The sequence below is a fragment of the Rhizobium sp. 01L410 genome, assembly GCF_056400165.1.
The window spans coordinates 1-55,800 of record NZ_JBFTST010000018.1 but is presented as its reverse complement, the minus strand read 5'-3'; the positions used below and the strand labels follow the sequence as shown (position 1 = coordinate 55,800).

60 protein-coding genes and 2 tRNA genes are annotated in these 55,800 nt (G+C 59.8%); 28 read left to right on the top strand and 34 right to left on the bottom strand.

What is annotated here, in order from left to right; genetic code table 11:
- The first annotated feature begins 145 nt into the window (after positions 1-145).
- The 6 genes from motA (at position 146) to AC1DV9_RS27780 (ending at position 5,329) form a co-directional block, all read left to right on the top strand.
- A complete protein-coding gene (gene motA / locus AC1DV9_RS27805) occupies positions 146-1,018 on the top strand; it encodes a flagellar motor stator protein MotA (protein ID WP_112387591.1) in 873 nt (290 codons plus the stop codon).
- A 6-nt stretch (positions 1,019-1,024) separates the two neighbouring features.
- Positions 1,025-1,966: a FliM/FliN family flagellar motor switch protein gene (locus AC1DV9_RS27800; RefSeq protein WP_477951002.1), complete on the top strand. Its 942-nt coding sequence runs from the start codon at positions 1,025-1,027 to the stop codon at positions 1,964-1,966.
- A 64-nt stretch (positions 1,967-2,030) separates the two neighbouring features.
- Positions 2,031-2,597, top strand: coding sequence for a flagellar motor switch protein FliN (gene fliN, locus AC1DV9_RS27795; protein ID WP_112538620.1), 567 nt, complete (start codon positions 2,031-2,033; stop codon positions 2,595-2,597).
- A gap of 30 nt (positions 2,598-2,627) precedes the next feature.
- Complete coding sequence (gene fliG, locus AC1DV9_RS27790; protein WP_112387588.1) at positions 2,628-3,668, top strand: flagellar motor switch protein FliG; 1,041 nt, start codon at positions 2,628-2,630, stop codon at positions 3,666-3,668.
- Positions 3,669-3,797: 129 nt separating this feature from the next.
- Positions 3,798-4,880, top strand: a complete 1,083-nt coding sequence (flhB, locus tag AC1DV9_RS27785) for a flagellar biosynthesis protein FlhB (protein ID WP_477951000.1) — start codon at positions 3,798-3,800, stop codon at positions 4,878-4,880.
- A gap of 5 nt (positions 4,881-4,885) precedes the next feature.
- A complete protein-coding gene (locus AC1DV9_RS27780; RefSeq protein ID WP_112387586.1) occupies positions 4,886-5,329 on the top strand; it encodes a hypothetical protein in 444 nt (147 codons plus the stop codon).
- Positions 5,330-5,386: 57 nt separating this feature from the next.
- Here the strand turns inward: AC1DV9_RS27780 and visR are convergent, their stop codons facing one another.
- The 13 genes from visR to AC1DV9_RS27715 all read right to left on the bottom strand — a co-directional run bounded on the left by visR (position 5,387) and on the right by AC1DV9_RS27715 (position 17,702).
- A complete protein-coding gene (visR, locus tag AC1DV9_RS27775; RefSeq protein WP_112387585.1) occupies positions 5,387-6,130 on the bottom strand; it encodes a transcriptional regulator VisR in 744 nt (247 codons plus the stop codon).
- Positions 6,131-6,139: 9 nt separating this feature from the next.
- Positions 6,140-6,886, bottom strand: coding sequence for a transcriptional regulator VisN (gene visN, locus AC1DV9_RS27770; RefSeq protein WP_112387584.1), 747 nt, complete (start codon positions 6,884-6,886; stop codon positions 6,140-6,142).
- A gap of 583 nt (positions 6,887-7,469) precedes the next feature.
- On the bottom strand, positions 7,470-9,164 hold the full coding sequence (gene fliF, locus AC1DV9_RS27765) for a flagellar basal-body MS-ring/collar protein FliF (protein ID WP_310292929.1): 1,695 nt from the start codon (positions 9,162-9,164) through the stop codon (positions 7,470-7,472).
- 109 nt (positions 9,165-9,273) lie between these two features.
- Complete coding sequence (gene cheT, locus AC1DV9_RS27760) at positions 9,274-9,663, bottom strand: chemotaxis protein CheT (RefSeq protein ID WP_112387582.1); 390 nt, start codon at positions 9,661-9,663, stop codon at positions 9,274-9,276.
- A 16-nt stretch (positions 9,664-9,679) separates the two neighbouring features.
- Positions 9,680-10,234: a chemoreceptor glutamine deamidase CheD gene (cheD, locus tag AC1DV9_RS27755; protein ID WP_112387581.1), complete on the bottom strand. Its 555-nt coding sequence runs from the start codon at positions 10,232-10,234 to the stop codon at positions 9,680-9,682.
- The gene (locus AC1DV9_RS27750) at positions 10,231-10,620 is read right to left on the bottom strand and encodes a response regulator (protein WP_112387580.1); all 390 of its coding nucleotides are present in this window, start codon (positions 10,618-10,620) and stop codon (positions 10,231-10,233) included. Before AC1DV9_RS27750 ends, cheD begins: the two co-directional genes overlap by 4 nt.
- Positions 10,620-11,666 (bottom strand): protein-glutamate O-methylesterase CheB, encoded by a 1,047-nt coding sequence (cheB, locus tag AC1DV9_RS27745; protein WP_112513971.1) that lies wholly within the window; start codon positions 11,664-11,666, stop codon positions 10,620-10,622. Before cheB ends, AC1DV9_RS27750 begins: the two co-directional genes overlap by 1 nt.
- Positions 11,663-12,574 carry a protein-glutamate O-methyltransferase CheR gene (gene cheR, locus AC1DV9_RS27740; RefSeq protein ID WP_112387578.1) on the bottom strand — a complete coding sequence of 304 codons (912 nt, stop codon included), beginning with the start codon at positions 12,572-12,574 and terminating at the stop codon, positions 11,663-11,665. Before cheR ends, cheB begins: the two co-directional genes overlap by 4 nt.
- Entirely contained in the window at positions 12,571-13,038 is a 468-nt protein-coding gene (locus tag AC1DV9_RS27735) for a chemotaxis protein CheW (protein WP_477950997.1), read from the bottom strand. Before AC1DV9_RS27735 ends, cheR begins: the two co-directional genes overlap by 4 nt.
- 4 nt (positions 13,039-13,042) lie before the next feature.
- Complete coding sequence (locus AC1DV9_RS27730; RefSeq protein ID WP_477950996.1) at positions 13,043-15,331, bottom strand: chemotaxis protein CheA; 2,289 nt, start codon at positions 15,329-15,331, stop codon at positions 13,043-13,045.
- Positions 15,332-15,348: 17 nt separating this feature from the next.
- On the bottom strand, positions 15,349-15,714 hold the full coding sequence (gene cheY1 / locus AC1DV9_RS27725) for a chemotaxis response regulator CheY1 (RefSeq protein ID WP_003570362.1): 366 nt from the start codon (positions 15,712-15,714) through the stop codon (positions 15,349-15,351).
- The gene (locus AC1DV9_RS27720) at positions 15,711-16,007 is read right to left on the bottom strand and encodes an STAS domain-containing protein (protein ID WP_112387575.1); all 297 of its coding nucleotides are present in this window, start codon (positions 16,005-16,007) and stop codon (positions 15,711-15,713) included. Before AC1DV9_RS27720 ends, cheY1 begins: the two co-directional genes overlap by 4 nt.
- A gap of 63 nt (positions 16,008-16,070) precedes the next feature.
- The gene (locus AC1DV9_RS27715) at positions 16,071-17,702 is read right to left on the bottom strand and encodes a methyl-accepting chemotaxis protein (protein WP_477950995.1); all 1,632 of its coding nucleotides are present in this window, start codon (positions 17,700-17,702) and stop codon (positions 16,071-16,073) included.
- 643 nt (positions 17,703-18,345) lie between these two features.
- Here AC1DV9_RS27715 and AC1DV9_RS27710 point away from each other — a divergent pair.
- Entirely contained in the window at positions 18,346-19,776 is a 1,431-nt protein-coding gene (locus AC1DV9_RS27710; protein ID WP_477950993.1) for an ArnT family glycosyltransferase, read from the top strand.
- 8 nt (positions 19,777-19,784) lie between these two features.
- Here the strand turns inward: AC1DV9_RS27710 and AC1DV9_RS27705 are convergent, their stop codons facing one another.
- On the bottom strand, positions 19,785-20,048 hold the full coding sequence (locus AC1DV9_RS27705) for a helix-turn-helix transcriptional regulator (protein WP_477950991.1): 264 nt from the start codon (positions 20,046-20,048) through the stop codon (positions 19,785-19,787).
- 79 nt (positions 20,049-20,127) lie between these two features.
- Here AC1DV9_RS27705 and ybaL point away from each other — a divergent pair, with 79 nt between their 5' ends.
- The 4 genes from ybaL (at position 20,128) to AC1DV9_RS27685 (ending at position 25,797) form a co-directional block, all read left to right on the top strand.
- Positions 20,128-21,924 carry a YbaL family putative K(+) efflux transporter gene (gene ybaL, locus AC1DV9_RS27700; RefSeq protein ID WP_112513974.1) on the top strand — a complete coding sequence of 599 codons (1,797 nt, stop codon included), beginning with the start codon at positions 20,128-20,130 and terminating at the stop codon, positions 21,922-21,924.
- A gap of 57 nt (positions 21,925-21,981) precedes the next feature.
- A complete protein-coding gene (locus AC1DV9_RS27695; RefSeq protein WP_310292980.1) occupies positions 21,982-22,359 on the top strand; it encodes a hypothetical protein in 378 nt (125 codons plus the stop codon).
- Positions 22,360-22,445: 86 nt separating this feature from the next.
- Entirely contained in the window at positions 22,446-25,001 is a 2,556-nt protein-coding gene (secD, locus tag AC1DV9_RS27690) for a protein translocase subunit SecD (protein WP_477950988.1), read from the top strand.
- 94 nt (positions 25,002-25,095) lie between these two features.
- On the top strand, positions 25,096-25,797 hold the full coding sequence (locus tag AC1DV9_RS27685; protein ID WP_477950986.1) for a sensor histidine kinase: 702 nt from the start codon (positions 25,096-25,098) through the stop codon (positions 25,795-25,797).
- Positions 25,798-25,801: 4 nt separating this feature from the next.
- Here AC1DV9_RS27685 and AC1DV9_RS27680 read toward each other — a convergent pair whose 3' ends face one another.
- The 3 genes from AC1DV9_RS27680 to AC1DV9_RS27670 form a co-directional block, all read right to left on the bottom strand.
- On the bottom strand, positions 25,802-26,239 hold the full coding sequence (locus AC1DV9_RS27680) for a response regulator (protein WP_112513976.1): 438 nt from the start codon (positions 26,237-26,239) through the stop codon (positions 25,802-25,804).
- Between the two features lie 14 nt (positions 26,240-26,253).
- Positions 26,254-26,958, bottom strand: a complete 705-nt coding sequence (locus AC1DV9_RS27675; protein ID WP_112387566.1) for a response regulator transcription factor — start codon at positions 26,956-26,958, stop codon at positions 26,254-26,256.
- 459 nt (positions 26,959-27,417) lie between these two features.
- Positions 27,418-27,795: a response regulator gene (locus tag AC1DV9_RS27670; protein ID WP_477950984.1), complete on the bottom strand. Its 378-nt coding sequence runs from the start codon at positions 27,793-27,795 to the stop codon at positions 27,418-27,420.
- A 188-nt stretch (positions 27,796-27,983) separates the two neighbouring features.
- Between AC1DV9_RS27670 and AC1DV9_RS27665 the strand changes: the two genes are divergently transcribed.
- The 7 genes from AC1DV9_RS27665 (at position 27,984) to AC1DV9_RS27635 (ending at position 37,845) form a co-directional block, all read left to right on the top strand.
- Positions 27,984-30,125 carry a sensor histidine kinase gene (locus AC1DV9_RS27665; protein ID WP_477950983.1) on the top strand — a complete coding sequence of 714 codons (2,142 nt, stop codon included), beginning with the start codon at positions 27,984-27,986 and terminating at the stop codon, positions 30,123-30,125.
- A complete protein-coding gene (locus tag AC1DV9_RS27660; RefSeq protein WP_112387563.1) occupies positions 30,112-30,537 on the top strand; it encodes a response regulator in 426 nt (141 codons plus the stop codon). The genes AC1DV9_RS27665 and AC1DV9_RS27660 overlap by 14 nt, the downstream gene beginning before the upstream one ends.
- Positions 30,538-30,541: 4 nt before the next feature.
- Complete coding sequence (locus AC1DV9_RS27655; protein WP_477950982.1) at positions 30,542-32,164, top strand: response regulator; 1,623 nt, start codon at positions 30,542-30,544, stop codon at positions 32,162-32,164.
- Positions 32,165-32,226: 62 nt separating this feature from the next.
- On the top strand, positions 32,227-33,786 hold the full coding sequence (locus tag AC1DV9_RS27650) for a VOC family protein (RefSeq protein WP_477950980.1): 1,560 nt from the start codon (positions 32,227-32,229) through the stop codon (positions 33,784-33,786).
- A 514-nt stretch (positions 33,787-34,300) separates the two neighbouring features.
- Complete coding sequence (locus AC1DV9_RS27645; protein ID WP_477950978.1) at positions 34,301-35,230, top strand: glycosyltransferase family 2 protein; 930 nt, start codon at positions 34,301-34,303, stop codon at positions 35,228-35,230.
- 59 nt (positions 35,231-35,289) lie between these two features.
- The gene (locus AC1DV9_RS27640) at positions 35,290-36,780 is read left to right on the top strand and encodes a lipopolysaccharide biosynthesis protein (RefSeq protein WP_477950977.1); all 1,491 of its coding nucleotides are present in this window, start codon (positions 35,290-35,292) and stop codon (positions 36,778-36,780) included.
- A gap of 39 nt (positions 36,781-36,819) precedes the next feature.
- Positions 36,820-37,845, top strand: coding sequence for a polysaccharide pyruvyl transferase family protein (locus AC1DV9_RS27635; protein ID WP_477950975.1), 1,026 nt, complete (start codon positions 36,820-36,822; stop codon positions 37,843-37,845).
- Positions 37,846-37,848: 3 nt separating this feature from the next.
- Here AC1DV9_RS27635 and AC1DV9_RS27630 read toward each other — a convergent pair whose 3' ends face one another.
- On the bottom strand, positions 37,849-38,742 hold the full coding sequence (locus AC1DV9_RS27630; RefSeq protein WP_112514335.1) for a DMT family transporter: 894 nt from the start codon (positions 38,740-38,742) through the stop codon (positions 37,849-37,851).
- Between the two features lie 109 nt (positions 38,743-38,851).
- Positions 38,852-39,280, bottom strand: coding sequence for an OsmC family protein (locus AC1DV9_RS27625; protein ID WP_477950973.1), 429 nt, complete (start codon positions 39,278-39,280; stop codon positions 38,852-38,854).
- A 116-nt stretch (positions 39,281-39,396) separates the two neighbouring features.
- On the opposite strand from AC1DV9_RS27625, the gene AC1DV9_RS27620 reads away from it, so the two are divergent.
- Positions 39,397-40,608, top strand: a complete 1,212-nt coding sequence (locus AC1DV9_RS27620) for a TIGR03862 family flavoprotein (RefSeq protein ID WP_477950972.1) — start codon at positions 39,397-39,399, stop codon at positions 40,606-40,608.
- A gap of 13 nt (positions 40,609-40,621) precedes the next feature.
- Here AC1DV9_RS27620 and AC1DV9_RS27615 read toward each other — a convergent pair whose 3' ends face one another.
- The 11 genes from AC1DV9_RS27615 to AC1DV9_RS27565 form a co-directional block, all read right to left on the bottom strand.
- A complete protein-coding gene (locus AC1DV9_RS27615) occupies positions 40,622-40,978 on the bottom strand; it encodes a VanZ family protein (protein ID WP_310293019.1) in 357 nt (118 codons plus the stop codon).
- 125 nt (positions 40,979-41,103) lie between these two features.
- Positions 41,104-41,179 (bottom strand) — tRNA-Phe (locus tag AC1DV9_RS27610).
- Between the two features lie 182 nt (positions 41,180-41,361).
- Positions 41,362-41,574 (bottom strand): DNA gyrase inhibitor YacG, encoded by a 213-nt coding sequence (yacG, locus tag AC1DV9_RS27605; RefSeq protein WP_477950970.1) that lies wholly within the window; start codon positions 41,572-41,574, stop codon positions 41,362-41,364.
- Between the two features lie 15 nt (positions 41,575-41,589).
- Positions 41,590-42,210: a Maf-like protein gene (locus AC1DV9_RS27600; RefSeq protein ID WP_112387553.1), complete on the bottom strand. Its 621-nt coding sequence runs from the start codon at positions 42,208-42,210 to the stop codon at positions 41,590-41,592.
- A gap of 45 nt (positions 42,211-42,255) precedes the next feature.
- A complete protein-coding gene (infA, locus tag AC1DV9_RS27595; protein WP_003545338.1) occupies positions 42,256-42,474 on the bottom strand; it encodes a translation initiation factor IF-1 in 219 nt (72 codons plus the stop codon).
- 120 nt (positions 42,475-42,594) lie between these two features.
- Positions 42,595-43,080 carry an arsenate-mycothiol transferase ArsC gene (locus AC1DV9_RS27590; protein WP_477950968.1) on the bottom strand — a complete coding sequence of 162 codons (486 nt, stop codon included), beginning with the start codon at positions 43,078-43,080 and terminating at the stop codon, positions 42,595-42,597.
- Positions 43,077-43,550, bottom strand: coding sequence for a UPF0262 family protein (locus AC1DV9_RS27585; RefSeq protein ID WP_112387551.1), 474 nt, complete (start codon positions 43,548-43,550; stop codon positions 43,077-43,079). The genes AC1DV9_RS27590 and AC1DV9_RS27585 overlap by 4 nt, the downstream gene beginning before the upstream one ends.
- A 3-nt stretch (positions 43,551-43,553) precedes the next feature.
- Positions 43,554-44,852 (bottom strand): histidinol dehydrogenase, encoded by a 1,299-nt coding sequence (hisD, locus tag AC1DV9_RS27580; protein WP_477950966.1) that lies wholly within the window; start codon positions 44,850-44,852, stop codon positions 43,554-43,556.
- Between the two features lie 53 nt (positions 44,853-44,905).
- A complete protein-coding gene (locus tag AC1DV9_RS27575) occupies positions 44,906-45,343 on the bottom strand; it encodes a DUF2948 family protein (RefSeq protein ID WP_477950964.1) in 438 nt (145 codons plus the stop codon).
- A 143-nt stretch (positions 45,344-45,486) separates the two neighbouring features.
- The gene (gene murA, locus AC1DV9_RS27570; RefSeq protein ID WP_112387548.1) at positions 45,487-46,779 is read right to left on the bottom strand and encodes a UDP-N-acetylglucosamine 1-carboxyvinyltransferase; all 1,293 of its coding nucleotides are present in this window, start codon (positions 46,777-46,779) and stop codon (positions 45,487-45,489) included.
- A 106-nt stretch (positions 46,780-46,885) separates the two neighbouring features.
- Positions 46,886-47,080 (bottom strand): hypothetical protein, encoded by a 195-nt coding sequence (locus AC1DV9_RS27565; protein ID WP_477950962.1) that lies wholly within the window; start codon positions 47,078-47,080, stop codon positions 46,886-46,888.
- 154 nt (positions 47,081-47,234) lie between these two features.
- On the opposite strand from AC1DV9_RS27565, the gene AC1DV9_RS27560 reads away from it, so the two are divergent.
- From AC1DV9_RS27560 to AC1DV9_RS27525, 8 genes are all read left to right on the top strand, one after another.
- A tRNA-Thr gene (locus tag AC1DV9_RS27560) sits at positions 47,235-47,309 on the top strand.
- A 289-nt stretch (positions 47,310-47,598) separates the two neighbouring features.
- Positions 47,599-48,000, top strand: a complete 402-nt coding sequence (locus tag AC1DV9_RS27555; protein WP_477950960.1) for a hypothetical protein — start codon at positions 47,599-47,601, stop codon at positions 47,998-48,000.
- 678 nt (positions 48,001-48,678) lie between these two features.
- Complete coding sequence (locus AC1DV9_RS27550) at positions 48,679-49,089, top strand: hypothetical protein (RefSeq protein WP_477950959.1); 411 nt, start codon at positions 48,679-48,681, stop codon at positions 49,087-49,089.
- 47 nt (positions 49,090-49,136) lie between these two features.
- Complete coding sequence (locus AC1DV9_RS27545) at positions 49,137-49,568, top strand: hypothetical protein (protein ID WP_477950957.1); 432 nt, start codon at positions 49,137-49,139, stop codon at positions 49,566-49,568.
- Positions 49,565-50,095: a hypothetical protein gene (locus AC1DV9_RS27540; RefSeq protein ID WP_477950955.1), complete on the top strand. Its 531-nt coding sequence runs from the start codon at positions 49,565-49,567 to the stop codon at positions 50,093-50,095. The genes AC1DV9_RS27545 and AC1DV9_RS27540 overlap by 4 nt, the downstream gene beginning before the upstream one ends.
- Before the next feature lie 373 nt (positions 50,096-50,468).
- Positions 50,469-51,113 carry a hypothetical protein gene (locus tag AC1DV9_RS27535; RefSeq protein WP_477950953.1) on the top strand — a complete coding sequence of 215 codons (645 nt, stop codon included), beginning with the start codon at positions 50,469-50,471 and terminating at the stop codon, positions 51,111-51,113.
- Entirely contained in the window at positions 51,098-51,457 is a 360-nt protein-coding gene (locus AC1DV9_RS27530) for a hypothetical protein (RefSeq protein ID WP_477950952.1), read from the top strand. The genes AC1DV9_RS27535 and AC1DV9_RS27530 overlap by 16 nt, the downstream gene beginning before the upstream one ends.
- 175 nt (positions 51,458-51,632) lie before the next feature.
- Positions 51,633-53,354 (top strand): phage tail tape measure protein, encoded by a 1,722-nt coding sequence (locus tag AC1DV9_RS27525; protein WP_477950950.1) that lies wholly within the window; start codon positions 51,633-51,635, stop codon positions 53,352-53,354.
- A gap of 8 nt (positions 53,355-53,362) precedes the next feature.
- On the opposite strand, the gene AC1DV9_RS27520 is transcribed toward AC1DV9_RS27525, so the two are convergent.
- The 4 genes from AC1DV9_RS27520 to AC1DV9_RS27505 form a co-directional block, all read right to left on the bottom strand.
- Complete coding sequence (locus tag AC1DV9_RS27520; RefSeq protein ID WP_477950948.1) at positions 53,363-53,668, bottom strand: hypothetical protein; 306 nt, start codon at positions 53,666-53,668, stop codon at positions 53,363-53,365.
- 7 nt (positions 53,669-53,675) lie between these two features.
- Entirely contained in the window at positions 53,676-54,281 is a 606-nt protein-coding gene (locus tag AC1DV9_RS27515; protein WP_477950946.1) for a hypothetical protein, read from the bottom strand.
- A 178-nt stretch (positions 54,282-54,459) separates the two neighbouring features.
- Positions 54,460-55,278 carry a DUF4145 domain-containing protein gene (locus AC1DV9_RS27510; protein WP_477950944.1) on the bottom strand — a complete coding sequence of 273 codons (819 nt, stop codon included), beginning with the start codon at positions 55,276-55,278 and terminating at the stop codon, positions 54,460-54,462.
- Positions 55,279-55,337: 59 nt separating this feature from the next.
- Complete coding sequence (locus AC1DV9_RS27505; protein ID WP_477950942.1) at positions 55,338-55,529, bottom strand: hypothetical protein; 192 nt, start codon at positions 55,527-55,529, stop codon at positions 55,338-55,340.
- Here AC1DV9_RS27505 and AC1DV9_RS27500 point away from each other — a divergent pair.
- A partial coding sequence (locus AC1DV9_RS27500; protein ID WP_477950940.1) for a hypothetical protein occupies positions 55,528-55,800 on the top strand: 273 nt, incomplete at its 3' end. The genes AC1DV9_RS27505 and AC1DV9_RS27500 overlap by 2 nt on opposite strands.

The window sequence follows — 55,800 nt, the reverse complement described above, 5'->3', positions numbered from 1 at the left end:
CGCCCATTCGTCATCTCCAATCTGACAGCAGTTCCTTGTGCGAAACTGGCACGCGAAAATCCTGTCAGCGGGGACAACCATCAGCCTCACGCAAGCCAGCAACCCTATCCCATCAGCTGAAAATAACGATCAGGTGTGACTGACGATGAATATCATTATCGGATTTGTGATTACGATCGGCTGCATCATCGGCAGCTTCATGGCCATGGGTGGCCATCTCGAAGCGCTATTTCAGCCGTTCGAGCTTGTTATCATCGGCGGCGCCGGTCTCGGCAGCTTCATCATGGGTAACCCCATGAAAGTCGTGAAGGATTCGGGCAAGGCGCTCGGTGAAGCCTTCAAACATACGGTTCCGAAGGAACGCAATTACCTCGATACGCTCGGTGTGCTCTACTCGCTGATGCGCGACCTGCGCACCAAGTCGCGCAACGAAATCGAAGCGCATATCGACAACCCGGCCGAATCCTCGATCTTCCAGACCGCCCCGACGGTGCTGAAGAACAAGGAGCTGACGGCGTTCATCTGTGACTACGTCCGCCTGATCATCATCGGCAATGCCCGCTCTCACGAGATCGAAGCGCTGATGGACGAAGAAATCAACACCATCCTGCACGACAAGCTGAAGCCCTATCACGCGATCCAGACCATGGGTGACGCGTTCCCGGCTATCGGTATCGTCGCGGCCGTTCTCGGCGTTATCAAGGCCATGGCGCACATCAACGACTCGCCCGAAGTTCTCGGTCACCTGATCGGTTCGGCGCTTGTCGGTACCTTCCTTGGTATTCTTCTCTCTTACTGCGTCTGCTCGCCGATCTGCTCGCAGATCAAGATCGTTCGCTCCAAGCAGCACCGTCTCTACGTCATCGTGAAGCAGACGTTGCTCGCCTACATGAACGGCTCGGTGCCGCAGGTTGCTCTCGAATACGGCCGCAAGACGATCTCGGCTTACGAGCGTCCATCGATCGACGCGGTCGAGCAGGAAATGATGAACCCGGGTGGCGAGAACAAGGCGGCCTAAGCGACCATGAACAACGTTGCACTAGAGAAACCGGCAATGAATGCCGCACTGTTGGCCAAGCTTACTGGCCGTCTCGGTGACAAGGCGACCATCGACAAACTCTGTGCCGCCTTTGCGGACGTCTACATCGAATTCATGCCCGACATCTTCAAGAGCGAGACGGGCCTCGAAGTGACGATCGGATATCTCGGCTGCGATTCCGGCTACAAGAACGACCTGATTGCCGATCTCGGCGCCAACTCGACACTCGTCGATGCAACGCTGCGCAACTGGTCACAGGACATCACGCTTTCCTGCGGCAACGGCTTCATCATCACACTGATGGAAAGCCTGCTGGGTGCCGCACCCGAAACGATCGAGCAGCCGGCCGACCGCCTGCTTTCGGTGATCGAACTGGAACTCGGTGTCATGGTGTTCGACAAGATCGCCAGCGTGCTGCGCTCCGCGGTCAACGCGCCTGGCGGCTTCGAGCCAATACTGGAACTGCCGCATGCACTGGAAAACCGCGCAAAGCCTTCCGAAGACAAGCCGGACGAATTTGCGGCTGCGATCAACATGTCGATCACGCTTGCCGGGATGACATCGGAATTCTCGCTGGTCGTGCTGCAGTCGGCGCTGCTCAAGACGCAGATTTCGGCGCCGAAGGCGAAGAGCCAGTCGTCGAAGTCTTCGGAATGGGCGGAGCAGATCGGGCACCAGGTCCGCCGCTCGCATGTGACGCTCGAAGCCAAGATCCGCCTTCAGGATCTGACGCTGCGCACGATTTCCAAGCTTGCTGCCGGCGATGTCATTCCGTTCCGAGACGAGCAGGATGTCCGCGTCGAAGTCAGCGCCAATAGCAAGGAATTGTATGTGTGCGAGTTCGGGCGTTCCGGCGAGAATTATACCGTCCGGGTGAAGGATACGATGAGCTCCGACGACGAGCTCATCCGCCACTTAATGAATTAATCGGTTCCCGCCATTTTGGCTGCCACGGCAGCTTGAGGCAAGTTTCAACTGGAATAGTGATTTCATGGCTACGAAGAAAACACAGCAGAACGACGATCTGTCATTGGAGCTTCCGGGCAACGAGGCTGACCTCGATCAGGCGATCGATGATCTTCGCGGGGTCCTGAAGCAGGATTCCGACGGCGGCCTTGCTGATTTCGGCGGCGACGCCGACGCGTTCAGCACCGGCACGGATCTTTCGGCATTTGGCGACTTCGGTGGCGAAGACGAAGCAGCTCCGGCATTTGGCGGCGGTGACTTCGGCGGCGACTCGGATTTCGGTGATACCGGTTTCTCGGCATCGAGCGGCGAACCTGCTCCACTTGGCAGCGCGCTGTCTTCGAATTTCGAACTGATCATGGACATTCCGATCGATGTCCAGATCATGCTCGGAAGCAGCCGCATGCAGGTTTCCGGCCTGATGAACCTCAACGAGGGCGCAACGATCGCGCTCGACAAGAGGATCGGCGAGCCGGTTGATATCATGGTGAATGGCCGCAAGATTGCGCGCGGCGAAATCACCGTTCTTGAGAATGACGACACGCGTTTCGGCGTTAAACTGATAGAAGTTTTAAGTACCAAAAAAGCCTGATCCCGGTTTTAGGGACGGAGAGGTTAGACCATGATGGACTTTGACGATTTCAGCGGCGCCATTGCCGGGAAACCGTTGACCCAGGCTGAAAAGGCAGCGGCTGTTCTTCTCGCAATGGGAAAGGGCGTCGCTGGCCGGCTGTTAAAATATTTCACGCAGGCTGAGTTACAGACGATCATCTCTTCGGCGCAGGCGCTTCGCGCGATTCCGCCGGATGAACTGCTTGGCCTCGTTGCCGAATTTGAGGACTTGTTCACCGAAGGCGCAGGCCTGATGGACAATGCCAAGGCAATCGAGAGCATTCTTGAAGAAGGCCTCACCCCCGACGAAGTCGACAGCTTGCTCGGACGCCGCACGGCGTTCCAGGCCTATGAGACGTCGATCTGGGATCGTCTCGGCGAAGGCGACCCGGCCTTCATCGGCAAGTTCCTGCTGCGCGAACATCCGCAGACCATCGCCTATATCCTCTCCATGATGCCGTCGTCGTTCGGCGCCAAGGTGCTAATGCAGCTGCCCGACAGCCGCCGTGCCGACATCATGAACCGTACCGTCAATCTCAAGACCGTCAGCCCCAAGGCGGCGCAGATCATCGAAAAGCAGGTCATGACGCTGCTGGCCGAGATCGACGCCGAGAAGAATTCGAGCGGCTCCAACAAGGTCGCCGAGCTGATGAACGAGATGGACAAGCCGCAGGTCGATACGCTGCTCACCTCGCTCGAATCGATCAACCGCGAAGCGGTCAACAAGGTTCGTCCGAAGATCTTCCTCTTCGAAGATCTGCTCTACATGCCGCAGCGCAGCCGCGTCATGCTTCTCAACGACATCTCGGCAGACATTCTGACGATGGCTCTGCGCGGCGCTCCTCCGGAGATCCGCGAATCGGTTCTCGCTTCGATCAGCCCGCGCCAGCGCCGCATGATCGAATCGGACCTGCAGAGCGGCACCGCCGGCATCAATCCACGCGAAATCGCGATTGCCCGGCGCGCCGTTGCCCAAGAAGCGATTCGTTTGGCCAATTCCGGCCAGATCCAGCTCAAGGAAACCGAGGGCGAGGCTTCGGCGGCGGCCTAAGCCATCGGAGCTGTTGACAAATCTCTGCTCCTGGCGCTGCGCGGTTGATCGCCATGCCCCGGGGGACTACCCTTCGAACATCAGGCCGCGATCTGTCGCGGCCTTTTGCGTTCAGGGAGTGCGGCTGACTTGGCTGACGATGACGACAAGGACAGCAAAACAGAAGCCCCGACAGGCAAAAAGCTGTCGGACGCGGCCGAGAAAGGCAATACGCCTTTCTCGCGAGAGGTGCCGATCTTTGCCACTGTTCTCGCAACCTATGTCTATCTGACGTTCTATCTGCCGGACGGTATCAGTACGGTCAGCGAGCAGTTACGCGATATTTTCGAGCAACCGGACCAGTGGAAGATCGAGACCGGGCCGGATGCGCTGTCGCTTTTCGTGCATCTTGGCTGGGTCAGCGCCGTATTGTTGACGCCGGCCATGCTGCTTTTCATGTCGTTCGGCCTGATCGCCTCGCTCAGCCAGAACCTTCCGAGCCTGGTTCTCGAGCGCATTCGTCCGCAGTTCTCGCGTCTGTCGCCGGCCAAGGGCCTTTCGCGCATGTTCAGCCTGCCGGGCCTGATCGAATTCGGCAAATCCCTGTTCAAGGTCGTCATCGTCGGCATCGTCATGTTCTTCGTGCTGAAGAGCGAATATTTCAGCTCGATCGACTCGATGTTCTCGGACCCGCAGACGTTCTTCGATCGGGCCATGGCGATCATGCGCAAGATCGTGCTGATCGTGCTCTTTGCAACCGCCTTTGTTGCCATCGCCGACTTCTTCTGGACGCGCCATCACTGGTTCAGCGAATTGAAGATGACGCGCCACGAAGTGAAGGAAGAAAACAAGCAGTCGCAGGGTGACCCCTTCGTCAAGGGACGCCAGCGCTCGCTGATGCGTGACCGCGCCCGCCGCCGCATGATCGCCAATGTGGAGCGTGCGACGATGGTGATCGCCAACCCGACCCACTTTGCCGTGGCGCTGCGCTATGTGCGCGAGGAAAACGACGCGCCTGTCGTCATTGCCAAGGGTCAAGACCTCATTGCGTTGAAAATCAGAGAGATAGCCGAGAAGAACGGAATCCCGGTTTTCGAAGATCCGCCGCTTGCACGCTCCATGTTTGCGCAAGTCTCGATAGATAGTGTCATCCCGTCAGTCTTCTACAAGGCCGTCGCGGAGCTCATCCACCGGGTGTATGCCGCACAAGCCAAGAACAAGCGGGTCAGATAAGTCGAATGAAGAAATGCCCTTACTCCTCGCAGCGTGAAAGAATTCTTGCTGAGGCGATCAGCCCGGTTGCAACGGAGCTTCGGCTTCTCGACGCCTCCGATCTGATTTCGCTGCTGCGATTCGAGTATTACGGCAATCTCGCCGATCTGGTGGCGTCTGCTGCCGAGCTGTTTTTCCATCCAGGCACAGTGAATTTCGGCCTTGGCGGCAATTACACTCTGGAATGGGGCGGCAAGCCCGAAGTCGTGCTCGATCTGGAGATCAAGCCGCGCGGTGTCACTGTCTACGCACAACTGACGCTTGCCGAAGACCATGCCGGCATCGAGATCAACCACATCGCCTTCCAGGATCCGTCTGCCGATCCGGACGAGAACACGGCGTATCTGGAGCGCAGCCTCAACGAGTCGCGCTACAACGTGCGTCCGGCGCTTCACGCCCTCGCAGGCTAGTCCTTCATCTCATCGAAACGCAGCCCGGCCGGCATGTTCGCGCCGGGCACTTATTTCTCAGCTGATGTAGCCGAGGCGGATCGCCTTGGCGATCGCCTGGATGCGGTTGACCGAATCCAGCTTGATCGTTGCCGAGCCGAGATAGGCGTTGACGGTGTGAACCGAGAGACCAAGCTTGTCGGCGATCTCTTCGCTGATGCGGCCGTCACCGGCGAGCTGCAGGCAGGCGATCTCGCGTTCGCTCAAGGCTTCGGCGACTGCCGCGCGGCGCTCGTCCAGCGACAGCAGGTCCATCATGATATGGCTGCTGCGGCCGTGGAGCTCGATGATCGTATCGCTGCCGGGCTCCATGTAGTCGCCGACGAAGACCACGTAGCCGTTACCGTTGGCGCCAAGGCGCACCGGGAAAGCCATGCCCGAGAACGGCAGCAGGCCGTCCTTCAGGCGCGTCATGAACGGCGCAAAGGCTGCGGGGCCCGGAGCGGCGCGGTCGTGCCCACCGGCCCATGTCAGCGGTAACAGAGACTTGTCGATATGTTCGAGCAGGACGTCACCGTAGGCATCGACGAAGGCCTTCGCGGCCCCGCTGGATGGTCCCCAGTTCTCAAGCTCGCAGACGAGCCGCTGCTTGGCCGGTACGCCCGATCCGCTGACGCGGTACACGCCGAAATTCTGTGCGTCGGCCATCTTCTGCATGGCGACCAGGCGCGGAAACAGATCCGAACGGCTGGATACCCTGCTCATCCGCATCGATCTTATCTGCTCTGCATTTCCCATCGTTCTGGTTGACGTCTGCCCCATGTATCCCTCTCAGACCAGACTGTTCCTGACCGCAAATGCAATCGCTTCGGACCGCGTCTTGGTGGCGGTCTTACGCATCACGCTTGTGATGTAGTTGTTGATCGTGTTGCGCGAGATGCCGAGGATCATCGCGATCTCGTCGCTGGTCTTGCCCTCGGCAATCCAGAACAGGCATTCGAGCTCGCGTTCGGTCAATTCGAAATCGCGGTCGGCTTTGGTGCCGCCGCAGCGCAGGAAGCTTGCGAAGTATCCGGCCAGCAGACCAACGTCGCGAAGACGCTCGGGCGACAGGATGAAGCCGTCGTCGAACAGGAACATCAGCGACAGGCGGGAACGCCCGACATTGAAGGAGAGCGAGCAATACTGCCGGCTGGCGCCATCAGGCACATCGGCACTGTCGGGCAGCAGAGCGAAACTCGGCTGGAAAAGCTGCATCGACTTCTCGAGCTCGGTCGTGCGCGAGTAACCGCCGACGATGGCGCTGGCTAGATCCTTGACGAGATCGAAGGGCCAATCGGATGAGACGATGAAATCCAGGCCCTCTTCCTGCACAAGGTCAGAGCGGGCAAGCAGATAGTGGGAGGCACCGACATAATCGGTCAGCGTGCGCATCGCAGGTTGCATCCGGCCGGTTTCTGCGATCTCGCCGAGCTGTTTGATCAGCTCGTCGCGCGAACACAGGCTAGAGGCCTGAAGGCCAATAAAATTCGCCGTCTGATTTTCGCCCTTAAGCGACTGCAATATATGCATATCCATAGGCAGCGTCCTGCGGCTGAAACCAATCTCTGCAAATGCACTAACTGCGCAGGTCCAACGCCGGCCCACGGCAACCCTTACACGAATCACTCAAGCCTAGGCGAAGCGCTCTAAACCGCCATCTCCGAGTTCTGGGGATTTACTCTTGCCGCATTCCATGCGCTGATTCGCAGGCAGTGATCGCTCGATTAATTTCTAGTAAAACTAAATTGATTCTCCGCTTGCCGCAACACAATTCGCGCCTTACGCGAGCGAAGAAAAGACCAAATATCACACCAATATATAATGTATATCCGTTGAAACGTATAATCATCAGCAAAAATTTCAATAACAACTCTAAACATACTTGAAATATCTCCAGATTAACTCTTTCGATATTCTTGTGTATTTCCGCATATCACGCAATCAAGAGTATATGCTTTGCCTGGGGATTAAGGCCATTTTGCCACAATCGGACAAAATGTGTTCTGCTTGCGTCACGGACGCATTCCCCCAAAAAAGGTCAGTCAAGCTGACCGACCGGCATGGGACGACCAGCGCATCCTGCAGACAAAGAAAAAGGCCGGTTGCCCGGCCTTTGATCTTACGCGGCGTTGTCGACCGCCCATTTTCTGAGGATTTTCGCAGCGCGCTCCTCGTTGATCTCGACCATTCGCGATAGCTTGCGCTCCGGGCCTTCCTTGACGCGGCGATTGAAGTTGCCGTCGTCGTCGCCGAGGCTGAGAAGATCTTCGGTGCTGTCGAAGCCGAAGTCCGAACCGAAGCCGTCCATGAGGGCGCCGCCGCCGCCGGCTGCACCGGCCGGTGCGAAGTCGGGCAGTTCGAGACCGGCCGATTCCGGCGAGCTGTCGCCGATGACCCCTGCCCCACCGACACCGATCGTGCGAGCCAGCGGACGCATGCCCATCCAGACCACGATAAAGGCGACGCCCAGGAAGGCCAGCGAGTTGATGATCGTCGCGAGGTTGCGGCTCAGCATGTCGAGGACGCGGACACCGCCGGAGGTACCATCATCCAGAAGCTGGTTTTCGAGGAAGTCCATTGCCGTTACAGTGACGACGTCGCCGCGGTTCGCGTCGATACCGGCCGCAGACGAGACAATGCTCTTCATCTCAGCGAGATAGGCGTCGATCTTGGCCTGGTCAGCGGGCTCGCCGACCATCTTTGCAATGCGGCCCTTGTTCACGACAACAGCGATGGACAGCTTCTCCATCTTGTAGCTGTTGCGGGTCGTGGCCGTGGTCTTGCTGTTGATTTCGTAGTTGGTCTGCTCTTCCTTCTTGTCCGACTTGTCTTCCGACTGCGGACCTGCGGTACCGCCAGCCTCAGGTGCGGCCTGCGGAACGTTCTGCTCGACCGTCGTCGCGTTGTCGGACTGCTTCTGGGAAGACTGGTTGGCTTCCTTGGTGGTACGGACGGAGCGCTCGACCTTGGATTCCGGATCGTAGGTGGTTTCCTGGATCTGCTGAGCGTCGGTGTTCAGGTTTGCCGTGACGCTGGAGCGAAAGTTGTCCATGCCGAGAAAGGGTGCGAGCGCCTTATCGATGTTGGATTCGACTTCCTGCTGAACGTTCTGGACGATCCCGAGAGAACGATTAAGCGAGTTGTTGCCGGCCTCGTCGCCGGACGCCAGCAGCTGTCCGGTGGAATCGAGAATAGTGACGTCATCGACGTCGAGCCCCGGCACGGCCGAAGCGACCAGGTGACGGATAGAGCTCGCAGCGCTTCGACCGGCCGTAGCGCTCGCGCGGATCATAACGGAAGCCGTCGGCTTCTGCTCGGCTTTACGGAAGTTTCCGACCTCCGGCATGACGATGTGGACGCGGGCAGCGTTGATGCCCGAGATCGACTGGATGGTGCGACCGATTTCACCTTCAAGCGCGCGAACGCGGGTGACTTCCTGCATGAACGACGTCAGGCCGAGCGAGCCGACCTTGTCGAACAGCTCGTAGCCGGCATTGGCGCTGTTCGGCAGACCGCGTTCGGCCAGCAGCAGACGGGCCTTGCCCGTCATTCCAGCCGGAACGGTGATGCTCGAGCCGTCAGTGCCGACTTCGAAAGACATGTTGTTTTCGGCCAGCGCCATGCTGATCTGATTGAGATCGGGGCTGTCGAGACCTACGTAAAGGGTTTCCTGGGCAGGCTTATTAACAAAAAGAGCCGCAGCCAAAACAATTGCTATTGAAAGAACACCTACACCCGCAAGCGCCAGCAAGCGGGTCCGGCCTAGCGAACCGAGGTTCTTCATGACCTGAACTAATTGATTTAACAGATTCATTCTGTTCTCGCACGATCCGTCAAAGACAAAACAGGCTTATTGCCTCATTCCTTGATAGAGACCGAAACTTGTGCGAGCGTTTCGTCAGGGCATGCTTGGAAGGCAGAGACTAGAAAAAGTCGAAGTCGCCTGCGGCCTTGCTGAGAGGCTGGGAATGGCCGTGGCGCGTGCCGCCACCGAGCGCCTTCTGCATCTCTGCAAGCTTCACGAGGCTGAGTGCCGTCGCAACATCGACGGTCCAGTTCTGCGGGATTTCTCCGGTGATCGTGTCGATGAATTCGGCAAGGCCGCGCGTCTTCTGGACAGCGAGATCGATGCCCTGCATCACCTTCATGCTGTCAGGGGCGTTCAATATGTCTGCGCCACCGATTTCGAGGAGCTGCGGCTCGATACGTTCAATAAGATAGGCAACATCATGCAGCTCGGAAACGATGCGCATGAGAAGGTCCGGCAACGCCTCCAATGGCGAGGGCGGTTCAATGGGGGCGCTAAAAGTCATATAAAAATCCTCGGTATCAGAAAAACTCGATACTAGTTTCAACCGGTTTCGGCGGAGCAGCAGGACGCTGTTCAAGAGCCACAGTCTTTTGCGTTTCAGCACCAGTCAGCGGGTATTGACGGGCACGGCCGGAAACCGGCCAGAATTCCAGCTTGCGGCCATGGTCGCCGCCGGTGCTGGAACCGACCACGGGGATTCCTTCGTCCCTCAGGAACTGCGCGGCAAAAGCGGCATTCTGCTCGCCGACATTGGAGAAGGTCGAGATGGTCTTCGCCCCTCCAAAGATCTTGGCCTCAAGGCGGTCGCGGCGCGCGCCCTGCTTCAGAAGGCCGTTGATCAGCAATTCCATCAGATGCACGCCGTAACGCGTCGCATCCCCGCCGGTCATCGGCGTGTTTCCGGTCCCCGGCAGAAGGAAATGGTTCATACCGCCCACTCCTGCCACTGGATCCCGCAGGCAAGCAGCCACGCACGAGCCAAGAATGGTCGTCAGAACCGCGTTCGGATCATTCAAGACTTTCCATTCGCCTTGGATAATGTGGACACGGCGGGCTGCTGCCTCGACTGTCATTTCAGTGCTCCGAACACGGCTTCAATGGCCGCTTTCATCTTTTCGATGGTGAACGGCTTTGCCAGCACGTTGTTGGCTCCGAGGGCTGCGGCCTTCGTGACCAATGCACGGTCGCCCTGCGCGGTCAGGATAATGAACGCTGCCTTCTTGGTGGCCGGGTTGGTGCGCACGGCCTGCAGCAGACCGAGACCATCCATCTTCGGCATGTTGAAGTCCGAGATGACCAGGTGGTGCGGCTGCTGGGCCATGATCTTCATGCCCTGTTCGCCGTCGCCAGCAGAGGTGATCTGCTTGAAACCGAGCTGGGTCAGCGCATCACTGAGCAGCAGGCGGCTGGTGACCTGATCGTCAACGATCAGAACCTTAATTTTCTCCGCTATCGACATTATTCTGTCCCTTCCTTCCGGGCGGCTGTCATTTTCAGTATTTCTTCGCCGATCGCATTCAGTGGCAGCTGATGCTCAACGGCGCCAAGCTCATAGGCAACACGGGGCATTCCGTAGACCACGCAGGTCTTTTCGTTCTGACCGATGGTGCGCGCGCCGGCATGGCGCATTTTCAGCAGGCCAGCCGCGCCATCGCGGCCCATGCCTGTCAGGATCACGCCGACCGAGTTACGGCCGGCAAGTTCTGCGACGGAATCGAACAGCACATCGACAGAAGGGCGATGGCCATTGACAGGGTCGCGTTCGACGAGCCGGCAGTGCGGCGCCGAGACATTGGCGACCTGCAGGTGTCGTTCACCTCCTGGTGCCAGATAAATCTTGCCAATTTCCAAACGTGCGCCGTCCGTCGCCTCTTCGACCACAGGCGCGCAGAGGCGGTTCAGCCGTTCCGCGAAGCTTTTGGTGAAGGTCGGCGGCATATGCTGGGTGATCACCGTCGGCGGGCAATTGGCCGGAAACTTCTGCAGAACCGCGATCAGAGCCTCGACACCGCCGGTCGATGAGCCGATTGCGACGATCTTGCGGCCGACGCGGAAATCGGCAACTGCGGGCGGCGCGACGGGAGCCGCGGCCGGGCGCTGGGTGAACTGGCGCTGGGTGCGGGCCGCAGCCTTGACCTTTTCGGCGAGATCGCCGAACGGGCGCAGATCGCCGGGTGCCGGCTTTCCGATACAGTCGAAAGCACCGATCTCAAGCGCTGCAAGGCTGGCCTCGGCTCCGCGATGCGTCAGTGTCGATACCATGATCACCGGCATCGGGCGCAGGCGCATGATCTTCTCGAGGAAATCGAGACCATTCATGTTAGGCATTTCGATGTCGAGCGTGACGACATCGGGATTAAGCTTCTTGATCGCCTCGCGGGCTTCAAGCGCATCGCCGGCCTGGCCGATGACGCTGACATCCGGATCGGCGCTCAGCACAGCCGTAATCAGGCCGCGCATGGTCGGTGAATCATCGACGACGAGGACCCTTGCAGGAGCACTCATGCCTTCCTCCCAACACCCTTCGTGGTGTAGCGGTAGGTGGTGATACCGATATTGTCGAAGACGTTCTTGGCGTCACCGGACACGCGCTCGGAATGGCCGATGTAGAGATGGCCACCCTCAGGCAGAAGCTCGGCGAAGCGGGACCAGATCTTCATCTGCGTCGGCTCATCGAAATAGATCACCACGTTGCGGCAGAAGATGACGTCGAACTTGCCCTTGAAGGGCCACTGCGCCATCAGGTTCAATTCATTGTAGGTGATAAGGCGCTTGACGCGGTCATCAACCTGGAATTTGCGGCGGCCCTGGATATCGACTTCCGAGAACCATTGCTTGCGCATGGCGGGAGACACCGTTTCCAGCGCGCTCTCGTCGTAGGCGCCCTGGCGGGCAATCGCCAGGATCTTCGGATCGATATCGGTCGCCAGGATCTTGAAGTCGTAGTCGGCGATATTGGGCATCATCGCCAAAACCGTCAGCGCGATCGAATAGGGCTCCTGACCATCCGACGAGGCAGCCGACCAGATGCGAACGCGGCCGCCCATCTTTGCGCGATGCAGGAGCTCCGGCAGGACATTGTCGCGCAGATGATCGAAGTGATGGTTTTCGCGGAAGAAACGCGTGAAATTGGTCGTCAGATGCGACAGCATTTCACGGCGCGGCGCAGCACCCGAGGGCGAAGCCACCAGAGAACAGTATTCACGGAAACCCGACAGGCCAAGGCTGCGGATATGCTTTGACAGGCGCGAATAGACGAGCGACGCCTTCGTTTCGTTGAGAAAGATCCCCGCGTCCGAGTAGATCATGGCGGCGATCTCCGAGAGGTCGCGGCGGGTCAGCGGATATTCGCCGCTCGCCAGAACCTCGTCAGGACTTCCCTGCCGCACATCTTTTGCACTCATTACGGTCATGCGGCTTCGCTTTCGGCTTCCGGGAAGAGGGCTTCAAGTTCGATAAGGCAGATCATCCGCTTGTCGATTGCCAGGATGCCACGGGCAAACTGGCGCTGGATATCGGATGAGATTTCAGGCGTCGGCTGAATGTTTTCGTCCGTCACAGTCAGAATGTCTGACACGGCATCGACCAGCAGACCGACGACCTTCCGTTTGACCTGCGCCACGATAATGACGTGGCGGGCCGACGGTACAGTCGCCCTCATTCCGAGGCGGGCCGACAGATCGATGATCGGCAGGACCGCGCCACGAAGATTGATGACACCCTTCATGTAGCCGGGCGCATGCGGCATTTCTGTCGCAGGCGTCCATCCGCGAATTTCGCGGACCGACATGATATTCACGCAAAATTCCTGCTCACCGATGCGGAAGGCGATGAGTTCGCTATCCCCTTGGTTCAGATTTTTCACGCCGTAGGACATTGTCTTAACCTGCCGCCGCCAAGGAGATTTCTTGCTTCAGGGCCTGGCCGCGCGATGCGCCGACCACCGCATCGACGTCGAGGATGAGCGCCACGCGGCCATCTCCGAGGATCGTTGCAGCCGCGATACCCGGAACGTGGGTATAGTTGGCTTCCAGGCTCTTGATGACGACCTGGCGCTGACCCTGAATGGCATCGACCATCAGAGCGCGCTGACCGCCACCTTCGGATTCCACCAGCAGGGCGACACCTTCGACAGGGTTTGCCTGGGTGGCGCGGAAGTTGAGGATCCGGCCCACATCCACCAGCGGGCAGAAGGAGTTGCGGATCGAGATCAGGCGATGGCTCGCACCGAAGGAGTGGATCGCAGCCGCTTCCGGCTGCAATGTCTCGACGATTGCCGTCAGCGGCACGACCAGCGTCTGGCCGGCGACCGTGACGACCATGCCGTCGAGGACGGCGAGTGTCAGCGGCAGGCTCATCGTGAAGACCGATCCATGGCCCGGCTTCGAGGTGATGTTGATGCGGCCGCCGAGCGCCTGGATCGAGCGCTTGACGACGTCCATGCCGACCCCGCGGCCGGAGATATCGGAGATCTTGTCGGCCGTGGAGAAGCCCGGCAGGAAGATCAGGTTGTCGATTTCTTCATCCGACAGGTTGGCATCGGCCGGGATCAGCTCGTTGGCAATTGCCTTCTGCTTGACCTTTTCGCGGTTGATGCCGGCGCCGTCGTCGGCGAGTTCGATCAGGATGCGGCCCGAACGATGCTTTGCCGTCAGGCGAACCGTGCCTTCCGGATTCTTTCCGAGCGCCGTGCGCTTCTCCGGGCTTTCGACGCCGTGGTCGACTGCGTTACGGATCATGTGCGTCAGCGGTTCGGCAAGCTTGTCAATGACCGTCTTGTCGACTTCGGTGTTTTCACCTTCGGTGATCAGGCGGATCGACTTACCGGTCATGTCGGCGATTTCGCGGACGATACGCGACATACGCTGGAAGACCGGCTTCACCGGCTGCGCGCGGATCGCCATGACCGAGTCCTGGATCTCGCGGGTGAGCTGCTGCAGCTCCTCGAGGCCCATGTTGACGGCAGACGTACCGGTCGCGTCGTTTTCGATGACACTCTGCGAGAGCATCGCCTGATTGATGACGAGCTCGCCGACGAGGTTGATCAGGCGGTCGACGCGATCGAGATCGACGCGGATCGTCTGGCCGGCGCTGGCGGCAGCGGCGTTGTTCTGGGCAGCGGCTGCGGCAGCAGCGCTGGCAGCGGCGGCCGATTCCTTCTTCTCGACGCGGGAAGCGGCAGCAGCCATTTGCGTGACGTTGGAAGCCGTCTCGGCGGCGGCAACAGCAGCAGCGGCATCCGACTTTGCCGTTTCGGCAGGTGCTTCAGCGCCTTCGTCGAGAACGGAGAGATCGAAGGGAACCGGCACCATCGGCAGTTCGTCGTTGGAAGCTTCGGCGGCCTTGGCGTCTTCGACAGGGGTGATCGTCAGATCGCAATCCCACTCGGCAAATTCGAAGACGGTACGGATGGCGTCTTCACCCTTGTCCGTGCGGAGCGTAACGTTCCAGAAGAAATAGGCCGCTTCCGGGTCGATCTCGTCGATGCCGACGAGAGCGTCCGTGTTGCAGTAGATGCTCATCTCGCCGAGGCGGGAAAGATCGCGCAGCAGGAGGGTAGCGTCGTTACCCTTCGAGTAGAGATCCGAGCGCGGCTTGAAGACGATCTCGTAGGCCGGCAGATCGGAACCGGCTTCTTCTTCGTCGCCGAAATCGCCGAAGGAGAACGGGATCGGCTGGAAGCCGCTGTCGTCGGTCGGTACGGGCGCTGCAGCAACCGGTGCCGGAGCGGGCTTTGCGGCGGGCTTCGGGGCCGGGGCTTCGGCAGCAGCGGCGGCCGACGGTATTTCGCCGTGCGCCAGCGCTTCAAGTTCCTTCACCAGGCCGCGGCTGCGCGTTTCGTCGACGCTGCCGCCGTCGCGGGCGGCGTTGGTCAGATCCGCCAGAACGTCGGCCGACTTCAGCATGACCTTCAGGACGTCCTGGTTGGGCTCAAGCTTGTTGGAACGAACGCAATCAAGTGTAGTCTCGAACACATGGGCGAAGGCGACGAGATCGTCCAGACCGAAGGCGCCAGCGCCGCCCTTGATCGAGTGGACGGCACGGAACACCGCGTTGACGGTTTCCGGATCGCGATCGCCATCATTCAGTTTCAGCAGACCGGATTCCAGTTCGGCGAGCTGTTCCTCGCACTCCTGAAAAAAGATCTCTTTGATTTCGTTCATATCCATAGGAGAAGTTCCTGGGTTTAAGCGGTTACACGCTCAATGGCATCGATCAGCTTGGCAGGGTCGAAAGGCTTGACGATCCAGCCTGTCGCACCGGCCTGGCGGGCACGGTTCTTCTTTTCAGCGTCGCTTTCGGTGGTCAGCACCAGGATCGGAATCGCACGGTACTTTTCGTTGCGGCGAACGCCTTCGATGAAGCCAAAACCGTCGAGACGCGGCATGTTGATGTCGGTGACGATGACGTCAGGGTTGGATTCTTCGAGGACTTCGAGGCCCTCGACGCCGTCTTCCGCCTGGATCGTCTCGAAGCCCGCATTGTTGAGCGTCACGAGAAGCATGTTTCGGATCGTCCGTGAGTCATCCACGGTAAGCACTTTTTTCTTCATTGCCGGATCTCCTTGGCAAGCAGGTGGTCTACATCGACGCCGACCAGCTGCATGGTTTTTTCGAATGCATCAGACATCTTCGAGAAGCTGAACGACAGCTTGTCCTGATCCCAGGTCTTCTCTGCTGCCAGCAATACCTGCGTGCACAGACCGCCGACCCGCTCGACGCTGGACGCATCGATAACGATGTCGCTACCGCGCATTGCCAGAAGCTTGTCGCGCAGTGGCGCCGCTTCATTGAGGTCGAGTATCGCTGCAAGATTAAGCGTCTTGCCGCTCTTCTTCGCTGCCATCAGCCTGTCCTTGTTTCCTTGTGTCCCGCCCTCGAATGCGAGCGGCCCTCATATTCAGATAGGTTAGTAAACATTCCGCCCTCCGAGGCCTGAAACCTGGCGGGAAAAACCGAAATCTTCGTTGTCGTATTGCTCGTCGAGCGTCATCGGCCGGGCAGCGATCTCGACACGCGGCTGGACCGCCGGACGGGCGATCTTCTGGCGCACCGGCTGCGCATTTTCGCGAGCGATGCGGAATTCGCGGATCGTCTGGCCGAGTTCCAGGATGACGGTATGCAGGTGGTCGGCGCCATCGGCCGAATTGCGGGCGACGCCTGCGCTTGCCGCAACATCGGCGCCAAGGTTTTTCACGTCACCGGTCAGCGCATCGAGGCTCGCCGCGTGCTCACCGGTATTTGCGGCAATGGTGGTGATCGCCTCGTTGATGCCGGTGACCTGGCGGACGATGCTGCCGATCGAATCCTGCGTGCGGCCGACCATCTGTACGCCGGCATCGACCTGTGCCTTGGTGGTAGAGACCAGCGTCTTGATTTCACGGGCTGCTTCCGCCGAACGTTGCGCCAGAGCCCGGACTTCCTGAGCGACGACGGCAAAGCCGCGGCCGGAATCACCGGCGCGCGCCGCTTCGATACCGGCATTGAGCGCCAGAAGGTTGGTCTGGAAGGCAATCTCGTCGATCGTGCCGATGATCTGGCCGATCTTTTCCGCCGACTGCTCGATATCGGCCATGGCGGATATCGCCCGGCCGACGACAGCGCCACTTTCCTCGGCGGCAACACGCGTCGAGGCTGCGGCCTGTTCGGCAGCGCGGCTTCCCGCTGCACCCTGGCGGACGCTTTCGGCGATGGCCTGTAGTGCAGCGGCCGACGACTGCAGCTCGTCAGCTTGCCCGGCGGCGCGTCCAGCAAACCCCTTCGAGACATCCGAGAGCGAGCGCGTCGATAGCTCTGCTCTCTGTGTCCGGTCGGAGATCTGCGTGAATTCTGCCTGCAGGGTGTCGAGCGCACTATTGAGAGCGGCGGCAATCTCGGCATGAGCGCCGTCAGTCTCGACAGGTGCGCGCACCGTGAGATCGCGGGCGACGAGACCGTCGATGACATCGGCGAAGATGCGGGCGACGTCGTCCTTGTCCTTGGCGCGCTGTTCCGAGAGCAGATGTGCCTGCGATGCGCGCAAAGCATTGAAGCGAAGCGACACGGCGATTTCGACATCGACCATGACCAGGCGGATGATCGCGGTCATCATCCCGGTGATTTCCCTGGCGCGGCGCTTTGCACCTGGAAGCAGCGGCTTGCCGGCAAGATCGCCTGCGAGGCCCGAGATCAGATGCTCCAGCATGACGCCGTGACCGGCGACGTGCCAGCGCGGGTCGAGGCCCATCTTGCTTTCGGTATCGGACAGAACCTTGACGCGCTCGGCATACAGACCGTCGAACCGGGCATCGGTCAGCACATCCCAGTGCGACGATTGCAGGTCGTGCAGCCGGTCGAGCTGGCGGTCGTTCTGAAAATTTTCTGCCGCATCAGGGAAAGCCTGGAAGCGCTGAAAGAGATCGCGCAGGCCGCTCTTCAGCTGGCCCTCGAGCAGCGGGCGGTGACGGCGGACAAGCTCGCATTGCTCGGCATCGAGGCCGGCAAAGCGCAGGCGGTCGCGGAGGCTGCCTGCCTGTGCGCCCTTGGCCTGATCTGATGGCATATCCTGCCGCAATGCCTGTCCCCAACAACATCCGGACCTTGTCCGGTGAAAAAACCGTTTTGCTCCATCCGACGAGCACAATGCAGGGAGGCCTTTGTCACCGGCATATGGCCGGAGAACAGGCGTCTCCCATCAACAGAAATCTGTTTCGGAAAAGAGATGGATACCGGATCGAGCCGGTACGGCGGGACGGCGTCATGCCTGGTGGGAACGAGCAACATTTCCCATTCCGACGTGTATCGCAATGTTTATGGTTAATTCCTTGCTTGAAGGTTAATGCGGATTTTAATCAGCCAAGCTTTTGAAAGCATTCCTGAGCCTACAAACGAAATAGTCCCAAGGAGTTGCAGGCATGCTACAAGTCCTGCGCAAGCTTTGTGTTATATCCCACCCTTAAGACATGACATGATGTCGTTAAGGATAGAGCAATGATTGTTCTCGGACTGGGATCCTGCCTCATCGCAATCGCTACGCTGGCCGCCGTTGCCCTGCTCGATCAAATCGAAGCACGCCGCGGCTCAAGCGATCTGCGCGTTCTCTGAAAAGCCTTTCGCTGCGGCATAGTGCGGCTTTCTGAGCTGCCCTTGTTGGCAGCCCTGCCCGGCTGATGTATGGCAAGCGCCTTAACCAGCGGAAGTACCATATGTCAGCCAGAACCGGCCTTTTCATCATTCTTGCCGTCACCCTGTGGCGCATTGTGACGTTGCATTTCGACACGACGGATTTCTTCGTCGACGAGGCGCAATACTGGTTCTGGTCGCAAAATCTCGATTTCGGTTACTACTCGAAGCCGCCAATGATCGCCTGGTTCATCCGCGCCTTCACTGCTCTCGGCGGGTCGAGCGATATCTTCTGGGTGCGTGTCGGCGGCCCGATTGTGCATGCGGCAACCGCCGTTTTGCTGATGAAGCTTGCCAAGCGCTTCGCCGGTCCCGAGATCGAAGGCTGGACGGGCGCGATCTATGTGACGATGCCTGCGGTGGCGCTGTCTTCCGTGTTCTTCTCCACCGACGTGGTGCTGCTGTTCTTCATGACGATCGGCCTCTGGGCCTATGCGGGCCTGACGAAAAAGCCGTCGGTCGGCCTGGCGCTTTTGATGGGGGCTGCGTTCGGATGCTCGTTCCTATCCAAATACGCGATCCTTTTCGTCGTTCCCGGCGGACTCATCGCCCTGCTGTTCGTGCCGGCCGCGCGCATCGCCTGGCGCGACTTCTTCATTTCCGTGGTAACGGCGCTTGTTTTTGCGGCGCCGAACCTCTGGTGGAACTTCACGCATGATGCGACCACCGTTCGCCACACCGAAGACATCGCCAAATGGGACAAGATGAAGCTCGACTTCGCCGGAGCCGGAGAGTTCTTCGCCGCACAATTCGGCGTCGTCGGACCGATCATCTTCTTCGCGATGCTTTGGGCGGCGTGGCGGATGATCAGAGGCAGAAGCGGCGAAACCGAGAAACTGCTCGTCTGGTTCTCGCTGCCGGTCGTCTTCCTGATCACGCTGCAGGCTTTCGTCGCCAAGGCCGAGGCGAACTGGGGCGTCACGGCCTATGTCGCAGGCACCGTGCTTGCCGTCTCCATCCTTGCGCAGCTATGGCCGAAGGGCCTCAAGATTTCGCTCAGCATCGGCGCATTTGCGAGCATCGTCTTCCCGCTTGCGACGATCTTCGCGCATCAACTGGTGCTGCCGGGCGGCAATGAGATCATGAAACGCTATCTCGGCCGTGCCGATATCAGCCGCGAGGCCGCCGAGCTGGCGAAGCAGGCGGGCGCCGCGGCAATCGTCACCGACAACCGTGATTTCATCGCCGACATGTTCCACACGCTGCGCGCCGATCCGGTGAAGGTATACGCCCGGCCGCCGGCCGATTTCCCGAAGAGCTACTACGAGCAGAATTTTGCCCTGCCCGCGGGATCTCAGGAGCCGGTGCTGTTCGTCAGCCGTTACGAACTCACCTGCACCAATGGCGGCACCGCTGAGCTCGTGAAGAGCTGGCAGCCCGCCAATGGCTACTATCGCGGCAAGACTATCTATGCCTACAAGACGCCGGGCACCTGCTTTGACAAGCAATCGTAGCAGATAGCTTAACCGGTATTTCGCGGGGGCAGGCATAGGCCGGTCCCCGCCCCCTCGACATCGACGAATTTCACGCCGCCATCCTCGAAGGCGAGGCGCAGCTGTGCCTCCGTCGCACGATGGATTTCGTGGTGCCGTCCCTCGTAGTCGCGTATCGTGCTGCGCGAGACCGCGGCCTTGTCTGCAAGGTCGCTCTGCGTCCAATCGAGCAGGCCACGTGCTGCGCGGCATAAAGCAGGCGTCAGAATTGTTTCTTTTGCGCCTTGACCCATGATTTTAAGTCACCCATATTGGTCAACATAAGCCATATATGTCATGTTTTGAACGGGAATGCCAGATCGGGAGATTGCGATGCCGCACGATACACCTTTGATTTCGACAATTGTCGGGGGTCTCGTGCTGGCGTTTATCTTCGGCGCCATTGCCAACAGGCTGAAATTGCCGCCGCTCGTGGGTTACCTGCTCGCCGGTATCCTCGTTGGCCCGCACACGCCTGGCTATGTGGCTGACCAGAATCTCGCGCCCGAACTTGCCGAAATCGGCGTTATCCTGCTGATGTTCGGCGTCGGTCTGCATTTCTCGCTGAAAGACCTCCTCTCCGTTCGCGGCATCGCGGTTCCCGGCGCGATCGTGCAGATTGCCTTTGCGACACTGCTCGGCTGGGGTCTGGGCTGGCTGATGGGATGGCCGACGGGCGGCAGTCTCGTCTTTGGTCTCGCTCTCTCCGTCGCCTCGACAGTCGTCCTTCTCAAAGCATTGCAGGAGCGGCGGCTGGTCGAGACGGAGCGCGGCAAGATCGCCGTCGGCTGGCTGATCGTCGAAGATCTTGCGATGGTTCTGGCTCTCGTTCTCATCCCGGCCGCCGCCAGCATCGGCGGTGGTGAGCATGCGACGGTCGAGCCGCTGTCTGCTGGTCTCAACCGGTTGCTCGGGCTCGACCTCGGCATTGGTGGCATCATCGGCATGACGCTGGTTAAGGTAGCGCTGTTCGTGGCGCTGATGCTGATCTTCGGGCGAAAGCTGATCCCCTGGACGATGCATCGCATCGCTCATACCGGTTCGCGCGAGCTCTTCCGCCTAGGCGTTCTGGCAATCGCGCTCGGCGTGGCCTTCGGCGCCTCGAAGATGTTCGGCGTTTCGCTGGCGCTCGGTGCCTTCTTCGCCGGCATGGTGCTTGCCGAAAGCGAGCTCAGCCACCGCGCCGCCCAGGAAAGCCTGCCGCTACGCGACGCTTTCGCGGTTCTGTTCTTCGTTTCCGTCGGCATGCTGTTCGATCCGAACATCCTGATCGAAAAGCCGCTGCCGGTTCTAGCCACTGTCTTCATCATCGTCATCGGCAAATCGGTTGCAGCCTTGCTGATCGTGCTGCTGTTCCGGAAATCCGTGAGCACCGCGCTGACGATTTCCGCAAGCCTTGGTCAGATCGGCGAATTCTCCTTCATTCTGGCGGCTCTCGGCGTCGATCTCGGCCTGCTGCCGGAAGAAGGCCGCGACCTGATCCTTGCAGGTGCGATCATCTCGATCATCCTCAATCCGGCGCTTTTCTATCTCTGCGATCGCATCAAGCCGCTTCTGGAGCGGCCGAAACGCGAGGAAGCGCCCGTGGAGGCTGCACCGGCCGAACCCGTCGAGCCTGAAGACGAGGTCCTTCCAACGGCACTGTCCGGCCACGCTATCCTTGTCGGCTATGGCCGCGTCGGCAGCATCGTCGGTCAGAACCTCAAATCCTCGGGCACGCCTTTCCTTGTCATCGAGGATGCGGAAAAGCGGATCGAGGAGCTGAAGGCACAGGGCGTGGAAACAGTAATGGGCAATGCCGCCGCCCGCGAAGTGCTCGATCTTGCCAACCTGACGGGCGCCCGTAGCCTTGTCATCGCCATTCCGAACGCCTTTGAGGCATGCCACGTCGCCGAGCTTGGCCGCGCGGTCAACCCGTCCATCCTCATCGTCGCGCGCGCCCATTCGGATGCAGAGGTCGAGGCGTTAAAGCAGTATGGCGCCGATACCGTGATCATGGGCGAACGAGAAATCGCCATGGGAATGGTTGACCGGCTGGCTCAAGTGCATCATGACAGTCCAGCCTATGAAGATGGGCCGGAGACTGATACAATTCCGCCAGCGGTCACAGAGCCGCCAGCGAAAGAATGACGGGTTTTTGCGCTTTTGAGCCGGTTTGAGAGCGAGATCGCAAGGAATGATGAGGGAATGCCGGATGCGCGCCGCCTGAGCGCTCGCATCGCCGTTTCCCTCGTGCTTGCAATCTTTGCCTATCTCGGCCTGCTGCTTGGCGGAAACCTTATTCTCGGACCCGATTCCCAGACCAACAATGCGTTGAGTGCACCTGGGAAGGAAACGCAGCCGCTGCAGCTGACGGCGCGTGAAGCCGTTCGCGGGCTGCTTGCTACCGACCGCAAGATCGCGCCAAAGCAGACGCTGCACGATTCCGATGCAGCCGCGCTGCCGCTTCTTCCACATCTCGAATTCGCCGAATGGCCGGCACCTGCGACTGCGGGCGTCACCGATACGGCCACCCGGCCCGCCGCCACGGCGGCCCATCAGCCTCGCGCACCGCCGCTCGCCTGATTTTCCGCGCCACTCGCGCTTCAAGAACATGCAGAGACACAGCCAGCGCCTTGCGCCGGCCTACTTTTATTCAAGGATCAGATAGAATGCGCAATTCACCATGGCTGGTGTTCACCTATTCGGTGATCATCGTGCTCGGCCTCATCATCGCGCTGCCGAACGTGCTGTCGCAAAGCACCCTCAGCAGGCTGCCGGCCTGGCTGCCGCATAGCCAGGTCTCCCTCGGCCTCGACCTTCGCGGCGGCTCGCACCTCGTTCTCGAAGTCGACGAAGCCGATCTGACCAAGGAACGGCTGCAGACCCTGCTGCAGGACGCCCGCCGCGTTCTGCGCGAAAAGAGCATCCAGACGAAGTCGATCGTTCTCAACAACAACCAGATCGTCGTTACCCCTGTTGATCCGGAACAGAGCGGCGCAGCGGTTACCCAGCTGCAGACGCTCGGCAACCCGATCAGCACGGGCCTCAGCGCCGGTCAGTCCGATCTCTCGGTCACGACCAACGGCGGCAACGTGATCGTCGCCTTCTCGCCGGCCGGTCTCGCAAGCCATGTCGATTCCGCCGTTCAACAGAGCCTTGAAGTCATCCGCCAGCGCGTCGACCAGGTTGGCGTTGCCGAACCGACGATCCAGCGCATCGGCGCGAACCGCGTTCTCGTGCAGCTGCCGGGCGCGCAGGATCCGTCGCGTCTGCGCCAGCTCCTCGGCTCGACCGCCAAGATGTCGTTCCACATGCTTGCCCCGAACAACCAGCCGGGTCCTGGTGTGACCATGCTGAAGGACGACAAGGGCGAGAGCTATCCGGTTCTCGACCGTGTCGAAATCTCCGGCGACCGCCTCTCGGATGCCCGCGTCGGCTTCGACCCGAATACGCATGAGCCGATCGTCAGCTTCCGCTTCGACAGCGCCGGTGCAACCCGCTTTGCCGATATCACCCGCCAGAATGTCGGCAATCCCTTCGCCATCGTTCTCGACGACAAGGTGCTGAGCGCGCCGGTCATCCGCGAACCGATCACCGGCGGCTCCGGCCAGATTTCCGGCAGCTTCTCGGCGGATACCGCAACGACGCTTGCAGCCATGCTGCGCGCCGGCGCCCTGCCCGCCAAGCTGACCGTCATCGAAGAACGCACCGTCGGTGCAGACCTCGGCGCCGATGCGATCCGCATGGGTATCTATTCGGGCATCGTCGGCTTCGTCCTCGTCGCCCTCTTCATCTTCGTCCTCTATGGCAAGTGGGGCTTCCTCGCGAACTTCGCCCTGCTGATCCACACGATCCTCACCTTCTCGGCCCTCACGCTGGTCGGCGCGACGCTGACGCTGCCGGGTATTGCCGGTATCGTGCTCGGCATCGGTCTGGCCGTTGACGCGAACGTTCTGATCAACGAGCGCATCCGCGAAGAAACGCGCAAGGGCAAGAGCGCCTTTGCCGCTATCGACACCGGCTTCCGCCGCGCCTACTCCACGATTATCGACGGCAACATGACGGCGCTGATTGCCGCCGCCATCCTGTTCTGGTTCGGCTCCGGCCCGGTCCGCGGCTTCGCCGTTACCATGGCTCTCGGCCTGATCATCTCGATGTTCACCTCGGTCGCCTTCGTTCGCGTCACGATGATCGAGATTACACGCCGCCAGAAGCTCAAGGTTCTGAACATCAAGCCGCTGCTGCCAATGATGTTCAACCCCTACGGCCGCCACATCCAGTTCATGAAGGCACGCTTCTTCGGCGTCAGCGTCTCGGCGCTGCTTTCGATCGCATCCGTCATCCTCTTCATCCATCCGGGCCTCAACTATGGCGTCGATTTCCGTGGTGGTATCCAGATGTCGGTCAAGACGACCGAGGCGGCCGATCTCGGCAAGTTCCGCGAAGGTCTGAACAGCCTTGGCCTCGGCGAAGTCTCCCTGCAGTCCTATGGTGACAACAACACCATGGCCGTGCGCGCACAGCGCCAGGACGGCGGCGAAGAAGCCCAGACCGTTGCTGTCGAGAAGCTGAAGAACGAGATCGTCAAGATCGATCCGTCGGCGACGGTGACTGGCACCGACGTCATCGGCCCGAAGGTCTCTGGCGAACTCGCATGGGCCGGCATCCTGTCCGTTGTCATCGCCAGTCTGGCGATGCTCGCCTATATCTGGGCGCGCTTCGAATGGCCGTTTGCGGTCGGCGCAATCGTCACGCTCGTTCTCGACGTGACGAAGGCGATCGGCTTCTTCGCGCTGACGGGCCTGGACTTCAACCTGACCGCTATCGCGGCGATCCTGACGCTTGTCGGCTACTCGGTGAACGACAAGGTCGTCGTTTACGACCGCATGCGTGAAAACATGCGTCTCTACAAGTCGATGCCGCTGCGCGAGATCATCGACCGCTCGATTAACGAGACGCTGGCCCGAAGCCTCTACACCAACGCGACGGCCTTCCTCGCGCTGCTACCGATGGCGATCTGGGGCGGCAGTGCCGTCGAAAGCTTCGCGATCCCGATGGTATTCGGCATTCTCGTTGCCGGAGCGTCGTCGATCTTCATCGCAGCCCCGATCCTGCTGTTCCTTGGCGACTGGCGCCGCCGCCACGCCAAGCCGGCGACAGACGCCAAGCCGGAAGCCGAGATCATTCCTCCGGCACCGGCAGAGCCGCGCAAGTCGATCGGCTAAAAACCGGTTGCTAACAAAAGCTTGAGGCGGGCGCCGGTTGCGGAACCGGCGCCCGCTTTCTATGGTGCTCCCAAGGTCGAGGGGAGATACCGCCATGTCATCCAGCACGACGCCGGAAGAGACCAGGAACACCGAGGAGCGGATCCGCCGCTTCCTGGCCGTGGCCTCTCACGACCTGCAGTCTCCGCTCCGTCACATCGCGATGTATTCCGAAATCCTGCTTGAGGATCTCGAAGGCCGGATCAGCGCCGACGAGAAGCAAAGCCTGACGACCATTCTCGAAAAGGTGCAGACGGCGCAGAAGCTGACCAAGGCACTGATGACTTTTGCATCGGGCACCCCGCAGGCCGCACGCGAGAATGTGGATCTGACCATCGCTTCTGAGACCGGGTGGTCTGAAGCCACGGCGGAGTTTCCAGAGAGCAAAGCCGTGCTGGCTCATCGCGGGCTGCCGGAACTGCGAACCGACCCCACCTTGCTGACGGCCGTGCTGAAGCAGCTCTTCGTCAACGCGATTGCCCATGGCGAGCGAGAGGACCTTCGGGTGGAAGTCGGGGCTGTGCGCGATAGCGGAGAGCTCGTCATTTCCGTCACCGATAACGGCCGGGGCATCGATCCCGCGCATCAGGCACGCATTTTCGAGGCGTTCTGGAAGCTGCCAAAAGCCGGAACAGTTCCCGGGCCGGGACTTGGCTTGACGGTTTGCCGTGAGCTGGCCGCGGCGCTTGGCGGCACGGTGAAGCTTGCGGCATCATCCGCCAGCGGCAGCCGGTTCGAAATCCGTCTGCCTGCCTGAGCCGTCAGATCGTGTAGTCATCCTTCCAGAAATCCGGGACGTCGTAGGTCACGTATTCACGGATGATATATTGCAGCGTCCGCGCATCCATCTCGTCCTTGCCGATACGGAAATCGACCCCGTAATCCGGAAACTGCTGGAAATACCCGTCCGAAATATCGGTCGAGATCACGCCGATGGGGCCGGTATAGCCGATACCGCGCAATTCCGGCACCGTCTCGCGGAAATCGGCATTCGGAAGCAGCCGGTTGTCGAGCAGGATCAGATCATAGCGCGCAGCCTTGATCTTCTCGAGGGCGTCACCGATCGACTGGGCGTATTCGACATCGACGGCCGGCTCCGAGAGGCTGCCGATCTTCTTCTTCAGTGAACGGAATTCAATGAACTCGTCGTCCACGAACAGGACCTTAACGGTCCGCCCGGCGCTTGTCTCGCCTGCCATACCATCCCCTCCGGTCACGAAACGAGCCCGTTCCGGAGCGCTATGGCTACCATATGTACGCGGTTGACCGCGTCGAGCTTTCTGACTGCCGCCGTAATATGCGAATTCACCGTATGCTCCGACAAACCGAGAATGATGGCGATCTCAGCAGAGGTCTTGCCTTCGCTCGTCCATTTGACGATCTCGGCTTCGCGCTGCGTCAGACGTCCAGACATTTCCTGGGTCAAGATTTCCTCGTACAGCTTGTCGAAGATACGCATGACGTCAAGCAGGACGTCGGCGATCTCGCTCTGGTCCGGCTCCTGGCGAACGCCGCTGAGCACCAGACAGTATCGCCGCCCCTCTGGCGTAAAGAGCGGAATCAACAGAAACGTGTTGCCGTTGAATTCGTTGAACACCAGATCGGCGGGATAACCTTCCAGCTGCGCGCTCTTGCCGAAAACCGGTGACGTGAGGAACTGCGCGGATTTCGCCTTGATCGCCCCCAGCGCCTCCTTCAGTGTACGGATAAACAGCGTCGCACGCCGCTCCGCCACGTTGGTGATGACGATTTCACGCTCTCCGAACGGCGCTGCCGCCTCGGAAATCTTTGCCAGAACGAAATTGTCGAAATGGTAGTGGTGTGCCGCCGCCTTGAACAAGCGGAAGAAATCGGTCCGGTTGATGGCCCGGTTCAGCTCGGGCCCAGTATGAAAAGGAACAGCCGCAGCATTGGTCATTCCGGCAACCTTACCTCGAAACTTCCAGAAGTCACTCCACACCATCCCGAAATCTTGGGATATACGTCCTAAACGCGAACAGTTACAAAAAAACCGAGACAGTTGATGGGGATAACGGGACGGGGACTTCCCAGTATCCCAAGGCAAACAAGCCCATCAATTTCTCAACCGCAAGTGATGCAAAGGCAGATATACTGAAATCGTAGTCTTACCTAGGTATCGCATTTTTCGTTGTTCATGATCTCATGAGTAGCGGGAAAAGTGCCGGAAGTAAGCGCGAGAGAGCCGATAGATCCATTCAGCTAAGGGGTTGGCTGAAGTTCGTGGCGGCGAATATGGGTCAGTCGGCTCTCTCAGCGCTCAAATCACTCCTCTTCCTCTTGGTTGTATCTTGGGACGCTGAACAAGCCTTGTCAATTGGCGTTTCAGCGCGCTGTCGCGTGTTCGGGCACCTCGCGCCTACACCAGTTGATTGAGAAGACTATCGTTCAAATTCAAAGGCTTCTGCAGGTAGATATGGGCGCCGGCTTCCAGCGAGCGCTCCCGGTCCTCATCGGCATCCGAACCGCTGCATATGCCAAGCTTCACCGATGCGAAGCGGGGATCGAGGCTGACCCTGCGTACCAAAGCAAGACCGTCGTCGAGAGGCATGTAGAGATCGGCGATCAGCAGATCGGGAAGCGGCTCGCCCACGGCATGACGCGCCTCCAGCATCTCCCAGACCGGCTGCGCCTGGGAAAACGACACAAGCTCGGCGGTGAAGGCGCCCTTCCGGTGCATGTAATCGAGATAGAAGAGATCATCCTTGCTATCATCGATGTAGAATATCAAGGGCATAGCCGCTTCACCCAGTCGCCACCGGCGATGTCCCGCCTGTTTCGCGATGCGACAATAAAGATACTTCGCTAAGAATCGTTATCAACCTCCCCTGAATCGGCAGAGGAAAGACGTACACAACCTTACGTTTCCTATTGTGTATTCGGTCATTTCGGAAAAGATGACCCGAATTCAGGAGGATCGACCGCGTGTGGAATGCCGCCAGCTTGAGGGACGAAGCGCAGAAGAAGGGCCACTACCGCGTGGCCGCGATTGCCATCGGAACGCTCATCACGCTTCTCGGCATCTGCGCGATCACCGGCTGGCTGCTTGAAGTCGAGGTCATCGTCTCCGTCGTGCCGGAATTTCCGGCGATGGCGTTCAATACGGCGCTCTGCTTCGTGCTCTCCGGTCTGGCATTGGCGGGATCGGTATCGAAGCTGCAGCGTCTGAACATGGCGGCGTCCCTGATCTCGCTGTGTGTGGCGGCAATCACCGTGACGCGGTTTGCTGAGATCATCTCGCTCGGTCGCACCTCGCATATGGTCGATCGCGTGCTGACCAACCTCCTCGTCTCACGGGAATTTTCCGACCTGATCGGCGGCGGCATGGGACCGAACACGACGCTCTGCTTCCTGATCGGCAATCTTGCGCTGCTTGCCGGCCGGAACTGGAAGGATGACAGGGCTCCCCTCCTCCAGGAATTGACGGGCTATGTGATCATTACGCTCGGCATGGTCGCCTTCGCTGCTTACGTCACCAGCGCCGAGGAGGGTTATCGCTGGGGTCCCTATGCGGCGATGGCGCTGCATACGTCGATCGGCGTGACGTTCTTCGGCGGCGGATTGTTGGCCGCCGCCTGGTGGCGCCAGCCGCAGGGCAGCGCCAGTGTGCCGCTGTGGATCCCGGGCGTCGTCTGTTTCACCGGACTGCTCGCCGACCTCTATACGCCGCTCGGGGTGGCGAACGGCATTCTTTATGTGCCGCTGATTTTGACCGCCCTCTGGTTCGGCAATCGCAACGCGCCGCTCTACCTGGCGTTCGTCTGCACTGTCCTCATCCTTCTCGGCTTTTTCGCCGTCAACCATAGCGACACGGTCGTCTGGCCCGAGGCTGCCAACCGCGCGATCACTATCGGCCTGCTGTGGCTGATCGGCTATCTCGTTCACAATTACATGCGCAATAGCGCCAGCCTGGAGACCGAGCGCATCCGCTTCAGCTCACTGGTGCGCAACACGCCGGATGCCGTGATCACCATGGACCAGCGCGGCGTTATCTCCAGCTTCAATCCGGCGGCCGAGCAGATGTTCGGCTATCTGCCATCCGAAACGCTCGGCAAGAACATCAACATGCTGATGCCGGAGCCCTATCACTCCGAGCATGACCATTACCTGCAGCACTACCATGAGACCGGCGAGGAACGGATCATCGGAACGACGCGTATGGTGTCCGGCCGCCGCAAGAATGGCGTGGTGTTTCCGCTCGATCTGTCCGTCAGCGTGGTGCCGACAAGCGGCGCGCGGACATTCGTCGGCATCGTGCGCGACATCAGCGACAGGGTGCAGCAACAGGAACGGCTGAAGACGACGCTGGCGCAGCTGGAGGCCTATACGGCCGATCTGGAACGCAGCAACCAGGACCTCGACGAATTCGCCTATATCGCCTCGCACGATCTGAAGGAGCCGTTGCGCGGGCTTCATAATCACTCACGCTTCCTGCTCGAGGACTACGAGAACCAGCTCGACGAGGACGGCGTTCGCCGTCTCAACCGGCTGGTGCGGCTCAGTCAGCGGATGGAGAAGCTCGTCAACGATCTTCTCTATTTCTCCCGCATCGGACGCCAGCAGCTGGCCGTCAAGCGCACCGACATCAATCTCGTCATCAAGGACGTGGTGGCGACGCTGGAAGTGTTTCTGGAAGAGCGGCACGCGCGGGTCGTGGTGGACGGTGAGCTTCCCGAGGTTGTATGCGACGCGACGCGGCTGACCGAGGTGTTCCGGAACCTGGTGACCAACGCCGTCAAATATAACGACAAGCCGGAGCCGCTGGTCACCATCGGCTATCTGGAGCAATACACTGGCAAAGATGGTGCAACGGCGCGCGGCGTGTTTTTCGTCAAGGACAATGGCAAGGGCATCGCGACGGAATTCTACGAGGACATTTTCCGGATTTTCAAACGGCTTGAAAAATCGCAGGATTCGGATGATGGAACCGGAGCCGGACTGACCTTCGTGCGAAAGATCATTGGCCGCCACAATGGCGAGATATGGCTGGAGTCCGAGATGGGTGCAGGTACCACATTCTACTTTACGCTGGGAAGCAACAGAGAGGGCCACAATGCAGCCGCGTGATATGCAGCCGATCCTGATTGTCGAAGACAGCGAGGACGACTTCGAGGCGACGATGCGTGCCTTCAAGCGTACAAACCTGCGCAACCCGATCCGCTGGGCCGCTTCTGGCCAGGAAGCGCTCGATGAGCTTGCCGGCATGAACCCGCGCCCCGGCCTGATCCTGCTCGACCTCAACATGCCGGGCCTCGATGGCCGCAAGACCCTTGAGGCCATCAAGTCCAACCCGCAGTGGCGCAAGATCCCGGTGGTCATTCTGACGACATCGGACGACGAGCGCGACATCGAAGGCTGCTATGCACTCGGCGCCAATACTTATGTGCAGAAACCTGTCGATCTCGACGGACTGTTCTCCGCGATTCAGCGGCTGAAGGAATACTGGTTCGAGATTGCCATCCTGCCGCACGAGGATTGAACGATTGGCGGAAGACTGCCTGGTACTGATCATCGACGACAATATCGACGACCGCGAAGTCTACCGTCGAATGCTGTCGCGCGTCGCCGGAACGAACTACGTGGTAGCCGAGGCCGAGACCGGCGACCAAGGATTGGAGCTTGCCGCCAGCAAGCGGCCAAACTGCATCCTGCTCGACTATTCGCTGCCCGGCCGCGACGGACTTGGGGTGCTTGCCGAAATCCTGAAGCTCGATCCGGCCGCCAATGTGATCATGCTGACGGGACAGGGCAACGAGACTGTCGCCGTCGAGGTGATGAAGAACGGGGCACGCGACTACCTGACCAAGGATGCGCTGTCGCCCGAGACGCTGCACCGCTGCGTCCAGAATGCCGTTATGCATGGCGCGCTGGAGAAGAAGCTGGAGCAGAAGCGGCAATCGCTCGAGATCTTCACCCGAGCGATGGCGCACGACCTCAAGGAGCCGCTACGCACCATCAAGTCCTTCAGCAAGATCCTGCACGGCTCGGCTTCGCTGCCGGCCGAGGACCGCGAGCTTCTCGATTATATCCTGAGTGCCGCCGACCATATGGAAGACCTGATCGTCAAGGTCTCGGGCTTCACCAAGCTTGATGTCTCCGGGGAACTGGAACTGAAACCCATCTCGCTCGCCGCCGTTTTGGGGCAGGTCGAGGATAATCTGCACCAGCAGATGGAGAGCAGGCAGGCAACCATCGTCAGCGGCGATCTGCCGGAGGTTATGGGCGACGGGACGCTGCTGATCCAGCTGATGCAAAACCTGATCTCCAATGCGATCCGATATTGCGAAGACCAGCGCCCTCAGGTGCATGTCAGCGCCGAGGCCGCCGGTAGCGGGCTCTGCCGCCTGCTGGTCAGCGATAATGGACCGGGCATCGATCCTGATCATCGCGAACTGATTTTCCAGCCCTTCAAACGGCTGGTCGGACGCGGGATCGAGGGAACGGGGCTTGGGCTGGCGATCTGCCGCCGCATTGCGCAGTTGCATGGCGGCGCGATCTGGTGCGAGGCGAAGACCGGACGCGGCGCGACCTTTGTGCTCGAATTGCCGCTCGCAAACAGCATGTCCGCCGAGGCTGCAGCGCAGACGGGGCCGCAGGCGGTCCGGGCAATCGAACAGCCTCAGGAAGCCAAGGGCCGTCTTGCCGAAGTGCTTCTCGTCGAAGACAGCCCCGCCGACATCCAGCTTCTGAAGCTCAAGCTGATGCGGCGGGAGAAAGTGAGCTTCAACCTGCATGTGGCGACCAACGGGCGTGAGGCCATGCGGCTTTTGGAGGAGCGGGCGATCGATCTCAGCCAGCCGCCGATGGACCTGATGCTGCTCGATATCAACATGCCGATCATGGACGGCTTTGAGGTGCTGAACGCGCTTTCGGCCGATATCCGGCTGAAGCAGATACCGGTCTGCATCCTCAGCACATCCAGCGACGAGAGCGACATGCAGAGGGCCAAGGAACTCGGCGCTCTTGCCTACATGATCAAGCCGCCGACGCTGCAGCAGCTGGAACAGGCCCTGGCAGATGTCTATAGTTTGGAATTGCAGCCGCGCGGCGATGCCCTAGTTCTTTGTGTAGAACAATCGAGGCAATCTCCAACGGCACTGGTATGACTTTAGTATCCGCATTAGTTCTGGCGCTTCTCGCCACTCCCATGCAATTCGGACCGCTTTCGATGATTTCTGGCATACATCACATCACCGCCATCACCCGCAAAGTGCAGGCGAATGTGGATTTCTATGCCGGTTTTCTCGGCATGCGGCTCGTCAAGCAGACCGCCGGTTTCGAGGACGAAACCCAGCTGCATCTCTTCTATGGCGATGGCGAGGGTACACCCGGCTCACTGCTGACATTCCTCGCGTGGGAAGACGGCTCGCAGGGGCGCGCCGGTTTCGGCCAGATCAGCGAGATCGCGCTGGCGATCGACCCGACAAGCATCGGCTACTGGCTGACGCGGGCTATGAGCTTCGGGATCCGCATGGAAGGCCCGGCCGATGAATTCGGGGAGCCGGTGCTGCGCTTCAAGGATCCCGACAACATCATCCTGAAGCTTGCCGGAAACAAGGAACTCAAAAGCGCTGCGGCCTGGGCGGACGGACCGGTTCCGATCGAACATGCGGTACAGCGGATCCGCGGCGCGACGATGCTGACCGAAACGCCCGATGCCAGCCGCGCCTTCATCGAGAGCCACTTCGGCTATCGTTTCCAGGCAAACAAGGGCGCCATCGACAGGCTGGTCTCGGATTCCGGCGATGTCGTGGATGTGCGCAACACAAAAGGCTTCTGGTCCGGTGCGCCGGGCACGGGGACGATCGATCACGTTGCTTTCCGCGCTGCTGATGAGGCCGAGCTGACATCGGTTCATGACACACTTGCCAAGTCGACGGACTCGGCAACCAACATGCATGACCGGAAATATTTCAAATCGCTCTATGTCCGCGAGCCGGGCGGCACGCTGATCGAACTTGCGACCGACAAGCCGGGGATGCTGGTAGATGAGCCGGCGCCGACGCTCGGCACCAAGCTGTTCCTGCCGCCGAAGGATTCGATCAAGGATCTGAAGGATCTCAAGGTCGTGCTGCCGCAGTTCTCGATGCCCGGCGAACCACGCGTCAATTATCGCGAACTGCCCTTCGTACACCGCTTCTACACGCCGCCGGATCCGGATGGCAGCGTGTTCGTGCTGTTGCACGGCTCCGGTGGCAACGAGACGACGCTGATGCCGCTGCTGCACAAGGTGGCGCCGCGGGCAACGCTGCTTGGCGTGCGCGGCCGGGCGACAGAAGAAGGCTTTCCGCGCTGGTACAAGCGGATCACGCCCTTCTCCTTCGACCAGGACGACATCAAGAGCGAAGCGGAAGCCTTTGCCGCCTTCATCGACGGCGCGGTCAAATCCTATGGGCTGGATCCGAAGAAGATCGTCTTCGTTGGCTATTCCAACGGCGCGAATCTCTTGAACTCGCTGATCTACCTGCACCCGTCGCTGATCCATAAGGCGGTTCTGCTGCGCTCCATGCCGGTTCTAACGAATTATCCGCATGCCGATCTCAAGGGCACAGACCTGCTGGTCATCAGCGGCAAGACCGACGCCTATGGAAAATATGCCAACGATCTTGAGGGACGGTTGAAAACCTCGGGCGCGACCGTCGATTCGGACGTCATCCCCGGCGGTCACGATCTCGGCGATGCCGACGTGCCGATCATTCAGCAGTGGCTGTTGAAGGAAAGCCAGTAGCAAGCCGCGGCGCGAAAGACTTGCGATGACGGAATTTGTTCTTTCATCCCTACTCTTGCGGAAGCTTTTCCGGTGCGATCACCGCCGGAAAGCTTGGCTTACACTGCGCGCCATGCGCTAAATCTTCGGCCTTCACCGGCTGCAACTCTCTATTGTGCAGCGCAAAGCGGCATCGAAGAAAGGGGGATATTTTACGGCATTCTCTTCATGTAAAATTCTCATATTTCTATTTATATTACAGCAGAATTCCTGCGAACTTACACGATAATTTCAATGGCTAACGATAGCGAAAATATCAAATCAGCAATTGTAACCATAGTTATCACGATTTATTACAATAGCTCGACAATACATTCGTGAATTTAATTACCTAAAATTCACTCGCCTATAAATTACCTCATTCTTTCTGTTTCTTCTGCGCCTGTTCTATTTTGCTGCATTGCAAAAAGTCCTTGCCGAGTTCTGATATCAGACCTATCTTGGCCCGGACATCGATCGCAGAAGGGGAAATTGCATGCCTCCTCGGCCCGTTGATATCAGCCTGATTATCTCATCGAGAAATCGGGCTGGCGGCCTGTTGAACTGCCTGGATGCCATTGCGAATGCCGCCCGGCAGGCGGGCGATTTGCAATTGGAGTTCGTGTTTGTCGACAATGGCTCGACGGACGATACGTCCGAGGTCTTTCGCCGTTGGGCGGCTGTCGCGCCTCTTCACACCAATCTTGTCCACGAAACGCTGCCGGGGCTGGCCAATGCCCGCAATTCCGGCATCGCGGCGGCGACCGGCCGTCTGCTGGCCTTCACGGATGACGACTGCGAGGTGTTTGCGGACTACTTCACCACCATTGCGGCTCTGTTTGCCGCCGACGATGCGATCGTCATGCGCGGCGGCAGGGTAGAGCTTGGCGATGCCCGCGACCTTCCTGTCACCATCAAGACGGAGCTGGAACCGGCCGTGTTGAACAACGAGCTGCATGCGGGCGGCTTCATACATGGCTGCAACATGGTTTTCCCGCGCGCGCTGGTCGATCGCGTCGGCGATTTCGATCCGCGCTTCGGCGCCGGTGCCACGTTCCGCTCCGGCGAGGATACTGACTACATTCACCGCGCCTTCAATGCCGGTATCCGGGTAGAGTATGTGCCCGAGCTGGTGGTCAAGCATTTCCACGGCCGCCGCAAGATCGAGGATATCCACCGCCTGCATGCCGGTTACGCCTTCGGCAACGGTGCGCTCTATGCGAAATACCTGTTCGACAAGCGCTCGAACATGCGCGGCATGCTGCGCTGGGATATCCGCCAGGCTATCCGCGAAACGATCGGCGGCCAGCCGATGAGCAAGGAGATGGGGCTGACCTATCGCCGACAGCTCCGGGACAATCTGACGGGAATGATCGCCTACTGGCAGAGCACCCGCCGTAAGTCGCCCACCGCAGTCCGCACCTGACACCCGCACACTCTTTGCGCCGACGACACAAGCTTCGGCTGCAATCGATAGGATGATGAATGGCAGAACATGCAGTTGCGCATGCCGATCTGAAGAAGAAGACGGCACTATCCGTCCTCTGGTCGGTCGTCCGTGTGGCCTGGAGCACGATTGCGACCTTCATCATCTTCGTCATTCTGGCGCGCATTCTCGGACCCGGCGACTTTGGCACTTTCGCGCTCGCCAGCCTGTTCGTCGAAATCGGCCGCGTGCTAGCCTATGCCGGGCTTGGCGATGCCATCACCCGGCAGCTGGATCTCGATGAGGAGCTTGCCGATACCTGCTTCTGGGCAACGGTTGCGTTCAGCGCCATCATTGCCGCCGTGGTCTTCGTGTTCGCGCCCTATTACGGCGAACTGGTGCGCGACGAATCCGTTGCCGGAATTCTTCGCTGGCTGGCGCCGCTGTTGCCGATCTCATCGCTGGCTGTCATCCACAATGCGCGTCTCGCCCGCGAATTCGGCCACAAGAACCTTGCAGCGCAGAGCATCGCGGCGAGCCTTTTGTCCGGCATCACCGCCGTTGTCTGTGCCTATCTCGGATGGGGCATCTGGGCACTGGTCGCGCAGACCGCCGTCAACGCTGCGGTCACCGTTGTTCTCGGCTGGGTCGCCTATCCCTGGATGCCGCGCCTGCGGTTCAATGTTGCGAAATTCCGCTCGGTCTTCCTGTTCAGCGTCAGCCTCGTCGTCACCCAGTTGATGTGGATGCTGCTGGCCCGCGTCCAGGACATTTTCATCTCGCGCTGGTACGGCGCCGTCGAAGTCGGCCGTTACCGCATCGCCTGGCGGCTGATCGAGCTGATCGGGCAGGCCGTTCTGGCGCCGATCGGCAGCGTCTCGCTTGTCACGCTGTCACGGCTGCAAAACGATCGCGTCGCTTTCCGTAACGCCTATAACAAGATCGTCGGCGCCGCCGCACTCGGCACCATCCCACTGCTCTTCGGCTTCGGCGCGCTGTCCAACGACATGATCGCCCTGCTCTTCGGCGACAAGTGGGGCAATGCCGGCGATATCGCCACCGTGCTGGTCCTGATGTCTGTGCCGTTCGTGACGAACTTCTTCGCCTCGTCGGCGCTCTCGGCGGTCAATCGCGCAGAATCGATCCTCTCGGTCGCAGCACTGCAGTTTGCCGCGACCCTGCTGCTGACCTGGCTGCTGGTGCCCTACGGCATCCTGGCCGTTGCTGCCGGCTATGTGCTGCGCGCCTGGCTGACCATGCCCTATCAGCAATATGTGCTGCATCGCTATGCCGGCATCGACTCGCTCGGCACCTTCAAGTCGGTCGCCCTGCCCTTCTGCGGCAGCGCCGTCATGGCGGTCTGCGTCTGGTTTGCACATCCCGTCATCGCCGAACACCTGCAGAGCCGCTGGCTGTCGCTTGGTCTCAGCATCGGTCTCGGCGCCGTCATCTATCTCGCCTTTCTGCCGGTCTTCGGCAGATCCGCCATCCGCCCTTACATCGCGCTCGGCAAGTCTTTGCTGCCGTTCGGAAAGCGGGCCGAGGCCTAGCCGCCGGGGCTGGGCCAGACTCTTCAACAGGAGCCTTATATGCAGGAAACCAACATTACGATCATCAACCGCCTTCAGGGGCTGATCGCAAATTGCCTTTCCGACCTCGTCGATCCGGCCGAGCGCTTTGCGCTGCTCGATTTCCCGAACCACTACAATATCGGTGACAGCGCCATCTGGCTCGGGGAGCTTGCCTATTTCGACCGCCGCAAGACGCGGCCAGCCTATGTGACCGAAATCCCCACCTATGACGACGAGCGCATGCTGGCAGCGATCGGCGACGGCCGGATCTTCCTGCATGGCGGCGGTAATTTCGGGGATATATGGGCGGGCTACCGTCAGTTCCGCGAGGACATGCTGACGAAGTACAAGGGCCGGCCAATCGTTCAGATGCCGCAGACCATCCATTTCAAGGAACAGGCCGGTATCGACAGCACCGCACGCGCGATCGAGAAGCACGGCAATTTCACGCTGCTGGTGCGCGACCATAAAAGCTTCGAATTCGCCAAGCGCTGGTTCCAGTGCGATGTCAGGCTTTGCCCCGACATGGCCTTCTGCATCGGCCCGGTCACCCGCCCGGCGCCGCAGCACGAGCTTCTGCTCAATCTGCGCGAGGACCAGGAAGTGGGTGCGCCGCAAGACCTGACGGCGGCGACCAGCCGCCCGGGTACGGTGAAATCAGACTGGCCGGATGAGCCTGCCGATTTCCAGAAGCAGACGAAGCGTGCCGCGATCCTGAAGGGGCTGCTCTCCGGCCGCATCGGCGGACGTGCCCGGATGACCGAGCTTGCCTATCGCGAGCGGGCTCAACAGCGCTTCGACCGCGGCGTGGCGCTGCTGGGCTCTGCCCGCCAGGTGATCACCGACCGCATGCACGGCCACATCATGTGCGTGCTGATCGGCGCCGATCACTGCGTGCTCGACAACAGCTACGGCAAGACCAGCAGCTTCATCGAGGCGTGGGGCACCTGCAACAATGCGGAAAAGGCGGCGATCGCGGCAACCGTCGACGAAGCGCTCGGTATTCTCGATGCGCGGCGCATGCAGCCGGCGGCCGTCGCCTGAGGCTCAGCCTCGCCGGGCGATCATGATCCCGGCGAGCACCACCAGGCCGCCGATGGCCTGCATCGGGCCGATCCCCTCATTTAGCAGCACCCAAGCAAGGATGGCCGCAACGACGGGCTGCAGGAGCAGTGTCAGCGACGAGAAGGCGGCCGGCAGATAGGCAAGCGCAAAGGCGATCGCCACCTGGCCGCTGGCATGGCTGATGAAGGCAAGGCCGAAGACGATCGCCCAGCCATAGGCCGTCGGAGGCAGCATATGCGCCTCGAAGAAGAAGCCCAGCGGGAAGACGCAAATGGCGGCCGATGCCGTGCTCCACAGCATGATGCGGATCGTATCGAAACGGCTGCGCAGCTGGCCGATTGCCAGGATGTAGCCTGCATAGAAGATCGCCGCGACGATCGCCACGCCATCGCCGCGCAGATCGCCGTTGCCGAGCGCCGCCGGTCCGCCCTTGAGGATCACCACGCCCGCCAGCGCCAATGCCAGTCCCAGCACGAAAATGCGGGAGACGGGCGCGCGGAAGGCGACGAAGCCGATGACGGTGACGAAGACGGGCGCGAGGTTGGCGAGCAGCGTCGCATTGGCAACCGAGGTCATGGTGATCGACAGGTGCCAGGCCGCGAGATCGGCTGCGAGGATGACGCCCGGCAGGATCAGCATGGCATAATCGGAGAGTTTTTCAGGCTTCGGGCCCGAATCCTTCTTGATCAGCGAGAAGATGAAGATCGGGATCAGCGCCAGCGCGACGCGCCAGAAGGCCGTTGCCATCGGCCCCACTTCGGAGAGCCGCACGAAGATCGGCGAACCACCGATGGCGGCGCCGCCAAGGATGAGCGCCGTCAGCGCGAAACGTTGTGAAGGAGCAGCTTCTGTGGAGGGGGCGGCGGCCTGCGACATGATCTCTATGCTTTCCCGGCCAGCCATGATTGAGACGCCAGCCGGGATGCGAGTTATCAGATCGAACCGAAAGAGGATAGCGCGGGAACGACACCCGCGACACAAAAGCTCAACCGGAAATAACCGTCGAGAATTCCGGGTTGCCGCGGATCGTGTTGCTGACCGTGCAGATCTCGTCTTCGGCCAGATGCGCGATCCTCTGCCGCGTTTCGTCGTCGATATCCCCCTTTATCGAAAAGGCGATGTTGAACTTCTGGACCCGCGACAGGCCTTCGGCAGCCTTCTCGCCGGTCACGTCAGCGGTGATCTCGGTGATCCTGTCGAGGACGCCGAGATTGCTGGCGGCGATGCGGGCGCTCAGCACGAGGCAGGCCGAGAGCGACGAATAGAGAAGATCGAGCGGATTGAAGCCGGGCTGAGACGGGCTGGTGACAATATCGATCTCGCCCTTCGTCGCCGAGGTGACATGCGGAAATCCGGTCCGGCCGAGGACAGCCTTGGCGCCTGTGGGTCTGGGTCTTGCTTTGAGATCGGCCATGCCGCGACACTCCATTTGAGATGGGATTGAGATAGTGAGTTTGGCCGCAACACGCAACGAAACGGCTTCTCTCAAATCCGGAGACGGACGCATTTGAATGCTGTATCAGGCAGCCCATGAAGAAAAAACAGATCGCGATCATCGGCGGCGGCCCGGCGGGCCTGATGGCGGCGGAAACGCTGGCGGGATCCGGCCACGCGATCACCGTCTACGACGCCATGCCGACGGTGGCGCGGAAGTTTCTGCTGGCAGGGAAATCCGGGCTGAACATAACGCACTCCGAGGATTACGAGCGGTTCGCCACCCGCTTCGGCGGCGCTTCCGATCGCCTCCGCCCGGCGCTTGACGCGCTGACGCCCGACGATATCCGCCGCTGGGCGGGCGAACTCGGCACCGAGACATTCGTGGGGTCATCGGGGCGCGTCTTCCCGACGGTCATGAAGGCCTCGCCGCTGCTTCGCGCCTGGCTCGCCCGTCTGGAGACGCAAGGCGTGGTGATCGCAAAACGCCACCGCTGGATCGGCTTTACTGACGGTGGCTTGGTGCTTGAAACCCAGGAAGGCCGGAAGGTCATCCACCCGGACGCGGCATTGCTGGCACTCGGCGGCGCAAGCTGGCCGAAGCTCGGCTCCGATGCTGCATGGGTGCCATGGCTGCATGAGCGAGGCGTCGATATCGCGCCTTTCCGCCCGGCCAATTGCGGCTTCGATGTCAACTGGAGCGGAGTGTTTCGCGAGCGCTTTGCCGGGGCGCCGTTGAAGGCGGTGACAGCCACCTCGGCGGCCGGGACATTTCCCGGTGAATTCGTGATTTCGGAGCATGGGATCGAGGGCAGCCTTGTCTATGCTCATGCAGCCGCCCTTCGCGACGATCTGGAGCGCGATGGCACCGTCTCGCTGCTTGTCGATCTCGCGCCAGGGCGATCCGTCGAGCGGCTGGCGGCCGACCTTGCCAGACAGGATCGGAAAGCAAGCCTCTCCAACCGGCTGCGCAAGGGCGCCGGTCTCGACCCCGCCAAGGCTGGGCTGCTCCGGGAGCTTGCGGGCGACGACGTGCTGAAGGACCCTCAGCACCTTGCTGCGAGGATCAAGGCGCTGGCGATCCCGCTCACCGCAACCCGGCCGATTGCCGAAGCCATATCCTCGGCCGGAGGCATAGCGCTGGACGCGATCGATGACGGTTATATGCTGAAGGCCATGCCCGGTATCTTCGCCGCCGGCGAAATGCTGGATTGGGAAGCGCCAACCGGCGGCTATCTGCTGACGGCATGCATGGCAACAGGCAAGGCGGCAGCGCAGGGCATGCTTGCGTGGCTGGACCGCGACTGAACACGGCCCGCGCTTATCCCGCCTTGTGCCGGATACCCCTAATGCGGTTGACGACCTCCGCCAGGAAGACGCCAAATAGCGCGCCCATGCTCTTCGTCGCCGCATCCTCGAAATGCGCATGACGCGTCGGAGACAGGAACTGCAGCGTCTCCAGCGCGAAGGCACCGATGACCAGCAGCACCGCACACAGAACGACCCGCCGCGGATAACCGGTGACGAACAATATGCCCATCACCATGAACGCCATGGCGCGATCGACATCGACGTCGATGATATCGTGCGGCCGGTACTCGATCGGGCATACGGTTACAAAGATAACGGCGGCCAGCGACAGCCAGGCGGCCACTCTCACGAGAAGCATCTTGTTCATGGGCGAAGGGTAGGCCGATGGCGGGCAGGCGCAATTCAGCCAAAAGTACAAAATGGGCTAATCCGCGACATGCAACTGCCACGAAACTCGAGGCGACTGATCGAGCTTTTCTTAAGGAGAAAGAGTGGTGCCCAGACGCGGATTTGAACCACGGACACGCGGATTTTCAATCCGCTGCTCTACCAACTGAGCTATCTGGGCATTCCTGCTTCGGCCTGCATTCTTTCAAAGAAAGAACCGGAGGGTTTGGTGTGCCCCGGAAGCGAGCGGGGTTATAGCATCTTGTCGGGACATGGCAAGCGTCAAATGACAGTTTTTTGAGGCTTGTGGAATTTTTCCAAATTCCCGAGTGAATTGAAGGACTTCGCCTGTGGTTTTAAAGGCTATTCCTCGTCGTCATACTCGGCTTTCTTCTCATCTTCGGCAACGGGGATGGCGTAAGCGCCTGTCAGCCAGCGTGAGAGATCGACCTCGCGGCAACGGTTCGAGCAGAACGGATAATGTTCGCGATGCGATGGCTTGCCGCATTCCGGGCAGGGCCGCGTCTTGCGAAGCGGCTCGACCTTGGCGGTGGTTCTATTCTCGTCTTCGGACATGACGATGCCCCCGGCTTAGCCCTCAGGCCACCGGCTGTGCACATCGAAGCCTTCGCCGGTCAGCAGGAGGATAGTTTCATAAAGCGGCAGGCCCACCACATTGGTGTAGGAGCCGACCATTTTCTGGACGAAGCTGCCGGCAAGACCCTGGATGCCATAGGCACCCGCCTTGCCGCGCCACTGGCCCGAGGCCAGATAGCTTTCGATCTCGAAGCCGGAGAGGCGCTTGAAGCGCACCTTGGTTTCGACGATCTTCTGGCGGACCTTGCGATCGGGCGTTACCAGGCAGACACCGGTATAAACCCAGTGGCTGCGGCCGGAGAGCAGATTGAGCGAGGCGGAAGCCTCATCCGCAAACTCGGCCTTCCCCAGAATGCGGCGGCCGACGGCGACGACCGTATCGGCCGCGAGGATATAGCTGCCCTTCCAGGCCAGATCGCCTTTGATCGCCGACAGCGCCGCCTCGGCCTTCTCGGTCGAGAGCCTGCGGGCCAGCGAGCGCGGATGCTCCGATTTCTTCGGCGCCTCGTCGATATCCATCGGCATCAGGCGCGACGGTTCGATGCCTGCCTGATTGAGCAGGTCGACACGTCGCGGAGAACCGGAAGCCAGGATGAGCTTGTATGTGAGCGCCATGGAACCTCGACCGGAAAGGAAGCCTCGAGGGCTTGCGGCCCAAGCTTACTTGAAACGGTAGGTGATACGGCCCTTGGTGAGGTCGTAGGGGGTCATTTCCACAAGAACCTTGTCGCCCGCCAGAACGCGGATGCGGTTCTTGCGCATGCGGCCGGCTGTGTGGGCGATGATTTCGTGCTCGTTTTCAAGCTTCACGCGAAAGGTCGCGTTCGGCAGAAGTTCGGTCACGATACCCGGAAATTCAAGGACTTCTTCTTTAGGCATATAAGGCTTTTCTTCCTGTCGGTTGAGATGGCGGACTTGCGCCACCTTAAAATTTGGGCGGAAACTACACAATCAACGGTCATTTGTGAACCTTGTTGATCGGGCTTTCTTCCTTTTGTTTTAGGCCGATTGCGCGGCAATGCCGTTTCGTCTGAGTAGCCGGCTCTCGATGAGCGCCGCAATGTGATCCCGCACCTCTCTGTAGGCATCGAGAATCTGGTCGCGGCTGCCGGTTTCGCCGGTCGGATCCATGGTCGGCCAATACACCACTTCAACGGCGTTGGCACGCGTCAGTTCCAGCGCTGCGTGATGGGCCTGCGGCGACAGCGTGATGATCAGATCGAAATAGTCGTCCTCGAGCTCCTCAAGCGTCTTCGGCAGGTGGCGGCCAAGCGAAAGGCCGATCTCTTCAAGCACAACATCGACAAAGGGATCGCGCTCGCCGGCGCGAACGCCTGCCGAGCGTATATAGGTGTTGGCAGGCAGCATGCTCCGGGCGATTGCCTCGGCCATCGGCGAGCGGATGGCGTTCATGCCGCACATGAAGAGGATCGCGCCCGGCACCTTGCCTTCTGCGGTGGGCGGCGCGGGCTCCATCCCGGTCATCCGCGCCAGTAGAGCACGCAGACCAGCGTGAAGATGCGCCGGGCCGTGTCGAAATCGACGTCGATCTTGCCCTTCAACCTGTCCTTCAGCGTCTGCGAGCCCTCGTTGTGGATGCCGCGGCGGCCCATGTCGATCGCTTCGATGCGGCTTGGCGAGGCCGAGCGGATCGCTTCGTAATAGCTTTCGCAGATCATGAAATAGTCTTTCACGATGCGGCGGAACGGCGTCAGCGACAGGATGTGGGTGGCAACATCGCCACCCTCCTCCGTCCTGATGACGAAGACCAGCTTGCTGTCGACGAGCGAGATGTTGAGCTTGTAGGGGCCGCCTGGATGACCGGCGGGCTCGAAGGTATTTTCCTCGATCAGATCGAAGATGGCGACGGCGCGTTCATGCTCGACATCGGGCGTCGAACGGCCGATCGTGTCGTCAAGGACGACATCAGAAAGCCGGAAGTCGCCCTTCGCCATGCCTCACCTTTCGAGATTGAGGCGGATCGCGACCGATCGCGCATGAGCGTCCAAGCCTTCGGACACAGCCAGAGCGATCGCCGCCGGGCCAAGCTCGCGCAGCTGCTGCGGGCCGAGCCGCAGGATCGAGGTGCGCTTGACGAAATCGAGCACTCCAAGGCCGGACGAGAAGCGCGCCGAACGCGCCGTCGGCAGTACGTGGTTGGAGCCGCCGACATAATCGCCGATCACTTCAGGCGTATGCGCGCCCATGAAGATCGCGCCGGCATTGCGAATGCCCGGGAGAACCGCATCCGGATCGACGACCGCAAGCTCCAGATGCTCCGGCGCGATGCGGTTTGCGAGCGGGATGGCGTCCTTCAGATCCTTGACGAGGATGATGGCACCGAAATCGCGCCAGCTGGCGGCAGCGGTCTCGGCGCGGTTCAGCGTCGTCAACTGGCGCTCGACGGCGGCCTCGACGGCCTTGGCTAATTCGGCATCATCGGTGGCGAGGATTGCCTGCGAGCTCGCGTCATGTTCGGCCTGCGCCAGAAGATCGGCAGCGATCCAGTCCGGATTGTTGTCCTTGTCGGCAATAACAAGCACTTCCGAGGGTCCGGCGATCATATCGATACCAACAGTACCGAACACATGGCGCTTGGCGGCGGCGACATAGGCATTGCCGGGGCCGGTGATCTTGGCAACGGGTGCGATGGTCTCCGTGCCATAGGCAAGTGCGGCGATCGCCTGTGCGCCGCCGACACGGTAGATTTCGGAGACGCCTGCGAGCTTCGCAGCTGCCAGTACCGCCGGATTGACGACGCCGCCGGTTGCCGGAACGGCGATGACGATGCGATCGACGCCCGCGACCTTGGCCGGAACGGCATTCATCAGCACCGAACTGGGGTAGCTCGCCGTACCGCCGGGAACATAGAGGCCGACGGCTTCGATCGCCGTCCAGCGCGAACCGAGGCCGACGCCCATGGCGTCTTCGTAGATATCGTCTTTCGGCAGCTGGCGGGCGTGATGGGATTCGATGCGGACGGCGGCGACCTTCAGGGCGCCGAGCACTTCGGCAGGGACCGCCTCGACTGCAGCGTCAATCTCGGCTTCGCTGACGCGCATCGGCACCTTGGCATAATCGATGCCGTCGAATTTCTTCGAATATTCGGCAAGGGCCACATCGCCACGGGCGCGCACGTCATCGATGATGGCGCGCACCGCGATGTTGACGTCTTCGGAGACCTCGCGCTTGGTGGTCAGAAAAGCGGCGAAACGCTGCTCGAAACCATCCGATGCCTGATCCAGCCAGATTGCCACGCTCAATTTCCTTCCAAACCAACGCTAAACATCAAACCGCGCAGAGACGATCGTCAAGCGCCCGGATGGCGCGGCTTGGAGGCGGTTTCCCATGCTCCGCCGATATCTGCAAGCTGAACTTCGATGCATTCGACATCGAGAACGATCTCGGCCGCACCCGACAGCGTGATTTCGATCGTGCCCTCGGGCCCCTCGCCCTTTGGCTCGAAGACGACTGAGAGCAGCGACAACACTTCGTCGCGGCGCTTGCGGTCGATGCCGGTGGAGCGGACGGCGAGAACGCGCTTGAAAACGAGGGCTGAACGGCGGCGCTCGAAACCCTTGCGCTTGCCGTTTGCCTCTTCCCAGACGAAGCGGTTAGCGGCGAAGGCAAACTGGCCGTCCTTGGGGGACCAGGCGATGTCGCCGATCTTGAAAACGGCGTCCTGCAGATGCGCGGAGACCACAGCAAGGTCTTCACTGTCGAGTGCAAGAAGCTTCAGATCGGTCATGCAGACTGTACCCCCGGTCGATGATACCGCACCGCCGGTATGGCGATGCGTTAGACAAGGGAAATAGGACGCCTGAGGGCAATGCGCAACAGCTATGCGGCAATGCCCGCAGGGGAAAGCAAAGGGCGGAAACCGCCCTTCCCTTATTCGCTGACGCGTTCGACGATGGCGCCGCAGCGGGTGAGCTTTTCTTCCAGGCGCTCGAAGCCGCGATCGAGGTGATAGACGCGCGACACCATGGTCTCACCTTCAGCGGCAAGACCGGCGATGACGAGTGAGACGGAAGCGCGCAGATCTGTCGCCATGACGGGCGCACCCTTCAGCCGCTGAACGCCTTCGATCTTTGCCGTCTGGCCCGACAGAGAGATCTTGGCGCCGAGGCGGGCCAGCTCCTGCACGTGCATGAAGCGGTTTTCGAAGATGGTTTCGGTGACATGCGAGACGCCGGACGAACGGGTCATCAGCGCCATGAACTGCGCCTGCAGGTCGGTCGGGAAGCCCGGGAAGGGATCGGTGACGACATCGACGGGCTTGATGCCGGCGCCATTGCGCTTGATGCGCACGCCGCTGTTGGTCGCCGACACATCGGCACCGGCGCGGCGCAGCGTTTCGAATGCGGTTTCGAGCAGTGCCATGTCGGTGTTTTCGAGAACGACGTCGCCGCCTGTCATGGCAACGGCCATGGCATAGGTGCCGGTTTCGATACGGTCCGGCAGGACGCGGTGGCGGGCGCCGGAGAGCGACTGCACGCCTTCGATGGTGATGGTCGGCGTGCCGGCACCGGTGATCTTGGCGCCCATGGCGATCAGGCAGTTGGCGAGATCGACGACTTCAGGCTCGCGGGCGGCATTGCCGATCACCGTCGTGCCGCGGGCAAGCGTTGCCGCCATCATCATCACGTGGGTGGCGCCGACAGAGACCTTCGGGAAAGTGTACTTGGCGCCGATAAGGCCGCCCTTCGGCGCCGTAGCGTTGATATAGCCGCTGTCGATTTCCAGGTTGGCGCCGAGCGCCGTCAGGCCTTCGAGGAAGAGATCGACAGGACGCGTGCCGATGGCGCAACCGCCCGGCAGAGAAACGCGGCACTGCCCCTCGCGCGCCAGCAGCGGACCGATGACCCAGAAGGAGGCGCGCATCTTCGAGACCAGCTCGTAAGGGGCGGTCGTATCGACGATGGTGCGGCAGGTGAAGTGGATGGTGCGCGAATAGGCGTCGTCCTGGCGCTCGCGGCGGCCGTTGACGGCAACGTCGACGCCGTGATTGCCGAGAATGCGCATGAGCAACTCGACATCGGCCAGATGCGGCACGTTTTCGAGCGTCAGCGTGTCGCTGGTCAGCAGAGACGCGATCATCAGCGGCAGTGCGGCATTCTTGGCGCCGGAAATCGGGATGATGCCGTTAAGCTCATTCCCGCCGACAATTCTGATACGATCCATGGGGGCTTACGGGCTGCGCCCGCCTTTCCTGAAAGTTCTGCCTTTAAAAGGGATGGGGGTCTTTAGACGAATTCCCCCGACGCTTCAATTCGCCGCGGAGCCAACATTACGATTCGTCCATTTTTGCGGCAGGCAGGCCAATCGTCTCATCGGCCTGCCCGGAACGGCGCGCCCGGACCTGCTGCTTGCGCTTCGACAGATTTTCCCGGAGTTTTTCCGCAGCCCGCTCGCGCCTCAGCCGCGCCTGCTCCTCGATTGCCGTCTTGCGGCTGTTTACAGGCTTTTCGCTATTGTCTTCCATGCATTCTGCTTAGCGGATTCCCGCTCCCGCCAAAAGGCCTTCCTCGTTAATCCACGCGAAGTTCGAAATTGCGGCTTGCGCTTGTCCGGAACCTGTGGCAATAGGCGCCCCGTCCACGCAACACAGCCTGATGGCTCGAAGCGTTCCTGGTCCTGCTGCCGTAGCTCAGTGGTAGAGCACACCCTTGGTAAGGGTGAGGTCGGTGGTTCAATCCCACTCGGCAGCACCAGTCAACCCCTTGCAAAACAAGGGGTTTCACATCCACTCCCTCCCTTTCTCCCGGAAACTAAAAGCAGAACAAAGCACGATTTCCCAGAGCAATCCGGGGGAAATCCGGGGGCGACGTTCTGCAACTGTTCGCCGCTTACCCTGTCCGCAGCACACTGGCTTGCAGATCTCAAAGCAGTTCCTGAAGATCCGATAGCGGCCTTGAGGCAAAAATTCGCCATCGGCGCAAGTGAGGCAGGCGAAGCTGTGATATTGGCCCGGCGCTTCCGCATTTGCCGGAGAGCCTTTGGATGAGGCAGCCCAGAAAAATATCTGGCGATGAGCTTATCGCTTGGGTTCAGCATGGATTGGCCCTGATGAAGGCTGCGGGCATCAGCATCCCCGACGAGTTGATTTTGCGTGAGCGCCCCCCCAAAGCAGAGCGGCCACTCACGGCCGAGCAGAAGCGCACACGAGACCACGTCGAAAAGTTTGTCGGCAGTGTTCTGGTCAGTTCGCCAGGCGCGGTGCCTGTTCAGGCTCAACGAATCTATGAAGCATACCGATGTTTCGCTGTTAGCGAGCAAACGTTGCCGGTCTCTCAAACCGCTTTCGGACGAGCGCTATCAAGGCACATTCGCAAAGAAAAATTGGGCGATCGAATTTATTATTTCGACGTCGCACTTCCTGATAGACAGGGGTTGCTTCTGTGATCCCCGTACCCCACCCACATCATGCGGCTTATTCCGCGACTGTTACCCCGTACCCCACCCGCAACCGCAGGCGATGCTTGGATAGTTGGAGGGTTTCGGATGGTGGCTTGGAGGGTCTGGAGTGGCGAAACGCCAGCTTTTTCAACGACATGGATAGATCGGATAGTTTTTCCGCGCGTATACATCATAAATTTCTGCGGAAGCTGCGATTTAAACAAAATCACTACTTAGCGCGTAAAAAACCATCCAAACTATACAACTCTCTGTTTTCTATAGAGAAAACACTCCAACTAACACTCCAACAACTATCCAAACTATCCAATCCAATAAGAAGGCAATTTGTTTTCTTTGAAGGGAATGAGAATAGGCTGCTGTTATCAATCTGGTCGTTTGACAAGGGAGCGACGTGGCGCAGCTTAAGGGTATGGCGCGACTGCGCTAGTCGCGATGCCTCCCCCCGGGTCAAGGGACCGTATGAGGTTTCCGACCGACTGCGGGCCGGGGCGACCCCGAAAACCTGCCAGACTTTTTACCTGAAATATTGGGTTGTCGGGGTTGTCGCGGTTGTCGGTGGGGGTTGTCATGGTTGACGCAACGCACCCCGTAGGCCGGAACGGATCATCCCGCCTGGTGCGAGATCTCCGCGACATCCATCAGCGGCTTCGCTGGAACCACGTCTTGACACGCGATCAGTACAAGCTGCTGGAAGGAGCACTCCGCGACATGCTCCTGGCGATTGACGAGGGCGACGTGGTTTCCCTGGACAGGTCAATCGGCCTGAAAGCGTGGGGCGGGGTTTCAGCCATTCGCCATGACGCACTTGCTCGTCGGGATGAGCAAATCCGGCAGCTTTGGCATGGCCAGGAAGATTGGCGGGATCTACCTGCACCTGCAGCTTCTAGACTGATGGCCGTCGATGCGGCGCGGTACCAAAGCAACCGATGGCCACGCGAGTGTAGCCGCGATGTCGCGCCGAACGTCGAACCCGCTGCGACTTGGTGGAAAATCCTGATAAGCGGCCAGAAAATCCCTCGCAGCGCGAAGCAGTTTCAAAGGATTTTGGGCATGGACATTCAAGATGGTGTTTGAATGTCCAGCATCTCCGGTGATGGTTTGTGAAACAGGAGAACGATCCCATGATCGAAGCAACACCCACGCTCGACCTTAGCCGGTTGCGCGTACTGGAAAATCTCAAGGTAACAGCGCTTGGTGCCTCACGGGCGGCGGCAAAGCGCATCGAAGAGCTGGAAAAGCGTCTTGTCGTGAAACAGGGCCAGTTGACCCATGCACAACATGGCCTTGAGGAAGCTTCTCGACGAGGATCCTCGGTCGTCACTGAGGGTGGTGCCGTCACACGTTGGAAGAGCGACGGGGGCGGGGCAATGGGGCAGTGGAAGAGCCAGATTTCCGCTTTCGAAGCCGAATGCAATAGCATCGAGATCGACATCAAGGAAGCGGAAGTAAGCCGGCGTGAGGCATTCGAGCAGTTCAACGAATCGTCTCACCTTCATGACGCATGCAAAGCCTTCGCGAGCGAGTATCTGCGCGACGAGGGAGACGATCGATGAGCGAAGCTAGCAAAATTATGGGCGATGCTATCGCAGCAACTCGGTCTGCCAGCAAGCAACTGGGCGACGGCATCACTAGTATCCGTGGACATATCGGCAAGTTGAAGCAGCAGAAATCCGAGATTGCTTTAAAGCCGGTCACGATTGAGGCTGCGCTCGCGAGAGCGGAGGGCTGGGTGCATTATATTACGCGTGGATCGGTCGAGCTTTCTCCCTCGGCCAAGCACTTCTCACGGCCAGATTATCAGCTCCCCATCATGAATGCAGAATCTCTCCTCATTGCGCAGATGGCCGCCAGAATGTCGGATACGCTCAAGGCGGATATCGAGAAGCTCTACGCGGAGCGCCCTGGGATTACCGAGGAAGAGCGCGTAATGCGTGTTCGGGAGATCGAGCGAAAGCTCCTCGATGCCGAGTTGACAGAAGAAAGCATGATCCGAGCAGCAGAGGCCGGCGGCTTCCCTGTTCTTCGCCGGGGCAACGCGGATCCTCGCGCGGTTCTCGCTCACGACAAGGCTCTTCCGTAGATCAATTTCCCGCTGCTCTAGCTGGATAGAGCATTGACTGAATTTGGGCGGTTCCGTGCGAAACGTGGCACGCTCCGGAGGCCGATGAACCTAGGCCGATAGCGACAGCGGACCTCCCTAACCGCCCAATACTAAAGGGCCAAGGTTCGCAAGGGTTCACCTACATGTTTCCGGCCAGCTCCGAGTTGGACCGTCTGCTGCTTCGATGACCACCATCGAAGGCGAGGGGCACCCTTGGGACACCCCCCGGGTCAAGGGACCGTACAGACGATCTGATGACCTGCGGGCCGGGGCGACCCCGAAATCCCTCCAGTCTGAGAGTAAAACTGAAGCCTAAATCTTCTAAAACTCGCTAAAGGATTAAAGCTCGACCGTGAGTGACATCGAATTCAACGTCATGTGGACGGCGGTACAGATCGCAGCGCGCGACGGTGTGTCGAAGCAAGCCGTATCGAAAACCGTGAGGAAGCTCCTCGAAGATCGACCCGACACGCCTGTGCAGCGCGGCGATCGCGGCCAGGTGCTCAGCATCTCGCTTGCCCATTACGACGAGTACCGCCAGCGCTTTGTAAATCCCGCCAAGGCGGCGGCGCCGATAAGGCACAACGGCGGCGGCCAGAAGCTTAACAGCAGCGTTGAGCTTGGAGCTACCTTCGAGGAGGCGCGACGCCAGGCTGAGTGGCTGAAGGTCGGCCGCGAACGGATCAAGCATCAGGAAGATCTGAAGCAGCTACTGCGGAAGGACAAGGTCGAGGAAGCCAACCAAGTGATTGCGCGCGAAATCCAGAGTGTCGTTGCACGGCTGCCAAATCATGCAGACGCCATCGCCATAGCGGTGTCGCGCGAAGGTGCTCACGGCGCGCGCGTTGCACTGCGAACGATCGCATTTGACCTGGGCAACTCGATTGCAAACCGGCTCCAGGCCGTCGCTGACGAAGCGCCTGAATTCGATCCGATTATCGAGACTGAGGATGACCCCGAACTTTCACCTGAGAGGCAAACATGCAGACCATCGTAGAGCTCACCCGCGAATACTCTGCCCATGGCATCACGTTCAACAAGATCGCGCTCCGCGAGCCGACCTACAGCGAGGTGCATATGCAGGGCATCGGCCGTCCGTTCGAATATCAGCCGAGTAAGCAGGGAGTTGTTGCGGTCACCTATCCGACAGTCGTCGACGAGTATGTGCAGAAGCTCATCGTCGAGCCGGGGTATGAATGCATCACCGGCATCTGTGCTGCGGATGCGCTGCGACTGGAGCGGGCTGTGTGCAATTTTTTTACGGAGCAGACGACGTCCTCGAAACCGCCGACGTCCTCGTCTTCAGGTTCGGATTTCCAGCAGACCTTGTCCAGCGAATGACGTTTTCGGAAATCAGGCACTGGGCGAGGCGCTTCATGGTGCTTCATGAGAGGACGGCCAGCAAATGACGAGAGAGATTGAAGCGCGGCTCCGGATATCGGCGACCGACAAGACAGGCGCAGCGTTCAAGTCCGTCTCGTCGAAGATGGACCAGGTGTCGCGGCGGGCCGAAGCCATGAACAAGCGTTCTGGTGCCATCGCCAAAATCCACAGCGCGTCGCTCGCGATCGCGGGTGGTGTCGTTGCCGCCGGTTATGCGGCGCAGCGCGCCGTTGTGGACTTCGCCGCGGTCGAAAGGCAGATGACACGCATCGGGAATACGGCCGGCGCCTCCCGCGAAGAGATGACGACGGCATTCGCGCAGCTGCAGGACGAAAGCCGCAAAGTGGCAATGCCGCTCGAGGAGACAATCTCCGCGCTCGACACGCTGACCGCCAGCGGCATGAACCTCAAAGAGGCGATGGATTTCCTGCCTTCGATCCTTGCCACAGCGCAGGCTTCGGGGGCGACGACGGAGGATATCGCTAATGCTGGCCTGAAGGCGACTGCAGCTTTCAAGATCAACGCGAAGGACGCACAGCACGCATTCGACATGATGGTCGCAGGCGGCCAAGCTGGTCAATACGAGCTGAAGGACATGGCAGCCGACATTCCCCGGCTGGCGAACGCGTTCGCCACACTCGGTTATTCCGGCGAGGATGGCTTGAAGCGGCTGCTGGCAGTGCTCCAGACCATCCGGGAAGACACCGGCACCTCGGAGGAAGCAGCGACGGCCGCCGAGAACATCTTCCAGAAGATGTATTCCGAGGAGACCAGCAACAAGTTTAAGAAATTCGGGATCAATCTGCGCAAGGAGATGAAGAAGGCGACGGACAGCGGCGAGGACGCGCTTACAGCCTTCCTTCGGATCACCAAGCAGGCGCTGAACGGCGACATGACGAAGCTACCGCTGCTGTTTCAGGACACGCAGCTGCAGAACGGTATGCGGTCGCTGCTGACGAGCGCCGAGCGCCTGGCGCACTACATGGACGAGATCGGCAAGCCAAGCGTCGATGGCACGACCTATCGGAATCTCCAGACCGTCCTTGCCGACACGCAGGCCAGCATCGACAGGTTCAATGAGAGCTACAACACCCTGAAGTTCACAGTCGGCGGCACGATCGCGCCGATCATTACCCCGGTGATGGACGAGATCACAAAGAAGTTGGCTTACCAGCAGGCCGCGAAACGCGGCATGCAAAAGCGAGGGTACAGCAGCACTCGCCAACTTCTTGGGTGGACAACTGACGATGACATGATGGACCTTCAGTACGAAGGTGATCTGCGAGATCCTGATTTTCTGAAGGCGTATTGGGAATATCGCTATAGCCAGGGGAAAGCTGGCACCTCGAAGGGTGGCCCGCATGCCATGTTGCCGCCGGGTCCATCCGAGTTCCCGGGTGGTGGGCATGGATATACCCCGCGAAATCTTCCGGGGACAGGGCCGGTTCCAAGCTCTCGTCCTTCGCCGCCGACCGGCGATCAGCGATTTCTCGATATGCAGCGTCAGTACCAGCAATACGGTGAGGGCCGCGCAGCTGGCCAAACGCTGATCGGACAGTCCGGAAACATGGACGTATTCGGTGGGATCGAGCGACGAATGGAGCAAGGTGGACAGTCCGCCGGTACCGCCATCGAGCAGTCGGGTTCGAAGGCGGCCGACGAGATGGCCGAAAAGATCCGGGCCGCCGGTAATGATGCTGCGCAGACGATGGCCGGCCGAATACTTGAGGCGATTGTTTCGGGCGTTTCGAAGATCAACTCAATTGGGAATACAAGGCCGCCAGTGAATGCTGATATCGGGCGCAGCATGCCGCCGGACATCAACCGGCCGGGGAATGGCGGGATGTCGCGATAGCGCATCCGTCACCGCGGCCATCCCCCATAAAGCTGCATGCCAAGGCCTGTCGCCGCAAGGAAGATGGCGAAGTATGCCAATCGCGCGCGGCTATTCATGTCTGCTTCAGACTTCTGCTTGCGCTCGGCTTGTCGACCATCGAACTCCTGTTGCTGAGCGGCCTGTACCTCCTGTGAGGGGGCGAAGAATCCGTATCTCCACGCGAACTGCGTCCGTTCAAGCTGCTGTATCTCGTCACGGGCCAACCGCTCGCCGCGCATGGACCGCACTAGATCGATAGACAGAATCGCAAAGCCGATCGCGTCGAGGATCATGCCAAGCTCACTCCACCATCCGGCCGAAAGCATCTCGATTCCTTCTCATCCGATCAGACCACCACTGGTGAGCTGTCAAAGGCCTTTTTTCTACACCCTGCTTTCTCAGGTCAACGAAGGCAAGAAAGTCACGGCCCAAATCGGTTAGAACCAACCGATCGTCGTCAGTGCGGAAGATCAGTTGCTGCTTTTTCAAAAACTCCGACCACAGATCGAAAGTCCAGTCAGAGAACGTTTCCCTAAACCGGGGCCGGACCTCTTCCTCATAGTATTTTCTGGCGTGCTCAATCGAAACTGATCCTGCATCCCGCAAGCGGCGTAGGGCTTCCACCTGGCTGCCGAATATGATTCCCCAGATAAGCTCAAATTCCCGTTCGACCTGCGCCTCGGCAAGCGAGGAGACAAGTTTCGGCATGCGCTCGTCTTCTGGAACGTCCGCGAGCTGCGCCTCAATCTTTGAGATGAGAAGCTGTACCGTTGCGAGTGGATGCGTCGCGGGCTTAATGAGGCCCGTCGGTGGCTTTGGCTGCGCTGGCTGGTGGCTCGGAGGCTGCAGCACCGCGCCGGCCGGACCAACGGAGACAATGTCCTTTATGCGCTCACGTACCTCCATTCGAAAAATCCAGACCACAAGCAAAAGCGCGAAAGGCCAAGCGACCCCTTTGACCAGATCAAAGATAACTCTTGCCCACTCCCTCCAGCCAATCGACGCTCAGGAGAAATTTCTCGTAATCGAAGCTCATATGACGATGTCGCGCTCCAGTTTTCGGTCCAAAAGCTCCTACATTACCCTACCCCGCGACAAACCTGCCCTCGCGCTTTGCGTTGATTTTTTCGTCTCGCCTTTCGATAGCCGCTTTAGCGCCATCCGGCAGCATTTCAAAAAGGGCGTCCGCTTCTTTTGGTTCGGTTATCATCCTCTGGCAAATCCGGTTGATGCAGTTCAATAGAAACTTTGCGGTGTCTTGTTTGTCGCGGAGGTCGATTTCTCCAGGATGCACCGCGTTGTTTCCGATCACCCGAACGCCGTCGAGCATCTTCTTAATATCCGGGCTCAATCCACGCTCGACCAGCTCTCCAATCTGACCATCGAGTTTGTCCGATCGGCATTCCAAGGCGATGCAAAGCTCCTGAATTGCAAGACGAGCTAACGCCGCAGAAGCGCGGGGGGAGACTTCAGCGATCTTTGATGCCTCCGCAAAGGTGAGCTTGACGTTATCGGGGAGATCATCGTGCGCCACGATATCGCCGGCAATAGGAAAAACCATCACATCAGAAAGCCAAACAGTGATCTTGCCGCAGTGATCGCAGGTGGCAACGTCAAGGTTTGCCACATGAAAGCAATAAATATCGTAGCGATGATTATCAATGAAAACGTCGCCTGACTGATGCCGTCTAAAATACTTCTCCACCGGGTCAAACGCCGTATTTTTTTCGGCCGCCAACTCCCGCATTCGTTCGATATGCTCATCGGAGTAGCGTGTTGGGATTGTGCCCTTTTCAAGCTTCTTTTCGTACAAATTGCCCCAGTGTTGTATTGCAAGTACGCCGCAGTGCGGGCAACTAAAAGCGGTCTCACTCGTCGATGGAATAACATGCTTCAAGCTCATATCGAGCACTCCTAAGGCTACAGAAAAAGAGCGCGGACAGCATTGCCCGCGCCACGCGCTTAGTGGAGGTCGCGCTTGTTCAGTGCGATCGTTTGGCTATTTGGGAAGAGTTTGCCCCTCAAGACCTCGTTCACGCGGCCTTGGTTGACGCCATAGCTTGCGGCAATTTCGTGCTGATACTCACCCGACCATCGTCGAATCCACACCTGCACAGCATCGTCGAGAGTGAGGCGGTAACCAGAATGTTTCATGCCAGTGCTCCTTATTGAGCCCTGGTTGCTTGACAGATCAGCTACCCCGTTTATTTTCGAGGTTGTTAAGGGGATCCGCAATAGTCAACCAGGGCATTGCGATTTTCGATACGAGGCCGGGGCTGTTGGTTTCCATGCGGAACTGAGCCGGTTTTTCCACCGAGAAGTGAGCCACCTCTCAGTATGGTTTTCTGATCAGGGTTTGGTCAAGGGATTGGCCTTTTCTCCTCTCTTCTGTGCTGCTGCGGCCGAGCTGGCCTTGAAGCGAAAG

Bases quoted from the DNA above. Each gene is read 5' to 3' on its own strand.
- AC1DV9_RS27520 (WP_477950948.1), bottom strand. From the start codon at position 53,668: ATGATCCTCGACGCGATCGGCTTTGCGATTCTGTCTATCGATCTAGTG.
- AC1DV9_RS27625 (WP_477950973.1), bottom strand. From the start codon at position 39,280: ATGGCCGATCTCAAAGCAAGACCCAGACCCACAGGCGCCAAGGCTGTC.
- infA (WP_003545338.1), bottom strand. From the start codon at position 42,474: ATGCCTAAAGAAGAAGTCCTTGAATTTCCGGGTATCGTGACCGAACTT.
- cheB (WP_112513971.1), bottom strand. From the start codon at position 11,666: ATGAGTGCTCCTGCAAGGGTCCTCGTCGTCGATGATTCACCGACCATG.
- visR (WP_112387585.1), bottom strand. From the start codon at position 6,130: ATGGGGCAGACGTCAACCAGAACGATGGGAAATGCAGAGCAGATAAGA.
- AC1DV9_RS27735 (WP_477950997.1), bottom strand. From the start codon at position 13,038: ATGTCCTACGGCGTGAAAAATCTGAACCAAGGGGATAGCGAACTCATC.
- ybaL (WP_112513974.1), top strand. From the start codon at position 20,128: ATGCCGCACGATACACCTTTGATTTCGACAATTGTCGGGGGTCTCGTG.
- AC1DV9_RS27780 (WP_112387586.1), top strand. From the start codon at position 4,886: ATGAAGAAATGCCCTTACTCCTCGCAGCGTGAAAGAATTCTTGCTGAG.
- AC1DV9_RS27670 (WP_477950984.1), bottom strand. From the start codon at position 27,795: ATGCCCTTGATATTCTACATCGATGATAGCAAGGATGATCTCTTCTAT.
- AC1DV9_RS27660 (WP_112387563.1), top strand. From the start codon at position 30,112: ATGCAGCCGCGTGATATGCAGCCGATCCTGATTGTCGAAGACAGCGAG.
- AC1DV9_RS27800 (WP_477951002.1), top strand. From the start codon at position 1,025: ATGAACAACGTTGCACTAGAGAAACCGGCAATGAATGCCGCACTGTTG.
- murA (WP_112387548.1), bottom strand. From the start codon at position 46,779: ATGGATCGTATCAGAATTGTCGGCGGGAATGAGCTTAACGGCATCATC.
- fliN (WP_112538620.1), top strand. From the start codon at position 2,031: ATGGCTACGAAGAAAACACAGCAGAACGACGATCTGTCATTGGAGCTT.
- cheR (WP_112387578.1), bottom strand. From the start codon at position 12,574: ATGACCGTAATGAGTGCAAAAGATGTGCGGCAGGGAAGTCCTGACGAG.
- AC1DV9_RS27565 (WP_477950962.1), bottom strand. From the start codon at position 47,080: ATGGAAGACAATAGCGAAAAGCCTGTAAACAGCCGCAAGACGGCAATC.
- AC1DV9_RS27675 (WP_112387566.1), bottom strand. From the start codon at position 26,958: ATGACCAATGCTGCGGCTGTTCCTTTTCATACTGGGCCCGAGCTGAAC.
- AC1DV9_RS27640 (WP_477950977.1), top strand. From the start codon at position 35,290: ATGGCAGAACATGCAGTTGCGCATGCCGATCTGAAGAAGAAGACGGCA.
- AC1DV9_RS27650 (WP_477950980.1), top strand. From the start codon at position 32,227: ATGATTTCTGGCATACATCACATCACCGCCATCACCCGCAAAGTGCAG.
- AC1DV9_RS27720 (WP_112387575.1), bottom strand. From the start codon at position 16,007: ATGGCAGCGAAGAAGAGCGGCAAGACGCTTAATCTTGCAGCGATACTC.
- AC1DV9_RS27695 (WP_310292980.1), top strand. From the start codon at position 21,982: ATGCCGGATGCGCGCCGCCTGAGCGCTCGCATCGCCGTTTCCCTCGTG.
- AC1DV9_RS27590 (WP_477950968.1), bottom strand. From the start codon at position 43,080: ATGACCGGGATGGAGCCCGCGCCGCCCACCGCAGAAGGCAAGGTGCCG.
- AC1DV9_RS27630 (WP_112514335.1), bottom strand. From the start codon at position 38,742: ATGTCGCAGGCCGCCGCCCCCTCCACAGAAGCTGCTCCTTCACAACGT.
- AC1DV9_RS27645 (WP_477950978.1), top strand. From the start codon at position 34,301: ATGCCTCCTCGGCCCGTTGATATCAGCCTGATTATCTCATCGAGAAAT.
- cheD (WP_112387581.1), bottom strand. From the start codon at position 10,234: ATGACAGTCGAGGCAGCAGCCCGCCGTGTCCACATTATCCAAGGCGAA.
- fliG (WP_112387588.1), top strand. From the start codon at position 2,628: ATGATGGACTTTGACGATTTCAGCGGCGCCATTGCCGGGAAACCGTTG.
- AC1DV9_RS27515 (WP_477950946.1), bottom strand. From the start codon at position 54,281: ATGGAGGTACGTGAGCGCATAAAGGACATTGTCTCCGTTGGTCCGGCC.
- AC1DV9_RS27710 (WP_477950993.1), top strand. From the start codon at position 18,346: ATGTCAGCCAGAACCGGCCTTTTCATCATTCTTGCCGTCACCCTGTGG.
- AC1DV9_RS27730 (WP_477950996.1), bottom strand. From the start codon at position 15,331: ATGGATATGAACGAAATCAAAGAGATCTTTTTTCAGGAGTGCGAGGAA.
- AC1DV9_RS27635 (WP_477950975.1), top strand. From the start codon at position 36,820: ATGCAGGAAACCAACATTACGATCATCAACCGCCTTCAGGGGCTGATC.
- visN (WP_112387584.1), bottom strand. From the start codon at position 6,886: ATGGATATGCATATATTGCAGTCGCTTAAGGGCGAAAATCAGACGGCG.
- AC1DV9_RS27615 (WP_310293019.1), bottom strand. From the start codon at position 40,978: ATGAACAAGATGCTTCTCGTGAGAGTGGCCGCCTGGCTGTCGCTGGCC.
- AC1DV9_RS27525 (WP_477950950.1), top strand. From the start codon at position 51,633: ATGAACAAGCGTTCTGGTGCCATCGCCAAAATCCACAGCGCGTCGCTC.
- AC1DV9_RS27510 (WP_477950944.1), bottom strand. From the start codon at position 55,278: ATGAGCTTGAAGCATGTTATTCCATCGACGAGTGAGACCGCTTTTAGT.
- AC1DV9_RS27530 (WP_477950952.1), top strand. From the start codon at position 51,098: ATGCAGACCATCGTAGAGCTCACCCGCGAATACTCTGCCCATGGCATC.
- AC1DV9_RS27750 (WP_112387580.1), bottom strand. From the start codon at position 10,620: ATGTCGATAGCGGAGAAAATTAAGGTTCTGATCGTTGACGATCAGGTC.
- AC1DV9_RS27685 (WP_477950986.1), top strand. From the start codon at position 25,096: ATGTCATCCAGCACGACGCCGGAAGAGACCAGGAACACCGAGGAGCGG.
- AC1DV9_RS27715 (WP_477950995.1), bottom strand. From the start codon at position 17,702: ATGCCATCAGATCAGGCCAAGGGCGCACAGGCAGGCAGCCTCCGCGAC.
- yacG (WP_477950970.1), bottom strand. From the start codon at position 41,574: ATGTCCGAAGACGAGAATAGAACCACCGCCAAGGTCGAGCCGCTTCGC.
- AC1DV9_RS27620 (WP_477950972.1), top strand. From the start codon at position 39,397: ATGAAGAAAAAACAGATCGCGATCATCGGCGGCGGCCCGGCGGGCCTG.
- cheT (WP_112387582.1), bottom strand. From the start codon at position 9,663: ATGACTTTTAGCGCCCCCATTGAACCGCCCTCGCCATTGGAGGCGTTG.
- AC1DV9_RS27600 (WP_112387553.1), bottom strand. From the start codon at position 42,210: ATGGCGCTCACATACAAGCTCATCCTGGCTTCCGGTTCTCCGCGACGT.
- secD (WP_477950988.1), top strand. From the start codon at position 22,446: ATGCGCAATTCACCATGGCTGGTGTTCACCTATTCGGTGATCATCGTG.
- AC1DV9_RS27505 (WP_477950942.1), bottom strand. From the start codon at position 55,529: ATGAAACATTCTGGTTACCGCCTCACTCTCGACGATGCTGTGCAGGTG.
- AC1DV9_RS27540 (WP_477950955.1), top strand. From the start codon at position 49,565: ATGAGCGAAGCTAGCAAAATTATGGGCGATGCTATCGCAGCAACTCGG.
- motA (WP_112387591.1), top strand. From the start codon at position 146: ATGAATATCATTATCGGATTTGTGATTACGATCGGCTGCATCATCGGC.
- fliF (WP_310292929.1), bottom strand. From the start codon at position 9,164: ATGAATCTGTTAAATCAATTAGTTCAGGTCATGAAGAACCTCGGTTCG.
- AC1DV9_RS27585 (WP_112387551.1), bottom strand. From the start codon at position 43,550: ATGGCGAAGGGCGACTTCCGGCTTTCTGATGTCGTCCTTGACGACACG.
- AC1DV9_RS27545 (WP_477950957.1), top strand. From the start codon at position 49,137: ATGATCGAAGCAACACCCACGCTCGACCTTAGCCGGTTGCGCGTACTG.
- AC1DV9_RS27555 (WP_477950960.1), top strand. From the start codon at position 47,599: ATGAGGCAGCCCAGAAAAATATCTGGCGATGAGCTTATCGCTTGGGTT.
- AC1DV9_RS27705 (WP_477950991.1), bottom strand. From the start codon at position 20,048: ATGGGTCAAGGCGCAAAAGAAACAATTCTGACGCCTGCTTTATGCCGC.
- AC1DV9_RS27575 (WP_477950964.1), bottom strand. From the start codon at position 45,343: ATGACCGATCTGAAGCTTCTTGCACTCGACAGTGAAGACCTTGCTGTG.
- AC1DV9_RS27680 (WP_112513976.1), bottom strand. From the start codon at position 26,239: ATGGCAGGCGAGACAAGCGCCGGGCGGACCGTTAAGGTCCTGTTCGTG.
- cheY1 (WP_003570362.1), bottom strand. From the start codon at position 15,714: ATGAAGAAAAAAGTGCTTACCGTGGATGACTCACGGACGATCCGAAAC.